52 protein-coding genes, 3 tRNA genes and 3 pseudogenes (1 of these 58 cut by a window edge) are annotated in these 56,464 nt (G+C 62.2%); 20 read left to right on the forward strand and 38 right to left on the reverse strand.

Annotation, left to right across the window (positions count from 1 at the left end; genetic code table 11):
• Nucleotides 1-259: 259 nt before the first annotated feature.
• Nucleotides 260-1,837, forward strand: coding sequence for an aldehyde dehydrogenase (NADP(+)) (locus ACIP1G_RS17120; protein ID WP_400739039.1), 1,578 nt, complete (start codon nt 260-262; stop codon nt 1,835-1,837).
• Nucleotides 1,838-1,839: 2 nt separating this feature from the next.
• The gene (locus ACIP1G_RS17125; RefSeq protein ID WP_400739041.1) at nt 1,840-3,087 is read left to right on the forward strand and encodes an NAD(P)/FAD-dependent oxidoreductase; all 1,248 of its coding nucleotides are present in this window, start codon (nt 1,840-1,842) and stop codon (nt 3,085-3,087) included.
• A 195-nt stretch (nt 3,088-3,282) separates the two neighbouring features.
• On the opposite strand, the gene xenA is transcribed toward ACIP1G_RS17125, so the two are convergent.
• The gene (xenA, locus tag ACIP1G_RS17130) at nt 3,283-4,374 is read right to left on the reverse strand and encodes a xenobiotic reductase XenA (RefSeq protein WP_400739044.1); all 1,092 of its coding nucleotides are present in this window, start codon (nt 4,372-4,374) and stop codon (nt 3,283-3,285) included.
• Nucleotides 4,375-4,423: 49 nt separating this feature from the next.
• Between xenA and ACIP1G_RS17135 the strand changes: the two genes are divergently transcribed.
• A complete protein-coding gene (locus ACIP1G_RS17135) occupies nt 4,424-4,759 on the forward strand; it encodes an ArsR/SmtB family transcription factor (protein WP_400739047.1) in 336 nt (111 codons plus the stop codon).
• Nucleotides 4,760-4,874: 115 nt separating this feature from the next.
• Here the strand turns inward: ACIP1G_RS17135 and ACIP1G_RS17140 are convergent, their stop codons facing one another.
• The 3 genes from ACIP1G_RS17140 to mqo form a co-directional block, all read right to left on the reverse strand.
• Complete coding sequence (locus ACIP1G_RS17140; protein WP_400739050.1) at nt 4,875-5,492, reverse strand: helix-turn-helix transcriptional regulator; 618 nt, start codon at nt 5,490-5,492, stop codon at nt 4,875-4,877.
• A complete protein-coding gene (locus tag ACIP1G_RS17145; protein ID WP_400739053.1) occupies nt 5,492-6,130 on the reverse strand; it encodes a hypothetical protein in 639 nt (212 codons plus the stop codon). The genes ACIP1G_RS17140 and ACIP1G_RS17145 overlap by 1 nt, the downstream gene beginning before the upstream one ends.
• A gap of 259 nt (nt 6,131-6,389) precedes the next feature.
• Complete coding sequence (gene mqo, locus ACIP1G_RS17150) at nt 6,390-8,027, reverse strand: malate dehydrogenase (quinone) (protein ID WP_400739056.1); 1,638 nt, start codon at nt 8,025-8,027, stop codon at nt 6,390-6,392.
• A 462-nt stretch (nt 8,028-8,489) separates the two neighbouring features.
• On the opposite strand from mqo, the gene ACIP1G_RS17155 reads away from it, so the two are divergent.
• Nucleotides 8,490-9,542 (forward strand): proline racemase family protein, encoded by a 1,053-nt coding sequence (locus ACIP1G_RS17155; RefSeq protein ID WP_400739059.1) that lies wholly within the window; start codon nt 8,490-8,492, stop codon nt 9,540-9,542.
• 89 nt (nt 9,543-9,631) lie between these two features.
• Entirely contained in the window at nt 9,632-10,501 is an 870-nt protein-coding gene (locus ACIP1G_RS17160; RefSeq protein ID WP_400739062.1) for a LysR family transcriptional regulator, read from the forward strand.
• Between the two features lie 88 nt (nt 10,502-10,589).
• On the opposite strand, the gene ACIP1G_RS17165 is transcribed toward ACIP1G_RS17160, so the two are convergent.
• On the reverse strand, nt 10,590-10,781 hold the full coding sequence (locus ACIP1G_RS17165) for a YhfL family protein (RefSeq protein ID WP_003254720.1): 192 nt from the start codon (nt 10,779-10,781) through the stop codon (nt 10,590-10,592).
• Nucleotides 10,782-10,971: 190 nt separating this feature from the next.
• On the opposite strand from ACIP1G_RS17165, the gene ACIP1G_RS17170 reads away from it, so the two are divergent.
• On the forward strand, nt 10,972-11,589 hold the full coding sequence (locus ACIP1G_RS17170) for a LysE family transporter (RefSeq protein WP_400739065.1): 618 nt from the start codon (nt 10,972-10,974) through the stop codon (nt 11,587-11,589).
• A gap of 201 nt (nt 11,590-11,790) precedes the next feature.
• On the opposite strand, the gene ACIP1G_RS17175 is transcribed toward ACIP1G_RS17170, so the two are convergent.
• The 4 genes from ACIP1G_RS17175 to ACIP1G_RS17190 form a co-directional block, all read right to left on the reverse strand.
• A complete protein-coding gene (locus ACIP1G_RS17175) occupies nt 11,791-12,999 on the reverse strand; it encodes a hypothetical protein (protein WP_400739068.1) in 1,209 nt (402 codons plus the stop codon).
• 10 nt (nt 13,000-13,009) lie between these two features.
• On the reverse strand, nt 13,010-14,896 hold the full coding sequence (locus tag ACIP1G_RS17180) for a hypothetical protein (protein WP_400739070.1): 1,887 nt from the start codon (nt 14,894-14,896) through the stop codon (nt 13,010-13,012).
• Between the two features lie 8 nt (nt 14,897-14,904).
• On the reverse strand, nt 14,905-15,762 hold the full coding sequence (locus tag ACIP1G_RS17185; protein ID WP_400739073.1) for an SH3 domain-containing protein: 858 nt from the start codon (nt 15,760-15,762) through the stop codon (nt 14,905-14,907).
• 523 nt (nt 15,763-16,285) lie between these two features.
• Complete coding sequence (locus tag ACIP1G_RS17190) at nt 16,286-17,449, reverse strand: ATP-binding protein (protein ID WP_400739076.1); 1,164 nt, start codon at nt 17,447-17,449, stop codon at nt 16,286-16,288.
• Nucleotides 17,450-17,870: 421 nt separating this feature from the next.
• Between ACIP1G_RS17190 and ACIP1G_RS17195 the strand changes: the two genes are divergently transcribed.
• Nucleotides 17,871-18,134 carry a hypothetical protein gene (locus ACIP1G_RS17195; protein WP_400739079.1) on the forward strand — a complete coding sequence of 88 codons (264 nt, stop codon included), beginning with the start codon at nt 17,871-17,873 and terminating at the stop codon, nt 18,132-18,134.
• A gap of 121 nt (nt 18,135-18,255) precedes the next feature.
• Nucleotides 18,256-18,528, forward strand: a complete 273-nt coding sequence (locus ACIP1G_RS17200) for a DUF3077 domain-containing protein (RefSeq protein ID WP_400739082.1) — start codon at nt 18,256-18,258, stop codon at nt 18,526-18,528.
• Between the two features lie 219 nt (nt 18,529-18,747).
• Here ACIP1G_RS17200 and ACIP1G_RS17205 read toward each other — a convergent pair.
• The 5 genes from ACIP1G_RS17205 to dapA form a co-directional block, all read right to left on the reverse strand.
• A tRNA-Ser gene (locus ACIP1G_RS17205) sits at nt 18,748-18,837 on the reverse strand.
• Nucleotides 18,838-18,928: 91 nt separating this feature from the next.
• Nucleotides 18,929-19,639: a phosphoribosylaminoimidazolesuccinocarboxamide synthase gene (gene purC / locus ACIP1G_RS17210; RefSeq protein ID WP_011535129.1), complete on the reverse strand. Its 711-nt coding sequence runs from the start codon at nt 19,637-19,639 to the stop codon at nt 18,929-18,931.
• Nucleotides 19,640-19,669: 30 nt separating this feature from the next.
• Entirely contained in the window at nt 19,670-20,428 is a 759-nt protein-coding gene (locus tag ACIP1G_RS17215; protein ID WP_400739084.1) for an MBL fold metallo-hydrolase, read from the reverse strand.
• A complete protein-coding gene (gene bamC / locus ACIP1G_RS17220) occupies nt 20,429-21,550 on the reverse strand; it encodes an outer membrane protein assembly factor BamC (protein WP_400739087.1) in 1,122 nt (373 codons plus the stop codon).
• A 15-nt stretch (nt 21,551-21,565) separates the two neighbouring features.
• Nucleotides 21,566-22,453 carry a 4-hydroxy-tetrahydrodipicolinate synthase gene (dapA, locus tag ACIP1G_RS17225; RefSeq protein ID WP_400739090.1) on the reverse strand — a complete coding sequence of 296 codons (888 nt, stop codon included), beginning with the start codon at nt 22,451-22,453 and terminating at the stop codon, nt 21,566-21,568.
• A 259-nt stretch (nt 22,454-22,712) separates the two neighbouring features.
• On the opposite strand from dapA, the gene ACIP1G_RS17230 reads away from it, so the two are divergent.
• Entirely contained in the window at nt 22,713-23,273 is a 561-nt protein-coding gene (locus tag ACIP1G_RS17230) for a glycine cleavage system protein R (RefSeq protein WP_003254741.1), read from the forward strand.
• Between the two features lie 11 nt (nt 23,274-23,284).
• Entirely contained in the window at nt 23,285-23,758 is a 474-nt protein-coding gene (locus tag ACIP1G_RS17235) for a peroxiredoxin (protein ID WP_400739093.1), read from the forward strand.
• Between the two features lie 118 nt (nt 23,759-23,876).
• On the opposite strand, the gene ACIP1G_RS17240 is transcribed toward ACIP1G_RS17235, so the two are convergent.
• Nucleotides 23,877-24,947: an AI-2E family transporter gene (locus ACIP1G_RS17240; RefSeq protein WP_400739096.1), complete on the reverse strand. Its 1,071-nt coding sequence runs from the start codon at nt 24,945-24,947 to the stop codon at nt 23,877-23,879.
• A 20-nt stretch (nt 24,948-24,967) separates the two neighbouring features.
• Nucleotides 24,968-25,207, reverse strand: coding sequence for a sulfurtransferase TusA family protein (locus ACIP1G_RS17245; RefSeq protein ID WP_225778857.1), 240 nt, complete (start codon nt 25,205-25,207; stop codon nt 24,968-24,970).
• Nucleotides 25,208-25,329: 122 nt separating this feature from the next.
• Between ACIP1G_RS17245 and ACIP1G_RS17250 the strand changes: the two genes are divergently transcribed.
• On the forward strand, nt 25,330-26,766 hold the full coding sequence (locus ACIP1G_RS17250; protein WP_400739100.1) for a M48 family metalloprotease: 1,437 nt from the start codon (nt 25,330-25,332) through the stop codon (nt 26,764-26,766).
• Between the two features lie 123 nt (nt 26,767-26,889).
• On the opposite strand, the gene nadA is transcribed toward ACIP1G_RS17250, so the two are convergent.
• The gene (gene nadA / locus ACIP1G_RS17255) at nt 26,890-27,948 is read right to left on the reverse strand and encodes a quinolinate synthase NadA (protein WP_016711984.1); all 1,059 of its coding nucleotides are present in this window, start codon (nt 27,946-27,948) and stop codon (nt 26,890-26,892) included.
• A gap of 296 nt (nt 27,949-28,244) precedes the next feature.
• On the reverse strand, nt 28,245-29,753 hold the full coding sequence (locus ACIP1G_RS17260; protein WP_400739103.1) for a YdgA family protein: 1,509 nt from the start codon (nt 29,751-29,753) through the stop codon (nt 28,245-28,247).
• A 448-nt stretch (nt 29,754-30,201) separates the two neighbouring features.
• Here ACIP1G_RS17260 and ACIP1G_RS17265 point away from each other — a divergent pair, with 448 nt between their 5' ends.
• The 4 genes and pseudogenes from ACIP1G_RS17265 to ACIP1G_RS17280 all read left to right on the forward strand — a co-directional run bounded on the left by ACIP1G_RS17265 (nt 30,202) and on the right by ACIP1G_RS17280 (nt 34,713).
• Nucleotides 30,202-31,554, forward strand: a complete 1,353-nt coding sequence (locus tag ACIP1G_RS17265) for an APC family permease (protein ID WP_400739106.1) — start codon at nt 30,202-30,204, stop codon at nt 31,552-31,554.
• Between the two features lie 569 nt (nt 31,555-32,123).
• Nucleotides 32,124-32,825 (forward strand): annotated as a pseudogene (locus ACIP1G_RS17270) (HAMP domain-containing protein); the annotation flags it as partial.
• A 348-nt stretch (nt 32,826-33,173) separates the two neighbouring features.
• Nucleotides 33,174-33,683, forward strand: a pseudogene (locus ACIP1G_RS17275) (methyl-accepting chemotaxis protein); the annotation flags it as partial.
• A gap of 69 nt (nt 33,684-33,752) precedes the next feature.
• A pseudogene (locus ACIP1G_RS17280) lies at nt 33,753-34,713 on the forward strand (cation diffusion facilitator family transporter).
• Between the two features lie 233 nt (nt 34,714-34,946).
• On the opposite strand, the gene ACIP1G_RS17285 reads toward ACIP1G_RS17280, so the two are convergent.
• From ACIP1G_RS17285 to ACIP1G_RS17365, 17 genes are all read right to left on the reverse strand, one after another.
• Nucleotides 34,947-35,022 (reverse strand) — tRNA-Lys (locus tag ACIP1G_RS17285).
• A 58-nt stretch (nt 35,023-35,080) separates the two neighbouring features.
• Complete coding sequence (gene queC / locus ACIP1G_RS17290; RefSeq protein ID WP_400739108.1) at nt 35,081-35,758, reverse strand: 7-cyano-7-deazaguanine synthase QueC; 678 nt, start codon at nt 35,756-35,758, stop codon at nt 35,081-35,083.
• Between the two features lie 17 nt (nt 35,759-35,775).
• Nucleotides 35,776-36,423 (reverse strand): 7-carboxy-7-deazaguanine synthase QueE, encoded by a 648-nt coding sequence (gene queE / locus ACIP1G_RS17295; RefSeq protein WP_400739111.1) that lies wholly within the window; start codon nt 36,421-36,423, stop codon nt 35,776-35,778.
• Between the two features lie 160 nt (nt 36,424-36,583).
• Entirely contained in the window at nt 36,584-37,390 is an 807-nt protein-coding gene (ybgF, locus tag ACIP1G_RS17300) for a tol-pal system protein YbgF (protein WP_400739114.1), read from the reverse strand.
• Nucleotides 37,391-37,396: 6 nt separating this feature from the next.
• A complete protein-coding gene (gene pal, locus ACIP1G_RS17305; protein ID WP_012273762.1) occupies nt 37,397-37,897 on the reverse strand; it encodes a peptidoglycan-associated lipoprotein Pal in 501 nt (166 codons plus the stop codon).
• A gap of 54 nt (nt 37,898-37,951) precedes the next feature.
• Nucleotides 37,952-39,223, reverse strand: coding sequence for a Tol-Pal system beta propeller repeat protein TolB (gene tolB / locus ACIP1G_RS17310; protein WP_400739258.1), 1,272 nt, complete (start codon nt 39,221-39,223; stop codon nt 37,952-37,954).
• Nucleotides 39,224-39,249: 26 nt separating this feature from the next.
• Complete coding sequence (gene tolA / locus ACIP1G_RS17315; protein WP_400739116.1) at nt 39,250-40,359, reverse strand: cell envelope integrity protein TolA; 1,110 nt, start codon at nt 40,357-40,359, stop codon at nt 39,250-39,252.
• Nucleotides 40,359-40,811: a protein TolR gene (gene tolR, locus ACIP1G_RS17320; protein ID WP_008090221.1), complete on the reverse strand. Its 453-nt coding sequence runs from the start codon at nt 40,809-40,811 to the stop codon at nt 40,359-40,361. The genes tolA and tolR overlap by 1 nt, the downstream gene beginning before the upstream one ends.
• A 14-nt stretch (nt 40,812-40,825) precedes the next feature.
• Nucleotides 40,826-41,521 carry a protein TolQ gene (tolQ, locus tag ACIP1G_RS17325; protein ID WP_010952367.1) on the reverse strand — a complete coding sequence of 232 codons (696 nt, stop codon included), beginning with the start codon at nt 41,519-41,521 and terminating at the stop codon, nt 40,826-40,828.
• 2 nt (nt 41,522-41,523) lie between these two features.
• Nucleotides 41,524-41,976 (reverse strand): tol-pal system-associated acyl-CoA thioesterase, encoded by a 453-nt coding sequence (ybgC, locus tag ACIP1G_RS17330; RefSeq protein WP_400739119.1) that lies wholly within the window; start codon nt 41,974-41,976, stop codon nt 41,524-41,526.
• A 125-nt stretch (nt 41,977-42,101) separates the two neighbouring features.
• Nucleotides 42,102-43,148 carry a Holliday junction branch migration DNA helicase RuvB gene (gene ruvB / locus ACIP1G_RS17335; protein WP_400739121.1) on the reverse strand — a complete coding sequence of 349 codons (1,047 nt, stop codon included), beginning with the start codon at nt 43,146-43,148 and terminating at the stop codon, nt 42,102-42,104.
• Nucleotides 43,145-43,762: a Holliday junction branch migration protein RuvA gene (ruvA, locus tag ACIP1G_RS17340; RefSeq protein ID WP_110743812.1), complete on the reverse strand. Its 618-nt coding sequence runs from the start codon at nt 43,760-43,762 to the stop codon at nt 43,145-43,147. Before ruvA ends, ruvB begins: the two co-directional genes overlap by 4 nt.
• Before the next feature lie 109 nt (nt 43,763-43,871).
• Nucleotides 43,872-44,396: a crossover junction endodeoxyribonuclease RuvC gene (ruvC, locus tag ACIP1G_RS17345; protein ID WP_012273769.1), complete on the reverse strand. Its 525-nt coding sequence runs from the start codon at nt 44,394-44,396 to the stop codon at nt 43,872-43,874.
• Nucleotides 44,397-44,595: 199 nt separating this feature from the next.
• A complete protein-coding gene (locus tag ACIP1G_RS17350; RefSeq protein ID WP_003254770.1) occupies nt 44,596-45,342 on the reverse strand; it encodes a YebC/PmpR family DNA-binding transcriptional regulator in 747 nt (248 codons plus the stop codon).
• 114 nt (nt 45,343-45,456) lie between these two features.
• Entirely contained in the window at nt 45,457-47,232 is a 1,776-nt protein-coding gene (aspS, locus tag ACIP1G_RS17355; protein WP_400739124.1) for an aspartate--tRNA ligase, read from the reverse strand.
• Nucleotides 47,233-47,325: 93 nt separating this feature from the next.
• Nucleotides 47,326-47,547, reverse strand: a complete 222-nt coding sequence (locus ACIP1G_RS17360) for a zinc ribbon domain-containing protein (RefSeq protein WP_253094911.1) — start codon at nt 47,545-47,547, stop codon at nt 47,326-47,328.
• Nucleotides 47,548-47,639: 92 nt separating this feature from the next.
• Nucleotides 47,640-47,969: a ribbon-helix-helix domain-containing protein gene (locus ACIP1G_RS17365; RefSeq protein ID WP_400739127.1), complete on the reverse strand. Its 330-nt coding sequence runs from the start codon at nt 47,967-47,969 to the stop codon at nt 47,640-47,642.
• A 774-nt stretch (nt 47,970-48,743) separates the two neighbouring features.
• Between ACIP1G_RS17365 and ACIP1G_RS17370 the strand changes: the two genes are divergently transcribed.
• A complete protein-coding gene (locus ACIP1G_RS17370; RefSeq protein ID WP_400739130.1) occupies nt 48,744-49,337 on the forward strand; it encodes a cold shock domain-containing protein membrane protein in 594 nt (197 codons plus the stop codon).
• Nucleotides 49,338-49,514: 177 nt separating this feature from the next.
• Here ACIP1G_RS17370 and ACIP1G_RS17375 read toward each other — a convergent pair whose 3' ends face one another.
• Together ACIP1G_RS17375 and ACIP1G_RS17380 are read right to left on the reverse strand one after the other, a co-directional pair.
• A complete protein-coding gene (locus tag ACIP1G_RS17375; RefSeq protein ID WP_400739133.1) occupies nt 49,515-49,721 on the reverse strand; it encodes a SlyX family protein in 207 nt (68 codons plus the stop codon).
• Nucleotide 49,722: 1 nt separating this feature from the next.
• Nucleotides 49,723-50,142, reverse strand: coding sequence for an HIT family protein (locus ACIP1G_RS17380; protein WP_400739136.1), 420 nt, complete (start codon nt 50,140-50,142; stop codon nt 49,723-49,725).
• Between the two features lie 692 nt (nt 50,143-50,834).
• Here ACIP1G_RS17380 and ACIP1G_RS17385 point away from each other — a divergent pair.
• The 3 genes from ACIP1G_RS17385 (at nt 50,835) to ACIP1G_RS17395 (ending at nt 54,967) form a co-directional block, all read left to right on the forward strand.
• On the forward strand, nt 50,835-52,118 hold the full coding sequence (locus ACIP1G_RS17385) for an OprD family porin (protein WP_400739139.1): 1,284 nt from the start codon (nt 50,835-50,837) through the stop codon (nt 52,116-52,118).
• 159 nt (nt 52,119-52,277) lie between these two features.
• The gene (locus ACIP1G_RS17390) at nt 52,278-53,993 is read left to right on the forward strand and encodes a proline--tRNA ligase (RefSeq protein WP_400739143.1); all 1,716 of its coding nucleotides are present in this window, start codon (nt 52,278-52,280) and stop codon (nt 53,991-53,993) included.
• A 20-nt stretch (nt 53,994-54,013) separates the two neighbouring features.
• Nucleotides 54,014-54,967, forward strand: coding sequence for a hypothetical protein (locus tag ACIP1G_RS17395; RefSeq protein WP_400739146.1), 954 nt, complete (start codon nt 54,014-54,016; stop codon nt 54,965-54,967).
• Nucleotides 54,968-55,140: 173 nt separating this feature from the next.
• On the opposite strand, the gene dinB is transcribed toward ACIP1G_RS17395, so the two are convergent.
• Complete coding sequence (dinB, locus tag ACIP1G_RS17400; protein WP_400739261.1) at nt 55,141-56,199, reverse strand: DNA polymerase IV; 1,059 nt, start codon at nt 56,197-56,199, stop codon at nt 55,141-55,143.
• 221 nt (nt 56,200-56,420) lie between these two features.
• Between dinB and ACIP1G_RS17405 the strand changes: the two genes are divergently transcribed.
• Nucleotides 56,421-56,464, forward strand: a tRNA-Met gene (locus ACIP1G_RS17405) (it continues 33 nt past the right edge of the window).

The raw sequence follows: 56,464 nt of genomic DNA on the forward strand, positions 1-56,464 counted from the left end.
CTGACTGATGCCCAGCGCAACTATGCCGAGCAGCAGTACGCGCTGTTCCGCAGCTGGTACGCCAGCTGGTCGGCCGAGCAGAACCTGGCCTGATCACCTGACCCAAGGCCGAACCGCAGCCCCCTGTGGGAGCGGGTTCACCCGCGAACACCGGCAAAGCCGGTGCCAGGCACCGAGTCGCCTGCTTCGCGGGTAAACCCGCTCCTACAGGGGAAGCGGTCTCCATTGATACCCGTATCTGATTTCCCAAGGAGGCTCCATGACCCTGACAGGCAACCTGCTGATCGGCCAGACGCCGGTAACCGGCAGCCGCGCAGCGATCCACGCCGTCAACCCGGCCACCGGCCAGGCGCTGGAACCGGCCTACCTCGGCGGCACCGGCGAACATGTGGCCCAGGCCTGCGCCCTGGCCTGGGCCGCGTTCGATGCCTACCGCGAAACCTCGCTCGAACAACGGGCACACTTTCTCGAAACCATCGCCACGGAAATTGAAGCACTCGGCGATGCGCTGATCGACCGCGCCGTGGCCGAAACCGGTTTGCCCCAGGCGCGCATCCAAGGCGAGCGCGGCCGTACCTGCACCCAGCTGCGCACCTTCGCCCGCGTAGTGCGGGCCGGCGAATGGCTGGACGTGCGCGTCGACAACGCCCTGCCCGAGCGCCAACCACTGCCCCGCGCCGACCTGCGCCAGCGCCAGGTAGCGCTGGGCCCAGTGGCCGTGTTTGGTGCCAGCAACTTCCCCTTGGCCTTCTCGGTGGCCGGTGGCGACACCGCTTCGGCATTGGCCGCCGGCTGCCCGGTGGTGGTCAAGGCCCACAGCGCCCACCCTGGCACCAGCGAATTGGTCGGCCATGCGGTGGCCCAGGCCGTGAAGCAATGCGGCTTGCCGGCCGGCGTGTTCTCGCTGCTGTACGGCTCTGGCCGCGAAGTGGGCATCGCGCTGGTCAGCGACCCGCGCATCAAGGCGGTTGGTTTTACCGGTTCACGCAGCGGTGGCGTGGCGCTGTGCCAGGCCGCCCAGGCGCGCCCGGAGCCAATCCCGGTATACGCGGAAATGAGTTCGATCAACCCGGTATTCCTGTTCGACGCCGCCCTGCAGGCCCGTGCCGAGACGCTGGCACAAGGCTTCGTCACCTCGCTGACCCAAGGCGCCGGCCAGTTCTGCACCAACCCCGGCCTGGTCATCGCCCGCCAAGGGCCAGCGTTGCAGCGCTTCATCATGGCCGCCAGCGGGCACGTGCAGCAGGCCGCTGCGCAAACCATGCTCACCCCGGGCATCTTCAGCGCCTATCAGGCCGGTATCGGTGCCCTGGCGGAAAACGTCAATACCCAGACCGCCGCCAGCGGCTTGGCCGGGCAAGGCCCCAACCAGTGCCAGGCGCAGCTGTTCGTGACCCAGGCCGAAGCCTTCCTTGCCGACCCGGCCTTGCAGGCCGAGGTGTTTGGTGCAGCATCGCTGGTGGTGGCCTGCGCCAGCGATGAGCAGGTACGCCAGGTGGCCGAGCACCTTGAGGGCCAGCTGACCGCCACCCTGCAACTGGACGAAGCCGACATCGACAGCGCCCGCGCCCTGCTGCCGACCCTTGAGCGCAAGGCCGGGCGCATTCTGGTCAATGGTTGGCCGACCGGCGTCGAAGTGTGCGATGCGATGGTGCATGGCGGGCCGTTCCCGGCTACCTCCGATGCCCGCAGCACCTCGGTGGGCACGGCGGCGATCCTGCGTTTCCTGCGCCCGGTGTGTTACCAGGACTTCCCCGACGCTCTGCTGCCGCAGGCGTTGCAGCACGGCAACCCGCTGCAGCTGCGGCGCCTGCTTGACGGTAAACGGGAAGGCTGAGCATGGTCGAAACTGCTGAAACCGATATCGCCGTGGTTGGCGCCGGCATCGTCGGCGTCGCCTGCGCCCTTCAACTGGCCCGCCAGGGCCGTCGGGTGATGCTGGTCGACCGCCAGGCCCCCGGCCAGGGCGCGTCCTACGGCAATGCAGGGCATCTGGCCACCGAACAGGTGTTCCCGATTGCCGACCTGTCGATTCTCAAGCGCCTGCCACGCATGTTGCTGGACCCGATGGGCCCGCTGCGCCTGGACTGGAAGTACCTGCCCAAGGCCATGCCGTGGTTCACCCGGCTGCTGCTCAACCTGCGGCCGGCGCCGTTCCAGCGCAGCGTGGCCGGCATCCGCACGCTGAACGAAGGCAGCCTGGGTGCCTGGCAACGGCTGCTGGGCTCAATCGGGCGCAGTGAACTGTTCCAGGAGGATGGCTCGTTGCTGGTGTTCGAACGGCCAGAATCACGGCAGGCACTGGAGGCCCTGCGTGCACGCATGCAACAGCAGGCGGTGCCGGTGGATTTCTGGTCGGCGGACTCTGTACGCGAAGCAGCGCCACAGCTGAACCCGTCATTGCTTGGCGGGCTGTTTTTCCCGAAGACCGGGCACTTCATCGACCCGTACCGGGTGGTTTGCGAGTTGTTCGAAGCGGCCAAGGCCAGTGGCGTGCGTTTCGTCCAGGCACAGGTTGTGGGTGGCCACTTGCACAGTGGCGGGGTCCGCCTGGCCAGCGACCAGGGAACGCTCAATGCCCGCCAGGTGCTGATCAGCTGTGGTGCGCATTCGGCGCGGCTGACCCGCGCGCTGACCGGTAAACGGGTGCCGCTGGATACTGAGCGCGGCTATCACCTGATGCTGCCTGGCGAGCACCAGCGCTTGCCGTTTGCGGTCACCTCGCTGGAGCGCAAGTTCATCATGACACCCATGGCCGATGGCTTGCGGCTGGCCGGTACGGTGGAATTCGCCGGGCTGGATGCGCCGCCGAGCATGCAGCGGGCGTGGCAGTTGCACCGGTTGAGCAAAAGTTTGTTCCGGCGGGATTTGAGTGTTGAAGGGGCGACGCCGTGGATGGGGTTCCGGCCTTCGTTGCCGGATTCGTTGCCGGTGATCGACCGGGTGTGTGATGGGCGGGTGCTGTTGGCGTTCGGGCATCAGCACCTGGGGTTGACCCAGGCGGCGGTGACGGCGGAATGGGTGGGGCGGTTGGCTGAGCAGGCCGGTGGGGCTGAGATGTCGGCTTACCGGTTGGATCGGTTTTAGCCTGTGCCGGCCCATTCGCGGGTGAACCCGCTCCTACAAGGGGCGTGCATATCCCTGGGTTATCGGTTTTAACCTTGCTGGCCTCTTCGCGGGTAAACCCCTCTCCTACAACAGGCGTGCACATTCCGGTGTAGGAGCGGGTTCATCGATGCGTCGAACCGCCGCGAATGGGCTGCAAAGCAGCCCCTCTACGCCTCAGCGGTAACGCTCAAGCCAGTGCGCATACGGCGCTGGCAAGGTCCAGGAGGCTTTCTCCACCCCCAGCTCCTTGGCCGCAAAGTACGCCCAGTGCGGGTCAGCCAGATGCGCACGCCCTACCGACACCAGGTCCAGCTGGTTGGCCTGCAATGCCGCTTCCGCCAGCTGTGGCGTACCAAAACCCCACGCCGAGGTCACCGGCAGTTTCGCCTCACGGCGCACGCGCTCGGCAATCGGCCCCATGAACGCCGGGCCCCACGGGATATTGGTGTCCGGGATGGTGAAGCCGACACTCACGCTCAGCAGGTCAAGGCCACCGGCCTTGAAGCGGCGCGCCAGTTCGATCGACTCTTCCAGGGTCTGCTCGTCGCGGCCATCGTATTCCAGCACGCCAAAACGCGCGGTCAGCGGCAGGTTCTCCGGCCACACTTCACGCACGGCGGCCAGGGTTTCCAGCAGGAAGCGGCTGCGGTTGTCGAAGCTGCCACCGTAGGCGTCGGTACGCTTGTTTGAGTGCTCGGAGAAGAAGCTCTGGCCCAGGTAGCCGTGGGCGAAGTGCAGCTCGATCCACTCGAAGCCGGCATCCCGCGCACGGCGGGCGGCATCGACGAAGTCCTGCTTGACCCGGGCAATGTCGTCCAGGGTCATCGCACGCGGCACCTGCGGCAGGTGCGCGCCAAAGGCAATGGCCGACGGGGCGATGGTTTCCCAGCCGCGAGCGTCATCGGCGGCAATGTGATCGTCACCTTCCCACGGGCGGTTGGCGCTGGCTTTACGGCCGGCGTGGGCAATCTGGATGCCCGGCACGGAGCCGGCGGCCTTGATCGCCTGCACCACCGGCACGAAGGCCTGGGCGTGGGCATCGCTCCAGATACCGGCGCAACCGGGGGTAATGCGCCCTTCCGGTGCCACGGCAGTGGCTTCGACCACCAGCAGGCCAGCACCGCCGCGGGCCAGGCCGGCCAAATGCACATGGTGCCAGTCGTTGATCATGCCGTCCTCGGCCATGTACTGGCACATCGGCGGAATGGCGATGCGGTTGCGCAGGGTGACGTCCTTGAGGGTGTACGGTTCGAACAAGGCGGACATGAGGAACTCCAGAGCTATCTGAATACGATAGTTCGATCATAATCGAACTATGGCAATAATGAAAAGCCCCGGTATCATGTCGGGTATGCGAGCCTATACTCATCCCAATTCTGAAGACCTAGTGTTGGAGCGTCTGCTCTACGCCCTTAGCGACCCTGTGCGCATGGGCATCGTGCGCCACCTTGCAGGCGTGGCCGAAGCCAGCTGCGGCGAGCTGGACGGCGGCCGGCCGAAGTCGAGCATGTCCCACCACTTCCGCGTATTGCGTGACGCGGGGCTGGTGCATACCCGTAATGTGGGGACGACCCATATGAATTCGCTGCGCAGCGAGATGCTGGATGAGCGGTTTCCGGGGTTACTGGAGTGCATTTTGCGGCAGAACTGATTTTTCCTGCAGCGACCTCTTCGCGGGTAAACCCGCTCCCACAGGGTGTCGCACAGGTCGTCAGGACAGTGGTTATCCTGTGGGTTCACCCGCGAAGAGGCCGGCACAGGTAATATCAATCCTCTTTCTTGCCCAAGGCAAACCGGCACACCTGCCCGCCCCTGAGCATGCATTCCTCATGGCTGACCTCGGCCCCGCCCAACGCCCCGATCAGCGCCAGATCAAGCTCGCACACCACCGGGTGCGCCTTGGCCAGGTGATGAAACACGCAATTGTGCGCGACGATCTGCGGCTCCCCCGTCGAACGGAAGAACACCTGCGCTTCGTAGCCGGCATTGTTCATGTGCTCGACAATGCGTGCTTCATCCACCACCTCGTGCTCAAGATCCGCCGCCAGCTTGCGCCCCAACTGGCGCATCAGCGCCAACAACGCCTCATGCCCCAGTACGCCCGCCACTTCACCGATCAGCAGGTTGGCCAGCAGCGGGTATTGGCGGGGGAACAGCTCGCGGGCGCGTTCGGTCAGTTCGTGCAACTGCTCCGGGCGTCGCCCAGTGGGCCGGGTGGCACCGCGCTTGACCAGGCCGTCGCGCTCCAGCGCGGCCAGGTGCTGGCGCACCGCGGTGCGGGTGATGGCCAGGGCCTGCGCCAGGTCATCGATGCTCATGCCGGCCGGCTGGTGCAGCAACGCATGGAGCAGGTCCTGTTGGGTACGGCCCAGGCCTTCGAGCATCAGAACTTGTCCGGGAACTGTTTGACCAGCGCCGCGGCCAAGGCGTCGGACAGGGTCAGAATGTGCTCGCGCATCATCGCCCAGGTACGCGCCTCGCCGGCATAGTCACCGGCCGCCAGCTGGTCGATCTGCGCCACATGGTGGCCGCCATGGGCGCTGAGCAGCGTCAGCAGGGTGGGTTCGGGCAGGTTCGGGTTGGCTTTGGCCAGGAACGCGGCGATCGCCTTGGCATTGCTGGTCAGCTCATCGACGGCAGCTTGCTGGCCTTTCTTGTCCTTGCCCACGGTGGCATCGCTGTAGTGCTTGATGGCGCCCCAGTGGCCAGCCAGCAGTTTCAGCAACTGGTCGGCGGCGGGCTGGCCGTACAACGGGGCGATACTGTTGGCGATCTTGGTAGCATCGGTAACCACTTCCTTGGCGGCGACTTCGGCCTGCTTGGCATTACCGGCCTGGTTGGCGACAGCGTAGTTGCGAACCCAGAAGATATGCTCGACCCACAGGTCGCGCAGGGCCATGCGCGTGGTTATCGCGCCGGATTCAGCGGGTTTGGCGGCGGGGGCTGAGGAGGAATAGCTCTGGCTCCATGCCGGCTGGGCGCACAGGGCGAGCAGCAGTAAGGCGGCAATCTTGATGTTCATGGCGGCACCCTCCTGGAGGGGATCGACTGACAATATTAATTTAAGCATCAAAATATGTTTTTATTGATTGCCAAGCAGGTTTCCGATCAGTGGTTTCCTGTGCCGGCCTCTTCGCGGGTAAACCCGCTCCTACACAGGCAACACTGCCCTCGGGTTTGTCGCTACCCGTGTAGGAGCGGGTTCACCCGCGAATAGGCCCGAACAGGCAAAAAAAAAGCCACGAGGTCACCCCCGTGGCTTCTTTCACAACAATGGCCGCTTACAGCGCCATGTCGTTCTCAGGCTTGCTTTCAACCGGCTGGCTAACCGCGCCACCAAAATCAACGCTGGCGTCGATCACCGGTGGCTTCTCCAGCTGCAGCACTTCAGCGGTGTAGTTCCACTCTTTCTGGGTGGCCGCTGCCGAGTCGTTCAGCTTGGTACCGTAGCTCGGCACGATTTCCTTGATCTTGGCCTGCCACTCTGGGGTAGCGACTTTCTCCTTGAACACGGTTTCCAGCACGTTCAGCATGATCGGCGCAGCGGTCGAAGCACCTGGCGATGCCCCCAGCAGGCCGGCAATGGTACGGTCTTCGGAGGCCACCACTTCAGTGCCCAACTTCAGCACGCCGCCCTTCTCGGCATCACGCTTGATGATCTGCACGCGTTGACCAGCCTGCCACAGTTTCCAGTCTTCCTTCTTGGCATTCGGGAAGTAGGTGCGCAGGGCTTCGAAGCGGTCGTCGTCAGACAGCATCAGCTGGCCAGCGAGGTATTCGACCAGCGGGTACTGCTCGATACCGACCTTGGTCATCGGCCACACGTTGTGCATCGTGGTGCTGCCCAACAGGTCCAGGTACGAGCCGTTCTTCAGGAACTTGGTCGAGAAGGTGGCGAACGGGCCAAACAGGATCACGCGCTTGCCGTCCAGCACGCGGGTGTCCAGGTGCGGTACCGACATGGGTGGCGCACCGGTCGAAGCAATGCCGTAGGCCTTGGCCATGTGCTGCATGGCCACGGTCGGGTTCTCGGTCACCAGGAACGAGCCGCCCACCGGGAAGCCTGCGTATTCCTTGGCTTCAGGAATGCCCGACTTCTGCAGCAGCTTCAGCGCGCCGCCGCCGGCACCGATGAACAGGAACTTGGCGTCGGTGGCCGATTCGGTACCGTCCTTCAGGTTCTTGTACTCGACGTGCCAGGAGCCGTCCTTGTTGCGGGTAATGTCCTGCACTTCGCTGGACAGTTTCAGGTCGAACTTGTCCTGGGTCTGCAGGTGGCCAACGAACTGGCGGGTGATCTCGCCGAAGTTGACGTCGGTGCCGATTGGCGTCCAGGTCACGGCCAGCTTCTGGTTCGGGTCGCGGCCTTCCATCATCAGCGGGACCCACTTGGCGATCTGCGCGTGGTCCTCGGAGTACTGCATCGGGCGGAACAGCGGGCTGGCCTGCAGCGCGTCGTAACGCTTCTTGAGGAACTTGATGTTGTCATCGCCCCACACGAAGCTCATGTGCGGGGTGGTGTTGATGAACGAGTGCGGGTTCTTCAGCACGCCCTGGCGTACCTGCCACGACCAGAACTGGCGGGAAATCTGGAAGGCTTCGTTGATTTCGATGGCCTTGGCGATATTGACGTTGCCGTCTTTGTCTTCCGGGGTGTAGTTCAGCTCGGCCAGTGCCGAGTGGCCGGTACCGGCGTTGTTCCAGCCGTTGGAGCTTTCTTCGGCCACGCCGTCCAGGCGCTCGACCATTTCCATCGACCAGCTTGGCTCCAGCTCGTGCAGCCACACGGCCAAGGTGGAGCTCATGATGCCGCCGCCGACCAGCAGCACATCTACTTTTTTGGTTTCTGTGGCGTGCGCTTGCATAAAGCTTGCAGCGACAGCCAGACCCAGCAAGGTCTTGCCAGCTTTCTTGAACATTGATCAATTCCAGTCAGGAGAACGGAGGGAGGGCCTGTGGCTGGCCCAGGTATTCCATGTTCTTCAGCGCAGGCTTGTTGTTGATCATTGTTCAGCAGCCAGAGAACCAGAAAACGACTCGGCCTTTTGTCGAATTGACCGACAAGGCTGAATCGTTTTTCCGATTGTATCTTAAATGCCAGCACAAACAAATTGGTGGGCCAGGGTCAACGCGGCGGGTTGTCTCAGGCTTGTGCCGGCCTCTTCGCGGGTAAACCCGCTCCCACAGGTACTGCACTAGCTCAGGAGCTGTGCGGTACCTGTGGGAGCGGGTTTACCCGCGAAGAGGCCGGCACAGGCCAGCGCGAATGCCATTCAAAAAACCGATCACCCGATCGGAATTATTCGCCTTACAGCCCCGCCCAAGCGCTTTATCCTGCGGCCCAAGACCCCACTTCAACAGCACAATAAAGGGCCGCCTGCATGTCATTCAAACGCACCATCCACGCCGTCGACACCCATGCCGGCACCCCCATGCGCGTGATCACCGGCGGCGTGCCGCACATCCCCGGCGACAGCGTGCATGCCAAGATGAAATGGCTCGAGGCCAACGACGACCAGCTGCGCAAGCTGATGCTGCGCGAACCGCGCGGCTACCCGGCGCACTGCTGCAACATCATCGTCCCGCCCAGCCACCCCGAAGCCGACGCCGGTTACATCATCATGGAGCAGATCGAGTACCCGGTGATGTCTGGCGGCAACACCATCTCGGTAGTCACCGTGCTGCTGGAAATGGGCATGCTGCCGATGAAAGAGCCACTCACCGAACTGGTGCTGGAGGCCCCGGCCGGACTGATCCGCATCAAGGCGCAATGCGAAAACGGCAAGGTCAAGGCCGTCACCTTCCAGAACGTGCCAGCGTTCGCCGCGCACATCGATGCCGAAATCGACGTGCCGCACCTGGGCAAGGTGCGCGTGGACGTGGGCTGGGGTGGCATGTTCTACGTGATCGCCGACGTGCGCCAGTTCAAAGGCCTGCAGCTGATCCCGCAGCACGGCGGCGAAATCGCCCGGGTGTCGTCGATGATCCGCCAGGCCGCCATCGAGCAACTGCCCGTGGCGCACCCTGACTACCCGGGTATCGGCATCACCATCTCGCAGTTGTCCGGCCCCAGCGAAGACCCAAACGCCGACTGGAAGAACGCTGTGACCATGGCCTCCGGCGAGTTTTCGTGGGATGACCCAGCCACCTGGACCGGCGCCCTCGACCGCTGCCCATGCGGCACCGGCACCTCGGCGAAGATGGCCACCCTGCACTCCAAGGGCGAGCTGCCGTTGCACCAGGACTTCCGCCATCAGGGCCTGCTCGGCAACATCTATACCGGCCGCCTGATCGACGAAACCAGCATCGGCGGGAACAAGGCCGTGGTGCCGACCATTACCGGCAAAAGCTGGATCTACGGCCTGAACACCTTCGTGCTCGACCACGACGACCCGTTCCCGGAAGGCTTCACCATCGGCGATATCTGGGCCTGAGCCCCAGGCCGCGTTCAATGCGCTAGTATCGGCGAGCCGGGCCCCCTGGCTCGCCCTTTACTTCCCCACCAGAACGACGGTCGCACGCCATGAACATCGAGCACTTGCGGGCCTTCATCGAAGTGGCCGCCACCGGTAGCTTCCACAAGGCCGCCGAGCGCCTGCACATCACCCAGTCATCGGTCAGCGCCCGTATCAAGGCCCTGGAAAACCGCCTCAACCGCCCGCTTTTCAGCCGCAGCCGACACGGCGTGACGCTGACCTCCGGTGGCAACCTGTTCTACCGCCATGCGGTGTCGGTAATCAGCACCTGGGAACGCGCCCAGCACGACGTGGCCCTGCCCACCGACGTGCGCACCACGGTCAGCCTCGGCCTGCCGATGAACCACTGGGGCAACATCACCGCCGACTGGATCGCCTGGATGGAGCAGCACCAGCCAAGGGTCGCCACCCAGGTGCAGTCGGATTACTCGATCCTGCTGATGAACGAACTGCGTGAAGGCTTGCTGGATGTGGCGATTCTCTACGAACCGCATCACTGGCCGGACGTGGTCCTTGAGCCATTCCTCGAAGAGCCGTTGCAACTGGTTTCGACCCAGGCCGACACAGTGTTCGCAGGGCACGGCGAGGGGTACGTGTACATCAGCTGGGGGCGCTCGTTCAGCGAGCAGCACAACGAAGCGTTCCCCGGCGCGCGGCGTCATCGGCTGTCCATCACCCAGGAAACCATCGCACTGGAGTACATCCTCAAGCACGGTGGCTCGGCGTACTTCTCGCAGTTCATGGTCAAGGACCTGCTGGCCGACGGGCGCCTGCACAGCGTGGCCGGTGCACCCGAACTGAGCGTGCGCACCTACCTGGCGTTCTCCACCCTGCGTGAGCGCTCGATCGAAACGCTGAAGGCCGTGGAGGGGCTAAAGGCCATCCCCTTCTATGCCCAGGGCAAGACTTTCAGCTGAAGCGCCCACAAACAAAAACCCCCGGCCATGTACATGACCGGGGGCCTTGGATCACGCCGCAAGCGTCGCGATCAGGGTACCGCCAAGATTACTGCTGCTGAGGCAGTTTATCGATTGGGCCGCAGCCACCGATGATCTTGGAGATGGAAACCGAAGGGTGGAACAGGTAGTCGTAGGTGCAGTTTTTTGGTTGGTTGTAGACCTGGCCAGTGCAACCCGACAGCAGGGCAACACCCGAAACAACAGCAACGGCTACGGTGGCCTTGAACAGCTTTTTCATTACTAAGTCCTTTAAATGAATCATCTTCGGCCATCATCTGATGGCGGCGGGATGATACCGGACCCAGGCATTGGATCCAAGTCATGCATGGCATGGATTCTTTGCAATTGTGCAACAACAGGTTGTAAAGCTCGCAGCTGGCGACGATAGTTGGGTGCACTGCCTTCGTACCGCCCAACAGGAGCCCACCATGCTCGGCGTCACCGACTACGGCGCATTCGTCATCGCCTTCATCATTCTGCTGGCCATCCCCGGCCCGGGCAATTTCGCTTTGATCACCGCCACCGGCAAGGGCGGCATCAAGGCTGGCCTGGCCGCGACCTTCGGGGTGATCGTGGGTGACCAGGTACTGTTGTGGCTGGCGGTAGCCGGCGTCGCCACCTTGCTCGCCACCTACCCTGCGGCCTTCCACATCGTGCAATGGGCCGGCGCCGCGTACCTGGCCTACCTGGGCCTGCGCATGCTGATGAGCAAACCCGGTGACGCGCCGCGGGCCAGCCGCATGGACAATGGCCAGTACTTGCGCCAGACCATGCTGATCACCCTGCTCAACCCCAAGGCGATCATGTTCTACATGGCGTTCTTCCCGCTGTTCATCGACCCGGTGAAGCACCAAGGGCTGGTGACCTTCGGCTTCATGGCTGCGACGGTGGCGGTGGTGACGTTCCTGTACGGGTTGATTGCCGTGGTGCTGACTCACCGGTTGGCCGAACGCATGCGCGCCAACCCTCGGATTACCAATATGTTCGAGCGGCTGGCGGGGGCTTGCCTGGTGGGTTTTGGCATCAAGCTAGCGGCCATGCGCTAACCCCTGGATCTGCACGGTCCCTGTAGGAGCAGCCTTGTGCTGCGAAAGGGCCAGCAAGGCCAGCAGACATGTGTTGCCGGTCAGGGCCTCTTCGCAGCACAAGGCTGCTCCTACAGGGCCGGTGAAAACCTGACACCAATAATTGAAAAGCCCCCGGCAACTCAAGGTTCCCGGGGGCTTGTTCAATCAGCCATCAACCAATCAATTGGTTTCCAGCTGATACGCCTTGCTCACGAACAACGCTGCAAACAGGCTTTTGCCTTCCTTGAAGGTGTACTGCTCTTCGAACTTGCCATCTTCAACCAGCTTCTGCCCGATGGCGCATTCCGAGTCGCTGTGGTTCTTGCCCTTGGCGCCGAAATCACTGCTCCACGACGACAGCCCAACCTCTTCGCAGAAGGCAGCAAACTTCGCCTTCGGTACATTCTGCTGGTAAGTGCTGTAAGCCTCTTTCAGTGATTTGAAGCCGCTGTAGCTTACGGTGTAGTTCTCCACCTTGGCCTTGCGGGCAAAAGCGCTTACCGCCTCAGCCAATACCGCCTGACCGGTAGACGGGCTGTACGCCCCGATCAGCATGGCGCTCAAGGCACTCTTGAGCTGGGTTTCGACATCGTCGAGCTCCGGCAACGACTGGAAGTCGGCCTTGCGCACAATCTCGCCCACCTTGGAGCCGTCGTTGCGGTGGGTGACCACGAACTCCATCGAGCCTTCACCGTCACTGGAACGCTTGATGGTGAAGTCCAGGTCGACCGTGGTGCCAAAATCACCGGTGCTGCTGACCAGGAACGCGCCGGTAACGGGCTGACGCACCGCCAGGTTGGCACCCCAGCCGAAGTTCGACTGGGTGGCCCGGCCATTGGCGGCCAGTTCGGCACGCGGCTGGATTTCATCGCTGACATCAGCCACCAGCACCACCTCGGCACCCTTGCTGGCAACGTAAGGGTTGGCCATCTGCATGCCATTGAGCTGGATGTGAATGCTGCCATCCTTGGCATCACCGTCGTGGGCCAGCTTCAGCGCATCAGCCTTCAGGTACACCCCGGCAACGTTGCGGCTGACGTTGAGCTGGTACTTGGCCCAACCCGCCAGGCCTTCTTCAGCCGAACCACCGCGTGAGGATTCCACCAGGCCCATGAGGCCGCGCATGAACTGCTGGGCGCCATTGGTCTCTGCTACCGCCACGCGGACTTCCGGGTCGGCCACCGTCAGGTTGCCGGAGAACGCCGAGTAGGAAATGTCGCCTTCAGACAGTACGTCCTCCAGGAAGTAGCGCTCCTTGAAGTCGTCGTAGTAGGCCAGCGCAGCCTTCTTGCCCGAGCTGGAAACCATCGCGTAACCACCGCCGAGCACCAGCACGGCCGCCGCAACACCGCCAATCAGCAGCTGCTTTTTGTTCATCTGTTTGATCATGGTGTTTGCCTCACTGGACCATGGCGGAAGCGTTGTTCCAGTCGTTCACGAACTGTTGGGAGACCTCGGGGGTCCAGCTGAAATCGATGCCGGCGTTGGGGAATTCCCTGGCCAGCACGGCGCCAAACGACACGCGGTCGGCACAGTGGTCCTGCTTGCACGCCTCGGGCTCACCCGCGCTGTAGGCACGGTAGGTAGGCACGGCGCGGCCATCGGCCAGCGGGTAGTACGGCGTGGCGTTGGCCACCTGGGTCACGTACCAGCCTTCGCTGTATTCCTCGTCCGCCACCAGGCGGCCTTTGCTCGGGAAATCGATGGTGTAGAAATCACCCTGCTTGCCGGTAACGTGCACCATCATCGGTGCCACGCTGGCCGAGGTCGAAGGGTCTTGCTGTGCCAGTGGCGAAGCGAAGCGCACCTTGATGCCGGCCATTTGCGCCAGGGCTTCGGTTTCGCGCCCCTTGAAGTCGCTCATGCCGTCCTGCAGCTGCTGGTAACGCTCCAGTACGCGGGTGTGCACGCGGGCCAGCTCCTGTTGGCGCTGACGCTGCTCACGCACACGCTGCTGTTCACGCTGAACCGCCCAGTTGGCGCCATCGCGCACATCGAAGAACAGGCCTTGGCGGTTGATGCCGATGCGGTTGCGGGTGATCTTCTGCGCGTCGTTGCCCCAGATGTTGTTGGAAATCGCCGAAAGGTCTTTGACGATGAACAAGGTGGCCACATCGGTGGTGGTCGGCGAGGTGGTCTTTATCAGGTCGAAGATTTCCAGCGCAGCTTCCTTGTACTTGCTCGCGTCCAGGGCGAACGACTCGTCCTGGGTGACCGCCACGTAGTAAGGGTCACTGCCGAACGGGCGCAGCACGCCGTAGCTGCCACGGCTGAAGGTCAGGTACACCTTCATTTGCCGGCCGGGAATTTCGCCAACCAGGAACGCGGCCTGGTCCGCTTGCGCAGTCAGGTAGGACACCGCCTTGTTCTTCACCGCAGGCTCAAGATTCTTGGTGAAGATCAAGCCGCTCGGGTGTGCGTAGACACGGTTCCAGTTATCGCCACGGTAGGTGCCCACGGCCTTCCAGCTGATTTTTTCGAAGCTGCCTTCGCCAAAGCCGGACGCCGGGCATGGCATGGCCGGGGTGGTGCCGAACGACAGGGTGTCGCCATCGCCGATGATCGACCTGCTGAGTACCCATTTGCAGCCGGCGCCGTCCGTTACCTGCATCAGGTTGCGGTTTTCCAGCACTACGGAGCGGCCGAAGTCCGCAGTGGGGGCAGCGGCTACTGCTGCGGCAGGTGCCGGGACGGGCGGTACCACAGGCGCTGCTACGGGGGCCTCGGCGGCGGGTGCAGGTGCTGGCTCCGCAGCTACCGCTGGCGCAGGCGCTGGAGCCGGGGCAACTTCTGCTTTCGCGGGTGCGGCTTCAACTACGGCTGGGGCCGGCTCAGCGGCAGGGGTTGGGGCTGGAGCAGCAGCTGGTGCTTCTGGCTGTGCAGGTGCCGGTGCGGGTGCAGCAGCTGCAGCCGGCGCAGGAGCAGTTGCGGCTGGTGCGGCTGGCGCAGCGGCCAGGGTCACCAGGCCCAGGTTGCCGGCATTGCCCGAGCCGCTGGCGTACAGGTTGCCCTTGGCATCCACCGCCTTCCAGCTCACCTTGGCGGTCGAACAGTCCTTGGCGAATACGAACGGCAGCTTGGTCAGCAGGCCCGACAGCATGTCCTGGTTGTCCCAGGCAGGGCGGGTGATGGTCATCTCGACCTCGGGTTTACACCAACTGGTGGCGTCCCCAGGCACTTCGACCTTGATATTGTCCTTCTTCGAGAAGGCCAGCTCGTGGGCGAACGCCTGCGGTACCAGACCACAAGCGCCGATCACAGCCAGCGCGAGCGCGTGCTTTTTCATGGTATTCCTCAGATCAGTTCCCAAGTGCCGTTGGCTTGTTTGCAGAAGGTGTTCTGCTCTTGTTCGGTCTGGCCGCTTTGCGATTTCAGGCTGACAGTGACCGGGCGGCAGGCAGCTTCGGCAGCGACTGTCTGGGTTGGCAGCGACTGCACCGAGTCCAGGTCAAAGCCTTGGGTTTCCTTGCTGGCGGCAACGTCCAGCTCGTCCAGGTTGATGGCCGGGGTCACGCGCTTGGCCACGGCCAGAGCCTTGGGCTCGACGTAGTTCTTATGTACATAGCCCACGGTTACACCCTTGCGGCCAACCAAAATCCAGTCACCGGTAGAGCCCACGGCGGTGAACTCGGTGTGGTTCTTCAGGCTGCCGACCTTCTCGCCGCTCTGGTTAGGTGCAGCGCGCACGTTGAGGTTGTCGCTGACGGTCACGTACGGCTCGTTGATCAGCTTCATCGACGGCACGGCCTGGATCTTCGGCGCGCGCTTTACCTCGACTTGCTTGGTCTTGGTGTATTCCTTGCCCGGCACGATCTGCGCAGTGGCGCCGGAGTGGTCGGACTTCCAGGTCACTGGCTGGGTGCTGGCGGTGGTCTGCTGGCTCAGCACTTCCTGGGTGCGTAGCGCCAGGGCCTGCTGGTCCTTCTCATCGAGCATGTGGCCGATGCGGTTGCCGACATAGGCACCGATGCCACCTGCGATCAAGGCTGCGGCGATCTTGCCGTTGCCACTGCCCATGGTCGAGCCGATGGCCACACCGGCCAGGCCACCGATCACGGTGCCCGCTTGCTCTTTGCTGATCCCGAGCTGTGCACAGGCCGTGGTAGAGGCGATGGCGACCGCCAGAAGGGACGCGACGAATTTCTTACGCAAGTGGAGCACTCCATTTTCGGTGGGGCGCACAGCCGCGTACCGCAGCCAGTAACTGGCGGCAGAATGCGAAGTTGTGCGGGGTTTTCAGAGAGGGTGCAGCACTGGCCGCAGACGACAATTCAGCCGTCCAGCGAGAGGCGCAGGGGGAGACCAGTACGGCGCAGAGCATCCAACGAATCCATGTCAGGAAGAGTTCATCGCCCAGCGCGCGTAATCATTACGGCGTATGGCCTGGGCGTGAGTGGCGTATTAGAGGCCTGCATTGTAGCGCAAGGTGCCATTGACAGTTCAAGACAAAATGTTGCGAGAAACCGCCCTACCCTGACCCTTCGCCATCCCTGTAGGAGCGGCCTTGAGTCGCGATAGGGCTGCAAAGCAGCCCCGGGCATCTGCAGCGCTGCAGATATTGCTGGGGCTGCTGCGCAGCCCTGTCGCGACACAAGGCCGCTCCTACAATAAGCGTCGCGTTTTCCTGAGCCTGGGGAGATTACGATATGCCGACTCACGGAGCGCGCCCCAGAGCTCAACTCTGGCGGCGCATGAACTCTGCAAAGAGCGGCACAGTGAAATCCAGCACACCATGATCGGTGCTGTAGGCCATTCCCTTGGCAATGACCTTGGCCCTGATAGGCCCCAATGACGACTGAGTGCGCCCCATTGCCTTGGCGATGTCACCCACCGCGTATGGCCCATCGCCGAGGCCGGACATGGCCCTGACGAAAAGCACTTCGCTTGGGGTCAGTTGGTCGATACGCACCCTGAAGAAGCCCGCATCCAGCAAAGCCAGGGTTTCCGAGTAAGACTGAACGACATCGTCCAACGATATCTCTGGTCCTTCTGCGTAGTTCCAGGCAGTAGAAGCCCACTCCTGCAGAAAGAACGGATAGCCCTTCGTTCGCACGACAATCTCGTTTAATGCGGCCTCTGCAATGGATGCCTCTTCTTCCACAATCGGCTTGAGCACCGCCTGGGCCGCAGCTTCGGCATCCAGTGCATTGATTTCGGGATAGAGAAACAGCCGCTCGGCGTATGACTTCGCCTCCCCTGCCAAGCGCGCGACCTGGGGCAGCCCGGCACCCACAAGCAGTATCGGCAGGCCTTCTTGCGACATGCGGTGCATGGCGACGATCAACGCCCTGAGGTCGGCTTCACTCAGGTACTGGACTTCGTCGATCAGCAAAATCCAGCCCTTGCCAGCGGCCTTGGCGGCCCGCCCGATCACATTGAACAGGTCTGGCAGGTCGTATTGCAGGTTGCCACTGTCGGCAAGCCCTGGCTCCGGCTCTACGCCAACTTCCACCCCTGCAATATCGATCTTGAAGATGGAAGCAAACCCGCGCAGGCCTTTGAGGCCCCGGTTTGCAATCTGCTTGGCGGCTTCCACGGTGGACAGCGAGCGCATGACCTTGCGCATTTCCGGGTAAAGCAGACGGGCTAGGCTTTCCTCTTCCGGCGACTCGACCTTGGAAACCAGCAGGCCTGCCTGTTCGGCAATTTTTCCCACTTCGTTCAACAGCACCGTCTTGCCGGTGCCGCGCAAGCCGAGCAGCATCATTGAGCGCGCACTGCGCCCGTTGATTGCCCGGCCACAGGAGACACGGGCGTGCTCAAGCACCGTGTCGCGCCCTGCCAGCTCGGGCGGCCTGCTGCCGGCGCCGGGGGCGAAAGGGTTACGGTACGGGTCCATGGGCTACCTCCAGGCAACGGTTATAGCAATAGATAGGGAAGTCTAGCGATTTTCGCTATCTATTAGTAGATTTCGCTAGCGTTCAGCATTTTCCGCCCGGCGAGCCTGCCCGTCCTACAGCAAAAACTCAGAATCATCCCCTTCCGTGTAGGCCATTTCCCAAACATACTGCCAAACCGCTTAAGCGCTTGCGACGGGTTATGTCGCGCTCTAGTCTCGGCTTGTCGTTGCAAAATCAACGGCCGGCTTTGACAGGCCGACAATTTTCCCGCACACGTGCACTGTTTATGGCGGCTGTACGTGGGGCACCTCCGTGTGCGCCGAGTTGCTCCGGGATCCTCGGTCTGTCAACCCATGTACAGCTGCCACCCTCTTGTTTGACAGCAAGCTGGCGGCAGCTCCAATGATCCTGGAGATGTGTATGCGCAAGATGGTCCCCGATCCACCATACTCCCTCGATTCCACCCAAGTGTTGCAAGACACCCTGGTCCAGTCCTCAGAGTACGTACTCTGCGCCCTGTCCGTGGCCCGCCAATCGGTGCAGCTCAAACCCACTGCCCACAGCTCGATCGTGATGCAGGCCGTGATCCATGAGATGGAGGCGGTACAGGGCCTGGTCGAGTCGGCATTGATGCAATTGCAGATGCGGCCGCATTTACCGGCTGAGCCGTACACCTTGCATTAGCAGGCGCGGCCTCTTCGCGGGTGAACCCGCTCCTACAACAGGACGGCGCGTTCTTTGTAGGAGCGGGTTTACCCGCGAAGAGGCCAGCCCAGACAACCAAGATTCCAGGGAGATAAAAACAATGCCCACCGACAACACCAAAGAACCCACCACCGTCGGCAAAACCTGCTTCTACCAAGGCGAAAACAACACCCACCCGCTGTTCCGCATCGAACCCGGCATCCCCTGCCAGGACGCCCGCGAACAGGCCTCCGAACTGATGGGCTACGTGCGCGACCTGATCATCACCGGCCTGATGGAAGGCGACCAGAAACTGATCTGGGCCTCGCATTACCTCAGCGCGATGGCCAAGGCGCTGCTGGATGATGCTGAACTGGGGATGATGAGAAAATGAGTGGTTTGATGTGGAAATTGAGATAGGGCCGGCGATTTGATCGCCTTGGGATAGGGCAAGGGCTGATAAGTGCCTGTCTCAGGCTTTGATGTGATGCGTACATCGAGCGCCGCGCGGGCGGCGCTCGATCTCGCCGACGACAAAAGAATCGCGCCGAACACCTTCCAACCCAAAACGAAAAAGCCCCGCAGACGTTAATCTGCGGGGCTTCATCTTGTATGGCGGAGAGATAGGGATTTGAACCCTAGGTACTGTTGCCAGTACAACGGATTTCGAATCCGTCCCGTTCGACCACTCCGGCATCTCTCCAATGCCGCGCATCATACCAGCGTTCTTTTAAAAGGCAAACCTTTTTTTAAAAAAAATCGCGTGGTATCAGGCGCTTGCGTGAACGCGCCGCTTACAGCGGCACGCCCAGGCGCTTGGCAACTTCTTCGTAGGCTTCGATCACGTCGCCCAGGCCCTGGCGGAAGCGGTCTTTGTCCATCTTCTTGCGGGTCTCTTTGTCCCACAGGCGGCAGCCGTCCGGGCTGAACTCGTCGCCCAGCACGATCTGGCCGTGGAACACGCCGAACTCCAGCTTGAAGTCGACCAGCAGCAGGCCAGCGTCATCGAACAGCTTGCTCAGCACTTCGTTGACCTTCAGCGACAGCTTCTTCATTTCCACCAGCTGCTCGGCGGTGCCCCAGCCGAACGCGACAACGTGGGATTCGTTGATGAAGGGGTCGCCCTTCTCGTCGTTCTTCAGGAACAGCTCGAAGGTGGACGGCTCCAGCTTGATGCCCTCCTCCACGCCCAGGCGCTTGACCAGGCTGCCGGCGGCGTAGTTACGCACTACGCATTCGACCGGGATCATGTCCAGCTTCTTCACCAGGCACTCGTTGTCGCCCAGCAGCTTGTCGAACTGGGTCGGCACGCCGGCTTCTTCCAGCTTTTGCATGATGAAGGCGTTGAACTTGTTGTTCACCATGCCTTTGCGGTCGAGTTGTTCGATGCGCTTGCCGTCGAACGCCGAAGTGTCGTTACGGAACAGCAGGATCAAGCGGTCGGCGTCATCGGTCTTGTAAACCGATTTGGCCTTGCCGCGGTAGAGTTCGTCGCGTTTTTCCATGATTGGGCTCCGCTTGCTTGAGGTGTTGGGCTAGGCGATTTCGCGCCAGTCGAGCCCGTGTTCCTGATTCGCCACCTGGAGCCAGTCCGGGTCGCACCCAAGGGTGTCGACGAAGCACTGGCGGGCCAAGTGTGGCAGGTTGTTCTTGCTGCTGAGGTGGGCCAGCACCAGATGTTGCAGGTTGCTCCAGCCCAACTCGTGTACCAGGCGCGCGGCCTGGTGATTGTTCAAATGCCCTTGCATGCCACCTACCCGCTGCTTCAAGAACACCGGGTAGTGACCGCGAGCCAGCAGGTCGCGGCAGTGGTTGGCCTCGATCAGCAGTGCATCCAGGCCCTGGTAACGCTCCAGCAGCAGCGCGTCGTACGAGCCCAGGTCGGTGAGCATGCCAAAGCGTCGCTGGCCGTCACTGAGCACGTACTGCAACGGCTCGTAGGCATCATGCTCGACCCGCGCCGCTGTTACTTCCAGGCTGCCGATACGCAGGCTGTCGCCACAAGCGAGAAAACCGGCCACCTCCACCGGCTTGCGCATGCCGCGCAAGGTCCCTTGGCTGAGGTAGACCGGTACATTGTAGCGCCGTGACAGCAAGCCTACGCCATGCACGTGGTCGGCATGTTCGTGGGTGACCAGTACCGCACTGAGCTGGGCCGCCGAGACACCGAGCAGCGCCAGGCGCCGCTCGGTTTCGCGCAGGGAAAACCCGCAATCGACCAGGATGAACGTGTCACCACTGGCGATCAGCGTGCCGTTCCCTTGGCTGCCGCTTCCGAGTACCGCGAAGCGCACTTAGCCCAGGTGGTCCTGAATGGCGCTCAGCACGCGGCGGGCGACATCGGCCGGAGCCACGGTGTTGATGTTCTTCTCGACCGTGACCTGCACGCTCTCACCCACCTTGCTCAGGCGCACCTGGTAGCGCTCGGCACGGGCTTCACGCTCTTCCTTGCTCGGTTCGCTGCCGAACATGCGGCTGAAGATGCCAGGCTCGTTCTGCTTGTCGTCAGGCTTTTCGGACAGGTTGATGTAGTACAGGCCCAGGCTGCGGTTGATGTCCTCGACACGCCACTCGCCACCCTGCTCCAGGGCACGGCCCACACTGGACCAGGCGCGATCCAGGTCGGCACCCAGGTACAGTACCGGGTTGCCGCTGCCGTCTTCGCTGAGGCTGACGCGGCTTGGCGCGTCGAAATCGCGCGCGGCCAGCAGCGACACCGAACCGCCCTTCTCGGCGCTGCGGTTCATGCTGGCAAGCATTTCATCGACCAGCAGGGCATCGGCGCCGGTGTTGGCGGACGAGGACGGGAACGCAGGCTCGGCAGTGCTGCCGGCCGGGCGCTCGACGCTGACCACGTACACCTCGGAGGTGTTGCGCTGCACACCAGGCTCCATGCGCACACGTACGCGCACTTCGCTGTCAGCGCTGCTGGCAGTGCTGGCCAGGCGCTGGCCGAGCGATGCCGACAGTTCGTCGAAACGCTGCCAGGTGGTGTTGAATTCGCCGGTCTGCGGGCGCTCTTCAGCAATGCGGAAGCCGTTGTCCTCGAAGAACTGGCGGGCCACCGGCCACACTTCGGCTGGCGAATGCTGAGCCAGCACCCAACGGCTGCTGCCGCTGCGCTGCAGGGTGTAATCGGTAACCTGGGCGGCGCCGCCGGTCAGCGGTTGCGGGCGCGGCACTTCGAACTCGCCGGTGGCAGTGTCGTCGGCGACGTTACGCGGGATCGGCAGCAGCGGGTCAAGGCGCTTGACGCTGCTGGCGTCCGGCGGCAATTGCATCGGCGCGGTCGGGTGCGCCTGCAGGTAATCGCTGCCGCGGTCGCGGAAATAGCCATCCTCGCCCCACAGCCAACCACACCCGCTGGTGCTGGAGATAATCAGGGCAAGGGCGGAAAGACCAGCCAGTCGCTTCATGCGGTGTACTTCCTCTTAAACCAGTACGCCGGACTGGCGCAAGGCAGTACGGACTTTGTCGTGGCAGCCTTCGCTCAGCCAGGTCAGTGGCAGGCGAATGCCTTTTTGCATCAGGCCCATTTCGACCAGCGCCCATTTCACCGGGATCGGGTTGGCTTCGCAGAACAGGTCTTTGTGCAGCGGCATGAGTTTTTCGTTGATTGCGCGGGCCTTCTCGGCATTGCCCGCAAGGGCGGCCTCGCACAGATCGGCCATTTCGCGCGGGGCGACGTTGGCGGTGACGGAGATGTTGCCTTTGCCGCCCATCAGAATCAGCTCGACGGCAGTCGGGTCGTCACCGGACATGACGATGAAGTCGCTGCTGACGCCATCGAGGATGGCCTTGGCGCGGGCCAGGTCACCAGTGGCTTCCTTGATGCCGATGATGTTTGGCACGGTCGACAGCCGGATCACGGTCTCGGCCTGCATGTCGCAGGAGGTGCGGCCGGGAACGTTGTAAAGGATCTGCGGGATGTCTACGGCTTCGGCAATGTGCTTGAAGTGCTGGTACAGGCCTTCTTGCGTCGGCTTGTTGTAGTACGGCACAACCAGAAGGCAGGCATCGGCGCCGGCATTTTTGGCGTTTTGCGTCAGGTGCACCGCTTCGGCGGTGGAGTTGGCACCGGTGCCGGCGATGACCGGAATCGGGTTGGCGCTGCGCTTGACGCGCTCGACCACATGCTTGATGACCAGGATGTGTTCTTCGACATCCAGCGTGGCGGACTCACCGGTGGTGCCGACAGCGACGATCGCGTGGGTACCGTTTTGCAGGTGGAAGTCTACAAGTTTGTCGAGGCTGCCCCAGTCAACACGCCCTTGTGCATCCATGGGTGTGACCAATGCCACCATACTGCCCGCAATCATGTAACTGCTCCTGCCGGAAAAAGAGAGCGGTAATGGTACTGGGGGCATCGGCCTTGCACAAGCGAAGCAGGCGGGCGGAGCATTCCCCTCGGCGCCTTATTTCGCTACCCTTGATGCTTTGATCGGTGCAGCGCGGCCCGCCGGGCCGTCGACCTTGCTCCCCGCCAGCGTCCAAGACCTCGCATGCGAGCCCCGGGCCCTGCCGACAGGAGGCTTTCGCCCGTCCTGTGCCGACCGCTCATCGCTTTAGGAATGCTGCATGTCCACCCCCACCGTCCGCGAACAATTCCTTGTCATCAGTGCCCTGGGCCCGAACCCCATGGAACTGGCCAACGTCCTCAGCCGCGCTGCGTTCGAAAACCGCTGCGCGGTGGTCACTTCGCGCCTGAGCCGCCACGGCGAGACCAGCGCCCTGGTGCTGCAAGTGGGCGGCAGCTGGGACGCCTTGGCGCGCCTTGAATCTACCCTGCCGGGCCTGGGCAAGAAGCACGGCCTGACCCTCGACGTGGTGCGCAGCGCCGACCAGGAAGTGCGCCCGCAGGCCCTGCCTTATGTGGCCTACGTCAGCGCCGCCTATCGCCCGGACATCATCAACGAGCTGTGCCAATTCTTCCTCGACCACCGCGTCGAGCTGGAAGCCATGACCTGCGACACCTACCTGGCGCCGCAAACCGGCAGCAGCATGCTCAACGCCCAGTTCACCGTGATTTTGCCGGCCGGCACCCAGATCAGCTGGCTGCGTGACCAGTTCCTGGACTTTGCCGATGCCCTGAACCTCGATGCGCTGATCGAGCCATGGCGTCCACAGAACCCAATGTAAGGAAACCGACCATGGCTGTAGCACTCGACCAACCTGTTGCCGACTTCCAGGCCCAGGCCACCAGCGGGCAAACCGTCAGCCTGGCCGAGCTCAAGGGCCAGCAAGTAGTGGTGTACTTCTACCCGAAGGACAGCACCCCGGGCTGCACCACCGAAGGCCAGGGTTTCCGTGACCAGCACGACGCCTTTGCCGCGGCCAATACCGTGGTGTTCGGTGTATCGCGTGACGGCATCAAGTCGCACGAGAACTTCAAGGCCAAGCAAGGCTTCCCGTTCGAGCTGATCAGCGACAAGGACGAGGCCCTGTGCCAGCTGTTCGACGTGATCAAGCTGAAGAAGCTGTATGGCAAGGAATACATGGGCGTTGACCGCAGCACCTTCCTGATCGACAAGGACGGTGTGCTGCGCCAGGAATGGCGTGGGGTGAAGGTGCCGGGGCATGTGGATGCCGTATTGGCGGCTGCTCAGGCTTTGAACAAGATTTGAGATTGATTGGGGCCGCTTTGCGGCCCTTCGCGGGTAAACCCGCTCCTACACAGGGGATCGCGTTTCCCTTGTAGGAGCGGGTTTACCCGCGAAGGGCCGCAGAGCGGCCCCAATTACATCAAAGCATCGGCGAAACACTAGGCTCCTGCCGCGGCCAGGCATCCAGCACAGCCTTGATCAAGGTCGCCAGCGGGATGGCAAAGAAGATCCCCCAGAACCCCCACAACCCGCCAAACAGCAACACCGCGCAAATGATCGCCACCGGGTGCAGGCTCACCGCTTCGGAGAACAGCAGCGGCACCAGCACGTTGCCGTCCAGCGCCTGGATGATCGCGTACACCGTCATCAGGTAGATGAACTGGTCACCCCAGCCCCACTGGAACAGCGCAATCAGGGTCACCGGCACGGTCACCACCACTGCGCCCACATAGGGCACCACCACCGACAGCCCCACCAACAGCGCCAGCAGCGCGGCATAGTTGAGCCCCAGGCTGATGAAGGCAATGTAGGTGGCAATGCCGCAGATCAGGATCTCGATACCCTTGCCACGGATGTAGTTGGCAATCTGCCGGTTCATCTCGTTGCCAACCCGGTTCAGCAGGGTGCGCTGGCGTGGCAGGTAGCCACTGACCCAACGGCCGATCAGTTCGCGGTCCTTGAGAAAGAAGAACACCAGGATCGGCACCAGCACCAGGTAGATCATGGCATTGACCAGCAGCGGCAGGCTGGACAGCGAGAAGGTCAGCGCCCATTGGCCGAACTTGCCGATTTCACCGCGCACCGATTCGATGGCATGCAGCACCTGCTCGTCCGACACCAGGTGCGGGTAACGCTCGGGCAGCAGCAGCAACAGCGACTGCCACTTGCCGAGCATGCCTGGCAACTCGTTGAACAGGGTGATCAGCTGGTGCCACAGCAGCGGCACCAGCACCAGCATGAACACCGCCAGCGCGCCCATGAACAGGGCGAACACCAGCATCACCGCCAGCCGCGTCGGTACACGCACACGCTCCAGGGCGTTGACCAGGCCCTGCATCAAAAACGCCAGCACCATGCCCGCCAGCACCGGCGCAAGCATTCCACCCAGGGTGAGCACTGCGGTAAAGGCCAGAAACAGAAGGACCGCCAGCACCACTGCTTCTTCATCGGAGAAGTAGCGCTGCATCCAGTCGCGAAGCACTTTGAACATTGACGATCCTTGGAAAAGACTCAGGCCTTGCGCAGCCAGTAGGTATAGGTACCGGCCTCGGCCGTTTCCTGCAGCAAGGTATGACCGGCCAACCTTGCGAAAGTGCGGAAGTCACGCTGCGAGCCGGCATCCGTGGCGATCACCTTGAGTACTGCGCCGCTGGCCAGGCGATTGAGCTCCATCTTGGCCTTGAGCAGCGGCAAAGGGCAATTCAGCCCGCTGGCGTCCAGTTCGGCGTCGCAGGTCAGGGTGTCACTCATCGCGGGGTCTCCAAAGGCATTGCCAGACTGCTTGTTGGCATGGCTGGCTAGGATAGCGCCACTGGTCGCCAACGTGTGAGCCCGCTACAGTAGGTATCTTTGATCCGACGCGAGTTTCATGCATGAATCTACTGCGCCCTACCCTGCTGACGCTGGCCTGCCTGTTGGCCCTCCCCGGCCATGCTGACGACCTGCCATCACTGGGTGACGCCAGTTCCGCGATCGTCTCGCCGCAACAGGAACACCAGCTCGGCCGTGCCTGGCTGAGCCTGCTGCGCGGCCAGGTCAACCAGCTCAACGACCCGCAGCTCAAGGACTACGTCGAAACCAGCGTGTATCGCCTGGCCGAGACCAGCCAGTTGCAGGACCGGCGCCTGGAATTCATCCTCATCGACAGCCGCGAGCTCAACGCCTTCGCAGCCCCTGGTGGCATTGTCGGGGTCAACGGCGGGCTGTTCCTCAATGCCCAGACCGAGGGCGAGTATGCCTCGGTACTGGCGCACGAACTGGCGCACTTGTCGCAACGCCACTTCGCCCGTGGTGTCGAGGCGCAGCAGCGCATGCAGTTGCCGATGATGGCGGCGCTGCTGGCCGGTATCGTGCTGGCGGCCGGGGGCGCTGGCGATGCCGGCATCGGCATGATCGCCGGCACCCAGGCGGCAGCCATCCAGGAACAGCGGCGTTTCTCGCGGCAGAACGAACAGGAAGCCGACCGCATCGGCATTCAGAACCTGGAAAAAGCCGGTTACGACCCGCGTAACATGCCGACCATGTTCGAGCGTTTGGCGCGCCAATATCGCTATGACGCCAAGCCACCGGAATTTCTGCTGACTCACCCGGTGACCGAATCGCGTATTGCCGACACCCGCAACCGCGCCGACCAGGCGCCCAAAGGGGGTGTAGAAGACACCATGCGCTACCAGCTGATCCGGGCCCGGGTGGCGCTGACCTACGAAGGCACCCCGGGGCTGGCCGCCAAGCGCTTCCGCGCCCAGCTGGACGAAGACCCCAAGCTGGACGCTGCGCGTTACGGCCTGGCCCTGGCGCAGATCAAGGGTGGCCAGCTAAACGAAGCGCGGGAAATGCTAAAGCCGCTACTGGCCAAGGCGCCCAACGACATTACCTACAACCTGGCGCAGATCGACCTGGACATCACCAACAACCGCCTGGCCGACGCGCAACAGCGGGCCGAGCGCATGCAGGGGCTGTACCCAGGCAACTACCCGCTGAAACAGGTACGCGCCGATTTGCTGGTGAAGCAGAACAAGCCAACCGAGGCGGAGAAGGTGTTGAACGAGCTGGTGAAGAGCCGGCCGGATGACCCGGACGTGTGGTACGACATGGCCGAAGTGCGCGGGTTGTCGGGCAATACCATCGGCTTGCACCGGGCGCGGGCCGAGTACTTCACATTGGTGGGGGATTTTGACCAGGCAATCCAGCAGCTGGATTACGCCAAGCGCCGGGCGGGCGGGAATTTCCCGCTGGCTTCGCAGATTGACCAGCGCCAGCGCGAGATCATGGAGCAGCGGCGCATGGTTCAGGAAATGATGGGGCGTTGAGGGCCATTCGCGGCGGTTCGACGCTTCGATGAACCCGCTCCCACAGGGACCGCACCGCCCGTGAGCGCTGCGCTGTACCTGTGGGAGCGGGTTTACCCGCGAAGAAAGCGACGCGGTCTACAGTCAGGCGTTACCAGACAACTTCAGCCGCGCCGCCTGGGTAAAGTCCAGCATGCGGTTCAGCGGCTTGATCGCCTTGGGCACCAGCGCCGGATCCACGAAGATTTCATCACCGCCATTACGCAAGCAATGCAACACCCGCTCCAGGGTGTTCATCGCCATCCACGGGCAGTGCGCGCAGCTGCGGCACGCCGCGCCATTACCGGCGGTAGGCGCTTCGACGAATTCCTTGTCCGGGCACAGCTGCTGCATCTTGTAGAAGATGCCGCGGTCGGTGGCGACGATGAAGGTCTTGTTCGGCAGGGTCTGGGCAGCCTTGATCAACTGGCTGGTGGAGCCCACCGCATCGGCCAGTTCGATCACCGCTTCCGGCGACTCGGGGTGCACCAGGATTGCTGCGTCCGGGTAAAGCGCCTTCATGTCGGCCAGCTGGCGCGACTTGAATTCTTCGTGAACGATGCAGGCACCGTCCCACAGCAGCATGTCGGCACCGGTCTGCTTCTGGATATAACGGCCCAGGTGCTGGTCCGGGCCCCAGATGATGGTCTCGCCGTTATCCATCAGGCTTTCGACGATTTCCAGCGCGCAGCTCGAAGTCACTACCCAGTCGGCGCGGGCCTTCACGGCAGCAGAAGTGTTGGCGTAGACCACCACAGTGCGCTCAGGGTGCTGGTCGCAGAAGGCCGAGAACTCTTCCACCGGGCAACCCAGGTCGAGCGAGCAGGTGGCTTCCAGGGTCGGCATCAGCACGCGCTTTTCCGGGGTGAGGATTTTGGCCGTTTCGCCCATGAAGCGCACACCGGCGACGATCACGGTTTCGGCAGGGTGGTTCTTGCCGAAGCGGGCCATTTCCAGCGAGTCGGACACACACCCGCCGGTTTCTTCGGCCAGCGCCTGGATAACCGGGTCGCAGTAATAGTGGGCGACCAGCACGGCGTTCTGGGCCTTGAGCTCGGCAGCAATGGCCGCGCGGTATTCGGCCTCCTGCTCGGCTGTCAGCGGGTTGGGCTGCTTGGCGTCGAGGTGGGCCTGAACCAACAGGCGTTCGGAAATCTGGGTCATGATCGCTGGACCTGCAGGCGCGCGTGCGCGTCAAATCGAGTGTATCACCCGGCCCTGACAGATCGGCTAAGGGTGCCGGACGGCACATCGGCCGCCACGGCCCTCTGCGGGCGCGGATTATTATCGGAGGCCGAAGGCTACAGGCAATCCAGCGATTACTAAAGGGGTTTTTGTGTTGCCTGTGCTGGCCCCTTCGCGGGTGAACCCGCTCCTACAGGATCACAACAGCCTGTGGCATCTGTGCAATCCTTGTAGGAGCGGGTTCACCCGGGAAGAGGCCGCAACAGGAGAAACCATCACCCCTGCGGCGACAGGGCCGCCAGGTGCGCGGCCATGAGCATGGCGAACTCTTCCACGGTCATCTTCTTGCCATTGAAATCGACCATGCCGTCGGCATAGTGCAGGCTGCTGACCACGTCATCGCCCTGCACGGTGGCCATGCCGCTCTGCAACGCCATCATGCCCACCATCTCCCCCGCCTGGCTCGACTGCATGGCAATCGCCTGGGCATCGCTCTGGCCGTCCAACAGCGCCTGCAAGGTCGCCAGGTCACCGATCATCGGTTTGGACAGCGACAGCTTGCTCTTCACCTCGGTGATCAGTTGCTTGCTCAACTGATCCGCTGGCAGGTCGAAGCTGGCCGGGGCAGCGAAGTCCATCGACAGGTTGAAGCGGCTTTCGCCATTGGCAGTCTTGAACGACAGGTTTTCCACCGCCACCTTGGGCTTGGCCGCCAGCAGTTTCTGCAGGTCGCCATGGAACCTGGCCTTTTCCGCGTCGTCCATCTGGATTTGCGGCACAGGCTGGCCGGCGGCAGATGCGGCCTCGAACTCCGGCAGGTGCGCCTGGTACCACTTCGACAACGCCTGCAGCGCCGGCGCGTTGACCGAGGTAACACTCACCGCCAGCTGGGCCTTGCCCACCGCGCGGCCGTCCCAGCTGATATCCCCTACTTTGTACTCCACGCGGCCACCCACGGTATCCGGGCCGTCCAGGGCTTGCAGGGCATTTTGCTGAAGGCCCTTGATCAGCAGCACTTGCTGCCTGGGCCCCAGGGTGACCTTGGTTTCGGCCAACGTCAGGTCGACCTTGCCGACATAGATGGCGTCGTGCGCGGTGGCGGCCAGGTTGCCAGCGACCGTCAGGCCTTTGAGCTCGAACGTGGCAGGCGGCTGGTCGTCGCGCACCAGCTTCATCACGAAACGGTCGGCCGTGCCATGGAATGTCGAAGCCTTGCCTTCCTTGTCACCACTGACTTGCAACTGCATACCCGAGAAATCGACGCTGTTGCCATCCGCTTCATCGAGCTTGACCGGGGCCAGCCGGACATCGCTTACGACATTGCCGTCGTACCCCAGGCTGGTCTGTGCGCTGATCGGGGCCTGCTCGCCTGCGGCGGCGAACCACGGCGCGGTGGCATCGTCCTTTTGCAGCGTGCTGTTGCTGACCGCCAGCACCGGCATCAGCTTCAGTGCCTTGACCCGAGACCAAGGGAACGGGCCGTGTTCGATCTGGTCGGTCACGCCCACATCAAAATTCACCACCTCGCCTTCACCGAGGTTGATATCGCGGGCCTTGAACCGGTACTGGGCGGTACTGCTGAAGAAACGCTGCTCCAGCGACACCCGCTCGATGCTCATGCTGCCACCGGTGCTTACCAGGGCCTTCTTGAGTTCGACGTTGCTGCGGGCCAGGGCGTTGTCCAGTTCGGCAGGCAGCTGCTTGCCGGTGTACCAGGCGCCAACCGTGGTTGCGACGGCAATGGCGATAGCCAGGCCGGAAAGGATGCCAACTGATTTCTTCATGAATTGAACCGAATGCTGTCCGTAAGGGCTTGGTAAGCGGCCAAGGGCCACGCAGAAAGCGAAGAGTACCACCGCCGGCTGGGCCGAGCGGTGGTCTCGGCCAAGAAATCCCATATTTCGGAAGCGTCCGACACTGGGCTGGGCAAGGCTGACGAATCGTTAATTTTTACGAACACGCCGATTGATCATATCCGCAAAAAACCGCGCAAAATCCGAACAAAACCCCAGTTAAATCGATAAATATTTCAATTCAGCAACATCTTGTCATGTTTAACTTGACACCAACCTACCCTTCGTTTTTTATTTTCACCACTTCGCGCGCTCCCCCCCGCGCCTCCCGCTGCTCCAACATAAAAGGTGAATAACATGGAGCCCACCCGCTCGCCCTTGCCGCATGCGCAATACACCGTGCCCGCCGTTTACGCCCAGCAGCAGGAGCCAAGCCAGCATGCAGCCTGACCAAAGCGCTTCCGGCAACGGCCAACTCCGCAAAACCTTGCGCCTCTGGCACGTGATCATCATTGGCCTGGCCTACCTGACCCCGATGACCGTGTTCGACACGTTCGGCATCGTCAGCGGGATTACCGCCGGCCATGTGCCCAGCGCCTACATCCTGGCGTTGGCCGGTATCCTGTTCACCGCCGTAAGCTACGGCACCCTGGTCAAACGCTTCCCGCAGTCGGGCTCGGCGTACACCTACACCCAACGCGCAATCAACCCGCACGTGGGCTTCCTGGTCGGCTGGTCGTCGCTGCTGGACTACCTGCTGCTGCCGATGGTCAACGCGCTGCTGGCAAAACTCTACCTGTCGGCCATGTTCCCGGAAGTACCGGAATGGATCTGGGTGGCCAGCTTCGTCAGCCTGATCAGCCTGATCAACATGCGCAGCGTGAACCTGGTGGCGCACTTCAACCTGCTGTTCGTGGGCGTGCAGGTGGCGATCATCGCCGTGTTCATCTACCTGTGCGTACGCGGCCTGGACCACGGCGAAGGGCTGGGGACTGCCTGGAGCCTGCTGCCATTCGCCGACAGCCAGACCCAGTTCAGCGCCTTGGCAGCCGGCGCGACCATCCTGTGCTTCTCGTTCCTCGGCTTTGACGCGGTCACCTGCCTGTCCGAGGAAACCCGCGACCCGGCCAAGACCATCCCCCGCGCGATCTTCCTCACCGCACTGATCGGCGGCGTGGTGTTCATCACCGTGTCGTACTTCATCCAGGCCTACTTCCCGACCATGGCGCGCTTCCATGACCAGGAAGCGGCATTGCCGGAAATAGCCCTGTACGTCGGCGGCAAGCTGTTCCAGTCGATTTTCATCGCCTGCACCGTGATCAACACCATTGCCTCGGGCCTGGCCTCGCAGACCAGCGTGTCGCGCCTGCTGTACGTGATGGGCCGCGACAACGTGATCCCGGCCAGCGTCTTCGCGCGCCTGCATTCGCGCTACAAGACACCTGTGCTGAACATTGCCGTGGTGGGCGTTATTTCGCTGTCGGCGATCTTCTTCGACCTGGTCACCGCCACCTCGATCATCAACTTCGGTGCGCTGGTCGCGTTCAGCTTCGTCAACCTGTCGGTGATCAACCACTGCTACCTGCGCGAAGGCAACCGCAAGGGCCTGGCCAACCAGCTGAAGTACCTGGTACTGCCCACCATCGGCTTCTGCATCATCGTCTCGCTGTGGCTGGACCTGAATGCGCACTCGCTGATGTTCGGCGGCATCTGGGCTGCGCTCGGCCTGATCTACCTGGGCTGGCTGACCAAAGCCTTCCGCGCGGCGCCGCCCAACTATGTTGCCGAATGACCCACGCTGCCAACAACGCCCGCGCCTGACCGCGGGCGTTGTACTTGATCGAAAAGGAAGCCCTCATGCCGCTGCGTCGCCTCTCCATCCAGTGGAAGATCACCCTGCTGGCCGGCCTGTGCCTGCTGGCCATCGTCGCCTTGCTGGTGGCCACCTCGCTGACCCAGGCGCGGCGCAGCGCGGCGCTGGTCAACCAGGCCAACACCGCCATGCTCGACAGCAGCGCACGCTTGCGCCTGCAGGCCCACGCCGAAACCCAGGCCCTGCGTATTCAGCGCTACTTCATGGATGCCTACCAGTACGGCAATGGCTTTGCCCGGCTGGTGCAAGTGCTGAAGGCCCGTGGTGGCAGCGACCTGCGCGCCGAGCTGACGCGCCAGGCCCATGCCAGCCTGGCCGGCAACCCGGATGTGATCGGCCTCTACCTGGTGTTCCAGCCTGATGCGCTGGGCCCGGACAGCCAGTACATTGGCCAGGATGCCGCTGGCAGCAATGAACGCGGGCGTTTCTCGTTGTACTGGTCGCAACCACGCCCCGGCACCCTGGAGCTTGAAGCCATGCCGGAATCCATGCTCGGCGATACCAGCATTGGCAGCAACGGCGCGGCGAAGAACCGCTGGCTGACCTGCCCGCAGGACACCCGCAGAACCTGCATGCTCGAACCGTACCTCGACGAGGTGAATGGCCGCCAGGTGCTGATGACCAGCATCGCCCTGCCGCTGCTGGAGCACGGCAAGGTGGTCGGCGTGGTCGGCCTGGACATCGGCCTGGCCAACCTGCAGCAACTGAGCCTGGACGGCCGCCGCGAACTGTTCGACGGCCAGGGCCAGGTCAGTATTGCCAGCGCGGCTGGCCTGCTAGCCGGCAACAGCCGTGACGACAGCAAGCTCGGCAAGCCCATGGACAAGGCGGTAGCCGACGGCCTGCTGCGCGTGACCCACCCCTTCACGCCAATCCCTGACGCCGCCCCTTGGCAGGTGTTGCTGGAACTGCCGGAAAGCGTGTTGCAGGCACCCGCCGTCGCCCTCAACCAGCGCCTGGACGCGCACAACCAAAGCGCCAACCTCACCAGCCTGCTGATCGGCCTGGGCGCTGCCGTGATCGGCTTGCTGCTGGTGTGGCTGACTGCACGCGGCGTTACCCGGCCGATCCTGGCCGTGGCCGCGCGGCTAAAGGACATCGCCAGCGGCGAAGGCGACCTCACCCGCCGCCTGGACTATTCCCGCCAGGACGAACTGGGCCAGCTCACCGGCTGGTTCAACCGCTTCCTCGACAAGCTGCAGCCGGTCATTGCCCAGGTCAAAGGCTCGCTGCAGGAAGCCCGTGGCACTGCCGACCAGTCGGCCGCCATCGCCAGCCAGACCAGCAACGGCATGCAGCAGCAGCACCGCGAAATCGAACAGGTGGCCACTGCCGCCAACGAAATGAGTGCCACCGCCCTGGATGTCGCGCATAACGCCTCGCAGGCTGCCCAGGCCGCGCGCGCTGCCGACCAGGCCAGCCAGGAAGGCCTGCAGTTGATCGACAGCACCCGCCAGGGCATCGATCGCCTGGCCGCCGGCATGAACAACGCCATGGACGAGGCGCGGGCACTGGAAGACCGTAGCGGCAAGATCGGCTCGGTGCTGGAAGTGATTCGCACCATCGCCGAGCAAACCAACCTGCTGGCGCTGAATGCCGCCATCGAAGCGGCCCGCGCCGGCGAAGCCGGGCGTGGTTTTGCCGTGGTCGCCGACGAAGTGCGCGGCCTGGCCCAGCGCACCCAGGTGTCAGTGGAGGAAATCCGCCAGGTCATCGAAGGCCTGCAGCAAGGCACCCAGGACGTGGTCGGCGCCATGCACGAAGGCCAGCGCCAGGCCCAGCACAGCGCCGCGCGCATGGAACAGGCGCTGCCAGCGCTGCAACGCATTGGCGAGGCGGTGGCAGTGATCAGCGACATGAACCTGCAGATTGCCTCGGCGGCCGAAGAGCAGAGCGCGGTGGCCGAGGAAGTGAACCGCAACGTGGCCGGCATTCGCGATGTGACCGAGTCGCTGGCAGGCCAGGCCGATGAATCGGCACGTATCAGCCAGGCCTTGAACCGGCTGGCGAACCAGCAACAGGCGCTGATGGAGCAATTCCGCGTGTAGGAGCGGGTTTACTCGCGAAGAGGCCCCCCCCAGGCACTACAGCACTATCGATTTTACCGAGCACAATTTATGCAAACCCCAACCCGCTCCACCTTCTTCGACATCACCAGCGAGCAGGGCCTGTTACGCACCTCGATCGCCGTCACCCTGTTCATCGCCACCATCGGCATCGCCTTCGGCCTGGCTTCCGGCTCGTTCTCCATCGTGTTCGACGGTGTCTACTCGCTGGTCGATGCCAGCATGAGCGGGCTGTCACTGGTGGTGGTCAAGCTGATCACCTCGCACACCACCAGCGTGCAGATGTCACGCAAGCTGCGCGAGCGCTTCACCATGGGCTTCTGGCACCTGGAGCCGATGGTGCTGGCGCTCAACGGCATCCTGCTCAGCGGCGTGGCCATCTATGCGCTGATCAACGCCGTCAGCAGCCTGCTGCAAGGCGGGCGTCACCTGGAATTCGGCATTGCCATGGTCTATGCGCTGCTGACCGTGATCACCTGCGTGAGCATTGCCGTGGTCGAAGCCCGCGCCAACCGCACGCTGAAGTCGGACTTCGTGCGCATGGACGTCAAGGGCTGGGTGATGTCGGCCAGCATTACCGCCGCACTGCTGGTCGCCTTCTGCTTTGGTTACGCGGTGCAGGGTACAGCGCTGGAGTGGGTATCGCCGTACATCGACCCCGCGGTACTGGCGCTGGTGTGCCTGGTGATTGTGCCGCTGCCGCTGTCGGTGGTGCGCCAGGCCCTGTCGGAAATCTTCCTGGTGACACCCAACGACCTCAAGCTGCATGTGGATGAAGTGGCCAAGGCCTTTGTTGCCCGCCACGGGCTGCAGTCGTACCGCGCCTATGTGGCCAAGGTCGGGCGCTCGCGGGAGATCGAGCTGTATTTCATCGTGCCCAAGGCCATGGCGGCGAAGACCATCGATGAATGGGATGCGTGGCGCAACGAGATTGGTGATGCCGTGGGGGGGTGAAGGGCCGGACCGTTGGCTGACGGTGGTGTTCACTGGCGATCCGGAATGGGCTGAATAACCAACCTGAAGCTTGTGCGATCCCTGTAGGAGCGGCCTTGTGTCGCGATCGGGCTGCGAAGCAGCCCCAGGGTTTCAGCGCCGATGCACAAATTGCCGGGGCTGCTTTGCAGCCCGATCGCGACACAAGGCCGCTCCTACAGGGGACCGCGCAACCCAAACATTTGAGCCAAGCCAGTGGAAAACGAAAAAGCCCGCGACCATTTCTGGTAGCGGGCTTTGACGTACTGAGTATGGTGGGTCGTGTAGGATTCGAACCTACGACCAATTGGTTAAAAGCCAACTGCTCTACCAACTGAGCTAACGACCCGTTGGATGGCGCGTATAATACTGATTTTTAACGAGAAATCAATACTCCATCAAACTTTTTATTGAAAATACCGCGTAGGGTCCTCGACACCGGTGGCCTTGAAGCCGTCGGCGCGCAGGCGGCAGCTGTCGCATTTGCCACAGGCGCGGCCATCATCGTCGGCCTGGTAGCAGGACACAGTCAGGCTGTAATCCACGCCACGCGCGATACCGGCCTGCACGATCTGCGCCTTGCTCATGTTCTGCAGCGGAGCCTGGATGCGGAAGCCTTGGCCTTCGACCCCGGCCTTGGTCGCCAGGTTGGCCATGCGCTCGAAGGCTTCGACAAACTCAGGGCGGCAGTCCGGGTAACCGGAATAGTCCACGGCATTGACGCCGATGAAGATATCACGCGCCTCCAGCACTTCTGCCCAGCCCAGGGCCAGCGACAGGAATACGGTGTTGCGCGCGGGCACGTAAGTGACCGGAATGCCTTCACCCGGTGTTTCCGGCACGTCGATGCTGCTGTCGGTCAAGGCCGAGCCGCCGATGCCGTCGAGGTTCAGGCCAATGACCTTGTGCTCTACCACGCCCAGGTCGCGAGCTACACGGGCAGCGGCATTCAACTCGGCGCGGTGGCGCTGGCCATAGTCGAAACTCATGGTGTAGCAGCTGTAACCTTCGGCCTTGGCCATGGCAACCACGGTGGCCGAGTCCAGGCCGCCGGACAACAGGATTACTGCGCGTTTGTCTGTCATGTGTGCTTGCTCCTCAATCAACGTCCGGGTTCGTCGTTCCACAGCAGCTTGTGCAACTGCAGCTGGAAACGTACGGGCAAGTTGTCGGCAACGATCCAGTCTGCCAGGTCGCTGGCTTTCACCTGGTGGTGGCTGGGCGAGAACAACACCTCGCCGGCGCGCTCGGCCAGGTTGTACTGGATCAACTTGGAGACCGCCCAGTCGTAGTCCTCACGGGAACAGATAACGAACTTGACCTGGTCGTTGCGGGTCAGCTGCTCGATGTTCTCATAGCGGTTACGGTGCGACTCTTCGGAGCCCGGGGTCTTCAGGTCGACCACGCGGCTGACGCGGGTGTCGGTGCCGGCGATATCCAGCGCACCGCTGGTTTCCAGCGACACCTCGTAACCAGCGTCACACAGGCGCTGCAGCAACGGCAAGGCGTTGGGCTGGGCCAGCGGCTCACCGCCGGTGACGCAGACGTAGCGCGGCTTGAAACCGGCGACCTGCTCAAGGATCGAATCGAGGGTGCGAATGGTACCGCCGGTGAAGGCATAGGCACTGTCGCAGTACTGGCAGCGCAGGGGGCAACCGGTGAGGCGCACGAATACCGTGGGCAGCCCAGCCGTTCGCGTTTCACCCTGCAAAGAGTAAAAGACTTCGGTGATACGTAATGTGTCTTGCATGCTCGCCACGGGCGTGACAGCTAAACAGGCTGCCAGCCTCCGTCAGGCACTGTCGCGGACTCGACATAGCGTTATCCGCAGCAGCGTGTTTACGAAAAAAGGGCAATGATTCTAACGAAAAAACCCGCGACTGGCGCGGGTTTCTTTTCAACGGTACTGCTTAGAGCTTTTGCAGGTCTCGCTGGGCCAGTTGCGCGGCAGAGGTGCCAGGGTACTGGGTGATGACCTGCTGCAAGATGCCTTTGACCTTGTCGGTGTGGCCCATGCGGCGCTCGACGTCGGCCAGCTTGTACAGCGAATCTGGCACCTTGCTGTGTTTCGGGTACTTCTGGCCAACCTGGGCGAAGGCTTGACTGGCAGCCGGCAAGTCGCCTTTGGCCAGGTTCACCTCACCCAACCAGTACTGGGCGTTGCCGGCGTACTGACTGTTGGGGTACTTGCGCAGGAAGGCGTTGAACGCCTGGCTGGCCTTGTCGAAGTCCTTCTGCTTGATCAGGTCGAAAGCAGCATCGTAATAGAGCTTTTCTTTCGCCGGATCACCGGGCTCGCTATTGGCGGCCGGTTGTTGCGCAGCAGCACCCGCTGCTGCATCGGGGGCGGCATTGGATGCACCACCTCCGGAGGAATTGTCAGGGGTCGCGGCAGGCGCTGCGCCACTGTTGATACGACGGTCCAGGTCCTGGTATCGCTCCAGGTTTTCCTGCTTCATGCGTGACACATCGTTCTGCAGCTCTTCGATGATGCCCTGCTGGCGGGAAAGCTGGTCCTGCATCTGTTGCAGCTGCATGAACAGCTGGCCCTGTGCAGAGGCAGGGGTCGAAGCCCCTGCTCCGGCATAGGCGCCGCTCGTGCCATAACCCGAAGGCGGATAACTGCCTGCGTTGTCATCTACTACAGGGACCTCAGCCCAGGCCGCGAGCGGCAGGCTGAGTGCGAGGACGGTTACTACACGGCGGCACATACGCATAAGAACTTACTTACGCAGTTCTACGCGACGGTTCTGAGCCCAGGACTGCTCGTCGTTGCCGGTGGCAACTGGACGCTCTTCGCCGTAGGAAACCAGTTCCAGCTGAGCAGGGGAAACGCCCTGCAGAACCAGGTAGCGCTGAACGGCTTTCGCACGACGCTCACCCAGAGCCATGTTGTACTCGCGGGTGCCGCGCTCGTCGGTGTTGCCTTCCAGGACAACGCGGTTGCCGTTGGACTTCAGGTCCTTGGCGTGAACATCCAGAGCGCGCATGGCTTCTGGCTTCAGGTCCGAGCTGTCGTATTCGAAGTAGAAGGTGGTGATTGCGCGCAGGGCGGCTTCTTCGCTCAGGGAACCGTCAACGGCACCGGTGTTTGCACCGTAGCCAGCGTTCGGATCGACCGCAGCGCCTTCACCAGCGTTGTCGCCGCCCTTCGAGGAGCAACCTACAGCTACAGCCATGGCCAGAGCCAGCGCAGCAAATTTACCAAACTTCAGCATTTCCATCGTGAAACTCCTAATGAAACCCCAGTGTGTTAAGCAAAACGTATTACGCCGCAATCAGTTCAGGTAGGGGGACCAGGACGGTTCTCTGACTTCGCCTTGAGCGGTAGGAAGTGGGAGCCTCACGCGGCCATTAAGCGACACGAGCATCAAGACTCCCCGGCCCTGCTGGCGGGTGGCGTAGATTAGCATGGTGCCGTTAGGCGCGACAGTGGGAGACTCATCAAGACTTGTTTCAGACAGAATCTTTACACTTCCGCGTTGCAAATCCTGGGCCGCAACTTTGAAGTTGGTAAAGCCCTGTTGGCGATGAATCATTACCAGCGTCTTTTCGTCCGCCGACAGTTTTGGGTTGGCGTTGTAGTTACCTACAAAGGTCACACGCTCAGCACCACCACCACTGACCGACTGCTTGTAGATCTGCGGCTTGCCGCCACGGTCGGAGGTGAAGTACAGGGTATTGCCATCCTTGCCCCAGAACGGCTCGGTGTTGATACCCGGGCCTGCGGTTACACGGCTGATCTGGCGCGAAGCCACGTTCATCACGTAGATGTCCGGGTTGCCATCCTTGGACAGCACGAACGCCAGGCGCGAACCGTCCGGCGACCAGGCTGGCGCGCCGTTCAGGCCTTCAAAGTTGGTCACCTGCTCGCGGCGGCCGGTATCGATGTTCTGCACGAAGATGCGCGGGCGCTTCTGCTCGAACGAAACATAGGCGATACGCTTGCCATCCGGTGCAAAGCGCGGCGACAGGATCGGCTCACGCGATTGCAGCAGGGTGACCGCGCGCGCGCCGTCGTAGTCCGAACGCTGCAGGGTGTAGCGGGTGTTGTTGGTGGAGAAACGCTCGGCCGTCACGTACAGCATGCGGGTGGAGAACGCACCCTTGATGCCGGTGAGCTTCTCGAACGACTGGTCGGCAATGTAGTGCGCCATGTCGCGCAGCTGGTCAGTGCTGCCAGCCACGCTACCGGTCAGCACTTGCTGCTCGGTGGCGACGTTGAACAGTGCGTACTGCACCTGCAGGCGACCGCCCGACGGCACGATGCTACCCACCATCACGTACTGGGCACCCAGCGCCTTCCAGTCACGGAAGATCACTTCGCTGCCCTGCGATGGTTGGCTGATCATGTTCTGCCGCGGAATCGGCGAATAGTAGCCAGAGTTGCGCAGGTCGTTGCCGATGATGTCGGCAATGTCTTCGGGCAGCACGCTGCCACCTTGCAGACCGAACGGCACTACCGCGATGGGCGTTGCCCGGTCGCTGCCGCTGGTGACCAGGATGTTCTTTTCCTCTGCCACGGCCATGCCTGCCACGCAGCACAGCATGACCAGCAGTCCTCTCAGACGTTTAATCACAACGCTAGATCCTCAGGTGTAAATGTCATCTTGAACGAACGATAACGATTGAAATCGCCCGGCTTCATACCCTGCATCTCGGTCAAACGACCAATGTTCTTCACCGCTGCCACCGCCGAACTGTCATACGGCCCGTCACCACTGGACCGGGCCACGCTGACACTGGTGATGGTACCGTCAGGCAACATATTGACCTGCAGGGTCACCGTCATGCCCTTGCGCGCGGAAGGTGGACGCGCCCAGCCCTCGGCCGCGCGCATGCGGATCAGGTCGTCGAAGTCGCCGGCCACCTGGTCACCCTGCTCGTCGGCCAGCGCCTGCTGCCGCTCGGTGGTGTCGGACAACAGCTCGGCCAGGGCCTGGGCTTTCTTGTCTTCTGCCGCCTTGCGGGCCGCTTCCTGTGCCTTCTTCTTCTGGGCATCTGCAGCGGCCTTTTTCTTGGCCTCTTCAGCTGCCTTCTTCTTCGCTTCCTCGGCCACCGCTTTCTTCTTGGCGTCCTCGGCAGCTTTCTGCTTGGCCTCTTCGGCTGCCTTTTTCTTGGCATCCTCGGCGGCTTGTTTCTTCGCCTCTTCAGCGGCCTCTTTCTTGGCCTCTTCCTCGGCTTTTTTCTTGGCTTCTTCCTCGGCCTTCTTCTTGGCGATATCGGCCTGCTGTTTCTCGGCGGCCTTCTTCGCCTCTTCGGCCTTCTTGGCTTCTGCGGCTTTCTTGGCCTCTGTAGCCTTGGCGGCTTCGGCGGCGGCTTCGGCTTTTTTCGCTTCGGCGGCCTCGCGGGCCTCTTCGGCCTTTTGAGCAGCGTCGGCCTTCTTTTGTTCCGCAGCCTTCACGGCCTCCTGCTCGACCTTCTTTTGCTCCAGCTGCTCGACCTCAGTCTGGCGCGAAGCGGTTTTCTTCGCTTCCCCGGCAATCTTCTGATTGGTCTGGGTGGTCGCCTGGCTCTTGGACTTGAGCTGGTACAGGGTAGCCTGGACGATCGGCTTGGAGGGCGGCAGCTCTGGCGTCATGGCAAAACTGACGAACAGCAGGGCGAACACCAGCACATGCAGGCCGATGGCCCAGACACTGGGCCAGAAGTAGCTTTCCGAGGCGGATGGCTCTCGCTGTTGCATCAGGGCGCCTCGGTAATCAGGCCAACGTTACCGACACCGGCCTTCTGCAACCCGCCCATGGCGCCCATGACGGCACCGTAGTCGACAGCCTTGTCGCCACGAATGAACACCTGGGTCTGCTTGCCCTGGTCACGCCCGGCGGCAATGATCTTGGTCACTGCGCTGGTCATGTCGGGCAAGGTCATGGCCTTGTCCATCTGCTTGTCGGTATCGACTTCGCTGCCGAGGTTCCAGTAGTAGGTCTTGTCGGCCTTGATGGAGATGGTGAGGATCTGGACGTTGTTGTCCTGCGGCAAGGCTTCGCTGGAAACCTTGGGCAGGTCGACCTTCACGCCCTGGTTGAGCATGGGCGCCGTCACCATGAAGATGACCAGCAGCACCAGCATCACGTCGATGTAGGGCACCACGTTCATCTCGGCGACGGGCTTGCGTTTGTGGCGAACTCGGGCCATGGGCTTCTACCTGATTACTCTTCGCTGGTGTGCACTTTGCGGTGCAGGATCGCCTGGAACTCGTCGGCGAAGGTGTAGTAACGGCCAATCAGCACTTCACTGCGCGCAGCGAAACGGTTGTAGGCGATTACGGCCGGAATTGCCGCGAACAGGCCAATGGCAGTGGCGATCAGCGCCTCGGCGATACCTGGGGCGACGGTGGCCAGGGTGGCCTGTTGGGCACTGGCCAGGCCGCGGAAGGAGTTCATGATGCCCCATACGGTACCGAACAGGCCGATGTACGGGCTGGTCGAACCGACGGTAGCCAGGAACGGCAGGCTCTGCTCGAGTTTTTCTTCCTCGCGCGAAATGGCCACGCGCATGGCACGGCCAACGCCTTCCATGACCGCGTCCGGGTCAACACCCGGCTGCTGGCGCAGGCGCGAGAATTCCTTGAAGCCGGCACGGAACACCTGCTCCACACCGGAATCCGGGTCTGGGTTGCTGCCTGCCTGGCGATACAGCTTGGACAGGTCGATGCCCGACCAGAAGCGCTCCTCGAAGGCATCCAGCGCACGACGACCGGCGCGCAGCATGGTGCTGCGCTGGAAGATCATGATCCATGAGGTGACCGAGGCGGCCACCAGGGTCAGCATTACCAGCTGTACCACCACGCTGGCATTGCTGACCAGACTCCACATGGAGGTATGGTCGACGACGTTAGCTTCCACGCTTATTCTCCTGCGTTCGATTGATTACCCGAGCCGTCCGCCGCAAAGGCGTCGCGCAGCTGGGGGGGTATGGCTCGGGGTTTGAAAGTGTCGGCGCGCACGGCGGCCACCAGGAACTGCCCTTCGCAGAGCAGCGTTTCATCCTTTTCTCGCCAGACCTGCTGTACGAAACGCAGGCTGGCGCGATTGAGTTCAAGTACTTGCGCGGTGACCCGCAGCTCGTCGTCCAGCCGCGCCGGCGCGTGGTAGCGCGCTTCGCTGGAATGGACCACGAACAGCAGGTTGTCTTCGGCCAGCAGCGACTGGGAAAAGCCCAGGTGCCGCAGGCGTTCGGTGCGCGCGCGCTCCATGAATTTCAGGTAGTTGACGTAATACACCACGCCGCCCGCATCGGTGTCTTCGTAATAGACGCGACAACGGTGTGCGAACGGTTCGAGCTGATTTTGCGCGCGCATACTCTAGTGCTTACTCCTCAGCTTGCCAATCCGCTGTGGCAACTGTTTTTTCTTCATTAATGTCTTATTGCCAGCGCACCCTTGGCATGCCAGCGGTAGGACCACGAAAAGTCGTTTTTGATCTGTCATTCATCGCCTGGCTCGGAAAAATCACCACCCTCCCCTAGGCGCCCGGGAATATTCAGGCCAAAGTGCAGGTAAGCGTGCCGGGTGACCACGCGCCCGCGTGGGGTGCGCATGATGTAGCCCTGCTGGATCAGGTACGGTTCGAGCACGTCTTCGATGGTGTGGCGTTCTTCGCTGATGGCCGCAGCCAGGTTGTCCACGCCCACCGGGCCGCCATCAAACTTCTCGATCATGGTCAGCAGCAGGCGGCGGTCGGAATGGTCGAAACCGCGCTCGTCGACGTCCAGCAGGTTCAGCGCCATGTCGGCCACGGCCTTGGTGATCTGGCCCTTGCCGCGCACCTCGGCGTAGTCGCGCACACGGCGCAACAGGCGGTTGGCGATACGCGGGGTGCCACGGGCACGGCGGGCGATTTCGTAGGCGCCCTGGTCTTCGATGGGCAGACCGAGGATATTTGCCGAACGGCTGACGATGGTGGCCAGGTCCTTGTCGCTGTAGAACTCCAGGCGCTGGACGATACCGAAGCGGTCGCGCAGCGGGTTGGTGAGCATGCCAGCGCGGGTGGTGGCGCCGACCAGGGTGAACGGTGGCAGGTCGAGCTTGATCGAACGGGCCGCTGGCCCTTCGCCGATCATGATGTCGAGCTGGAAGTCCTCCATGGCCGGGTACAGCACCTCTTCGACGACCGGTGACAGCCGGTGGATCTCGTCGATGAACAGCACGTCGTGCGGTTCGAGGTTGGTCAGCATGGCTGCCAGGTCGCCCGGGCGCTCCAGGATCGGCCCCGAGGTGCTCTTCACCGACACCCCCATTTCATGGGCGATGATGTTGGCGAGGGTGGTCTTGCCCAAGCCGGGCGGGCCGAAAATAAGGGTGTGATCGAGCGACTCGCTACGCCCGCGCGCCGCCTGGATGAACAACGACATTTGTTCGCGCACTACGGGCTGCCCGATGTATTCATCAAGGCTCAGGGGGCGGATCGCGCGGTCCTGGACCTCTTCACGGTCACGCCCATTGGCGGCAATCAGGCGGTCGGCTTCGATCACTTGGTAATCATCCCTTTCAGGCTGCGGCGAATCAGCTCTTCACTGCTCAGGCCGGCCTTGTCCTTGATTGCGGCGATTGCCTTGCTGGCTTCCTGCGGCTTGTAGCCCAGCGAAACCAAGGCGCTGACCGCATCGGCCTCGGCGCTGGACTCGCTGGCGACCGGCAACGGCCCATCGGACACCAGGGTGAACATGGCCGGGGAGGTTTCCCAGGCCTTGAAGCGGTCCTTGAGCTCGACCAGCAGGCGTTCGGCGGTTTTCTTGCCGACACCGGGCACACGCACCAGGGCCGACGTGTCCTGAGCCTGCACGCAGCGCACCAGTTCGTCCACTTCCAGCCCGGACATCAGCGCCAGCGCCAGCTTCGGGCCCACGCCGTTGAGGCGGATGAGCTCGCGGAACAGCTCGCGCTCGCGTTTTTCGGCAAAACCGTAGAGCAGGTGGGCGTCTTCGCGCACTACCAGGTGGGTATGCACCGTGACGGTTTCGCCCACTTTGGGCAGACGGTACAGCGTGGTCATGGGAACTTCCAGTTCGTAACCCACGCCGTTGACGTCGATAATCAGGTGTGGCGGCTGTTTTTCCGCCAGGGTGCCGCGCAAACGTCCAATCACGTTCCGATCCTTCCTCTCGGGGAGCCGATCAAAGACCGCTCAACCCTATCAGCAAATGCAGCGGGTGAACGTTTCACCCGAACAAAATGTGTATCAGCGCATGAAGCGCCTACAGACGCAAGCGCCCGCCGCGTCGCCGCGCCGTGGCCAGGCCGTGCGGCACCAGGCTGGAACGGGTGTGGGCGTGGCACAGGGCGATGGCCAGGGCGTCGGAGGCATCGATCTGCGGCTTTTGCGTCAGTTTCAGCAGGTGCATGACCATCATCATCACCTGCTCCTTGTTGGCACCACCGGTGCCAGCCACGGCCTGCTTGACCTGGGTGGCGCTGTATTCGGCAATTTCCAGGCCGGCTTCGGCAGCAGCGACGATGGCCGCACCACGGGCCTGGCCGAGCTTGAGCGCCGAATCGGCGTTGCGGGCCATGAACACCCGCTCGATGCCCATGGTCACCGGGCCGTGCTGGGCGATGATTTCACTGACACCACGAAAAACGATCTGCAGCCGCTCGTGCAGCTCGCCGCTGCCGGTGCGGATACAGCCCGACGCCACGTACTCGCAACCACGAGCGGTCTGGCGGACCACGCCATAGCCGGTGATGCGCGAGCCGGGGTCGATACCAAGAATCAGAGTCATAGTGCCTGTCGTAAAATGATGCATCTTTGCAAACTGTGCCGGCCCTTTCGCGGCGGTTCGGCGCCCCGATAAACCCGCTCCCACAGGTACTGCACCACATTCAAAATTGGCGCAATACCTGTAGGAGCGGGTTTACCCGCGAAAGGGCCGGTGCAGGCAACCAAAAGCTTGAATGCCTGATAAGAACTGCCAAAACACCTTAGCCGAGGTTTTCCATGATCTCATCGGAAATCTGGGCATTGGAGTAGACGTTCTGCACGTCATCCAGGTCTTCGAGCATGTCGATCAGCTTGAGCACCTTTTCGGCGCCGTCCTGGTCGAGTTCGGCGCTGGTGGTCGGCTGCATGACGATTTCCGCGTCAGCGGCCTTGAAGCCAGCCTCTTCCAGGGCGTTACGCACGGCATAGAAGCTGTTGAACGAGGTAAACACGTCGAACGAGCCGTCGTCGTTGGCCACCACGTCGTCGGCATCGGCTTCCATCGCCGCTTCCATCAACGCGTCTTCTTCCACGCCCGGGGCAAAGCTGATCTGCCCCTTGCGCTCGAACAGGTAGGCCACCGAACCATCGGTACCGAGGTTGCCGCCACACTTGGTGAAGGCATGACGCACGGCGGCTGCGGTACGGTTACGGTTGTCGGTCATGGCTTCGACCATGATCGCCACGCCACCCGGGCCGTAACCTTCGTAGCTGAGCTCTTCGACGTTGTCGCTTTCGTTGGTGCCAGCACCACGGGCCACGGCGCGATCAATGATGTCGCGGCTCATGTTGGCGCCCAGGGCCTTGTCCAGCGCCAGGCGCAGGCGCGGGTTGGATGCCGGGTCAGGGCCGCCCTGCTTGGCAGCGACCGTCAGTTCGCGGATCCACTTGGTGAAGACCTTGCCTCTCTTGGCATCCTGGCGCTCTTTGCGGTGCTTGATGTTCGCCCACTTGGAATGACCAGCCATAACGACTCCGAATTCTTTGAATCACAAACAGCCCCGCCCCATGACGGGGCGGGACGGGAAAATACCTGCGCCGAAACGCAAAGGCGCATCCATGTGGATGCGCCCGGGGACCGCTTACTCGACCTTGGTCTGTTCGCGCAGTCGGATGTGCAGCTCGCGCAGGGCCTTGGCATCGACCAGGCCAGGGGCCTGGGTCATGACGCACGCGGCGCTCTGGGTTTTCGGGAAGGCAATCACTTCACGGATCGACTGGGCGCCGGTCATCAGCATGACCAGGCGGTCCAGGCCGAAGGCCAGGCCACCGTGGGGCGGTGCACCGAACTTCAGGGCGTCGAGCAGGAAGCCGAATTTCTCTTCCTGTTCTTCTGCCTCGATACCCAGCAGGCGGAATACAGCCTGCTGCATCTCTTTGCGGTGGATACGGATCGAACCGCCACCCAGTTCGGTACCGTTCAGGACCATGTCGTAGGCACGGGACAGGGCGGTGGCCGGGTTGGCCTCGAGCTCTTCCGGGCTGCACTTCGGCGCGGTGAACGGGTGGTGCAGTGCGGTGAAGCTGCCGTCTTCGTTCTCTTCGAACATCGGGAAGTCGACGACCCACATCGGTGCCCACTCGCAGGTCAGCAGCTCGAAGTCGTGGCCCAGGCGGATACGCAGCGCGCCCAGGGCTTCGCTGACCACCTTGAACTTGTCGGCACCGAAGAACACGATGTCGCCGTCTACCGCGCCAACGCGGTCGAGGATGTTGTTGAGGTTGGCCTCAGGGATGTTCTTGACGATCGGCGACTGCAGGCCTTCGACGCCCTTGGCGCGCTCGTTGACCTTGATGTAGGCCAGGCCCTTGGCACCGTAGATGCCGACAAACTTGGTGTACTCGTCGATCTTGCTGCGCGGCATGCTGGCACCGCCTGGCAGGCGCAAGGCGGTAACGCGGCACTTGGGATCGTTGGCCGGGCCGGCGAACACCTTGAAGTCGACATCTTTCAGCTGGTCGGCAACGTCGACCAGTTCCAGCGGGTTACGCAGGTCTGGCTTGTCGGAACCGTAGCGGCGCATGGCCTCTTCGAAGGTCATGTGCGGGAATTCGCCGAATTCCAGGTCCAGCACTTCCTTGAACAGCTTGCGGATCATGCTTTCGGTCAGGCCCATGATCTCGCTTTCATCGAGGAAGCTGGTCTCGATGTCGATCTGGGTGAATTCCGGCTGGCGGTCGGCACGCAGGTCTTCGTCACGGAAGCACTTGGCGATCTGGTAGTAGCGGTCGAAGCCGGCGACCATCAGCAGCTGCTTGAACAGCTGTGGAGACTGCGGCAGGGCGAAGAAGCTACCGGCGTGGGTACGGCTTGGCACCAGGTAGTCACGCGCGCCTTCCGGGGTGGCACGGGTCAGGATCGGCGTTTCGACGTCGAGGAAGCCGTTGTCGTCCATGAAGCGACGAATGCTGCTGGTGATGCGCGAACGCAGGCGCAGCTTTTCGGCCATCTCTGGGCGACGCAGGTCGATGAAGCGGTAACGCAGGCGGGTTTCCTCGCCGACGTCGGAGTACTCGTTCAGCGGGAACGGCGGGGTTTCTGCTTCGTTGAGTACGGTCAGCTGGTAGCCGAGGATCTCGATGGCACCGGAGGCCATGTTGGCGTTCACCGCACCTTCAGGGCGCTTGCGCACCTTGCCGGTGATCTGCACGACGTATTCGCTGCGCACGCGGTCGGCAGCGGCGAAGGTTTCGGCACGATCCGGGTCGAACACGACCTGGGCCATGCCTTCGCGGTCACGGATGTCGAGGAAGATCACCCCGCCGTGGTCGCGGCGACGATGGACCCAGCCGCAAAGGGTGACTTCCTGGCCGTCCAGGCTCTCGTTCAGTTGGCCGCAATAATGGCTGCGCATCATGATGGTGGTTTCGCTTCTCGTGATTCGTGTATTCGGTGGAGGCCTTGGCCGCCCGGAGGGCTAATACTGCAAGACCCGGTCACAGCATTCAACTCAGTCGGCCTTGTCGCCGCCTGCCAGATTCTTTTTCGCCCCGGTCTTGAAGTCGGTTTCATACCAACCGTTACCGCTCAGGCGGAAGCCTGGCACCGACAGCAGCTTCTTCAGCGCCGGCGCCTGGCAGGCCGGGCAATCGGTCAGCGGCGCGGCGCTGATCTTCTGCAGTACTTCCATGCGGTGCTCGCAGGCTGCACATTGATAGTCATAAAGGGGCATGGGTGTCTCTCGTCAACCACAACGCTGGCTGCCGGGGCAGCAAAAAGCGGGATTATATATGGTTAGCAAGCACTGCGCAGCCCGCCTGGCAATCAGCGCACACTTGGCGGGTCCTGCAACCAGGCGACGCAGATTACCCGGATCAGCCCACTGAAGTTGCGCACCCCGCCCTGGCGCAGGTGCACTTCGCGGTCCACGTAGGACAACACCGCGCTGACCGAACAGCGATTGGCGGCGGCGATGCGCTCCAGGATGCCCCAGTAGACGGCCTCCAGCCGCAGGCAGGTGGAAAACCCGTTAAGCCGCACCGAACGTGAAACAGGCTGGGTCTGCAACATGTCGAAATCCGCCTTGAACGGATCAATGCACTGCTTTCCCGGCCAACGCCCCTGGCCAATAACACCTTTGCTCGCTTGCATCATGCGCCACACTTCCTCGTCACAGGTACCAGGCGGCCTATGAAGCGCTGACAAGCGGGCATAAAGCAGCGGCAAAATGTTCCTGCACAAATACTCGATTGGCACGGGCGACGCGGATTCTGTGGGAGCTTTGGGTGATTATTGGCCGCGCTGATAAAGCATTTTGGCTGCGAGGTGCTTGGCACGACATTTTTATCGCCTTTGAGATCGAGCGCCGCCCGCGCGGCGCTTCGCAGCACAAGGCTGCTCCTACATCTGTTTCGGGCCAGTCACGCCTGTGAGGTCACCGCTGTCCGCCTTGTGTGTACCATTCAATAATGAAGGGGGCGCCGTTGCTCTTCATCGTTCTCCAGCCATGCACCCAGGGGGGCGGGCGCCTCTGGCACAGGAATAACTGGCCCGAAACAGATGTAGGAGCAGCCTTGTGCTGCGAAGCGCCGCGCGGGCGGCGCTCGATTTGTGCATCAACCCAAATCCCAAGACATGCACCTGCAAGCCCCCACCCCACCTCCCCGAGGGGCAAATCTCAGCCACTCTCCTCAATTTTGCGCGAAGAACCTGATTGCCGCATGTGACATGACGCAACACATCACCCGCCAGGCAGCCTGCGGTTTGAGTAGCCTGCGGCTTTACTGTTAAATAGGCACGGTGCCACCCGTGCGGACTGTCATTGCCGGGTGCATAGGCTGGCCTGCCACGTGTTCGCGCTCTACACCTCATGCGCACCGTGCTGCCAGCTCTTCCTGTGATCGGCCTTATCAACTGTGAGCCAACCCCATGTTCAAGATCGTCCATCTGGTGACGGGCGTGGCAGCCTTGCTGCTATCGCTCATACCCAGCCTGAAAACCGATGCGACACCCTTCCTGCAACAACCCGACGCGGTCTACCTGGCCCTGCTCGGCCTGCTCAATCTGGTCCTGGCCCCGGTAGTGCCATTGTATTACCGCGGCGCGCGCCAGCAGTTGCAGCACCTGGCCTGCGCCCTGCTGGTGGTGGCCGTGGTGCTGCAGACCCTGACGCTGCTGGCACGCCCGGAAATGGGCAACCTCGCCGCACTGGTCTGCGCGGCGCTGGCCGTGGCCGTGCACCTGGTCGTGGGCTTTGCCCGCAGCCCGCGCAAGGTCCGTACCAGCCAGCACACGGCGCAAGATGTCGGCAACCGTGATACCGGTACCGTCAAGTGGTTCAACACGTCCAAAGGCTTTGGTTTCATTTCCCGCGATTCGGGCGACGATATCTTCGTGCACTTTCGCGCCATTCGCGGCGAAGGCCACCGCATTCTGGTCGAAGGCCAGCGCGTGGAGTTTTCGGTGATGCACCGCGACAAGGGCCTGCAGGCCGAGGATGTGGTTGCGGTAACCCGCCGCTGATCAGCGCATGCGCCATCACTGGGCGAATGCGCGATCCCTGTAGGAGCGGCCTTGCGTCGCGATGGGCTGCAAAGCAGCCCCGGCATTTTTTGCAACACCGCTGAAACCCTGGGGCCGCTCTGCGGCCCTTTCGCGACACAAGGCCGCTCCTACAGGGGCGCGCGGTAGCTTCAAGGATCAATAATGCGGCGGCGGCGCCTCATCCCCTTCGCTGCCGTACTGGCCGACCATCTCTGCATGACGCTTGATCAGCTCGGCCACCTGCAATTGCAGCCGCTCGATCACCCGCCCCTGCTCGACCACCACGTCATTCAGCGCCTGGATGGTGTCATCCTGGAACGCCTGACGGGTTTCCAGTTCGACCATACGCATTTCCAGCGACATCTCAGGCCTCCTGATAGCCAGCAAGTTGCAGCCCGCGCAGGCGCTGGCGAATGGCTTGCACCTGATCGTCGGTGTAGGCCACCGCAGGGCACTTGCCCCACACCGGGGCCGGCCACGCGGCGTCGTCACGCTGGCGCACGATCACGTGCATGTGCATTTGGCTGACCACATTGCCCAGGGTGGCAACGTTCATCTTGTCGGCGCTGTAGCTGGCCTTCAGTGCTTCGGCCAGCAGGGTGGTTTCCTGCCACAACTGCTGCTGCTCTGCCGCACCCAGCTCGAACAATTCGCTGATGTCGGCGCGCTTGGGCACCAGAATGAACCATGGGTAGTTGGCATCCTTGCTCAGCAGCAACTGGCACAGCGCAAACTCCCCCAGCACCAGGGAATCCTGCTGCAAACGCGAATCGAGGACGAACACGGCATATCTCCTTAAGGCAGAACCAACCCGCTTCAAGCGGAAATCAGGCCTGCAAGGATACCTTGCACGTTCCCGGTAACACAGCGCTACTTTTCGCACCAAAATGAGGCTGGCTTTACACCCCTCGCCACACTTGTCACCCACAATTGACACTAAATGAACAAGTTGCGGTAACACATTGACTTTCATGACAGCTTTTTAAATTTTAATGATTCTCGACTCCAACTTGCCCTCAGGCAGCATTACCCCCGTGTTTACGGCACTTTCCGACCCCCGGTAGCAGGTTTTGTGAAAATTTCATCAAGTGTTGCGAATTTTGAGCACGCTTGTTGCATTCCCTTCACGCCAAGTCGGCACGACATCTGCATTGGCAGGTGCACGCGACAAATAACAACAGCGATATTGGTTACCAGGGAGTTTCCCCAGTCGGAATCAGCAGTTACTGATTCGTTACGACGACGGGAACAGCGCTGGGGTTGAAGCGGCCCTTGAACCGGGGCGTGATTTGCGACATGGAAATACCTAAAAGCGACATGGTGAAAAAGTTCCGAAAAGAGTGCTTATTGCCATATCGCCAACAACAGTCAGCGTGCTATACCTTTTCGCCGACATAACAAGAAAGAGCTGCACCCTATAACTAAAAGACTTGGACGCAGCGGTACTCTTCCTAAAAACCAAAGGAGCAAATCACGATGCGCGTGATGAAGTGGAGCATGATCGCCCTGGCCGTTGCGGCAGGGACCTCGCAATTGGCAATGGCCTCGGCACAAGACGAGTCCAAAGGTTTCGTTGAAGACAGCAAGCTGAACGTCAAGACCCGCATGCTGTACTTCAGCCGTGACTTCCGCAACAACGAGCCAGGCACCCAGAGCCGCGTTGAAGAAACCGGCCTTGGCTTCCTCGGCACCTTCGAGTCGGGCTTCACCCAGGGCACCGTAGGCTTCGGCGTCGACGCCATCGGCATGCTCGGCATCAAGCTGGACAGCGGCCGCGGCCGTGCCGGCACCGGCCTGTTCCCGGAAGGCTCCGACGGTCGCTCGCAAGATGACTACTCCGAAGCTGGCGGCGCGGTGAAAATGCGCGTCTCCAACACCGTACTGAAGTGGGGCGACCAGTTCACCGCACTGCCAGTACTGGCTACCGACGACAGCCGACTGCTGCCGGAAGTTGCCGAAGGTGGCCTGATCACCAGCAACGAAATCGATGGCCTGACCCTGCATGCCGGTCACTTCACCGCGCTGAACGCGCAGGCTCAGACTTACCACGACAGCCTGAACCTGACCCAAGCTGACGTCTTCGGTGGCACCTACGCCTTCACCGATAACCTTAGCACCAGCGTTTACTACTCGCACGTTGAAGACCACTTCCGCAAGTGGTACGGCAACATCAACTGGGCGCTGCCGATCAGCGACAAGCAAGGCCTGGTGTTCGACTTCAACATCTATGACACCAAGTCCATCGGCGACAACCTGACCGGCGCATTCGTCAGCAAGTCCGACGGCAGCAACGAGCTGGACAACATCGCAGCCAGCCTGTCGGGCGCCTACAACATCGGCGCGCACACCTTCACCCTGGCCTACCAGCAGGTCAGCGGCGACGGCGACTACGCCTATGGCGTCGACGGTGGTGGCACGGTATTCCTGGCCAACTCGGTTGCCCGTTCCGACTTCAACGCCGAAGACGAGAAGTCCTGGCAAGCTCGCTACGACCTGAACTTCGCCGAATACGGCGTACCAGGCCTGACCTTCATGACCCGTTATGTTCGCGGCTCGGGCGCTTCTACCCGTACTACCGACGACGGCAAGGAATGGGAACGCGACATCGACGTCAAGTACGTGCTGCAGCAAGGCCCGGCCAAAGACCTGAGCTTCCGCGTACGCCAGGCCACCTACCGTTCGGGCGACGGCGTCTACTACGGCTCCCCGTCGATCGACGAACTGCGCCTGATCGTCGAGTACCCGCTGAGCATCCTGTAAGCCTGGCTTGCAGTGCCCCGCACCTGAAAAGCCCGGCGATCACGCCGGGCTTTTTCTTGGCTGACAAGCGTCACGCCCTGGGGCATCCTGTACGCCTTCGTTCCACCCCCGTACAATGCGGGGCTATTTCAACGTCTTAGGCAATCGACACGGCTAACCATGCGCACCAGTCAATATTTGCTCGCCACCCAGAAAGAAACCCCTGCCGACGCAGTGGTCATCAGCCATCAGCTCATGCTGCGTGCCGGCATGATCCGCAAACTGGCCTCCGGCCTGTACACCTGGCTGCCGATGGGCCTGCGGGTAATGCGCAAGGTCGAGGCCGTGGTGCGTGAGGAAATGAACGCCGCCGGCGCCCTGGAAGTGCTGATGCCCAGCATCCAGCCCGCCGAACTGTGGCAGGAATCCGGCCGCTGGGAGCAGTACGGCCCTGAGCTGCTGCGCCTGAAAGACCGCCACCAGCGCGACTTCTGCGTTGGCCCGACCCACGAAGAAGTGATCACCGACCTGGCCCGTAACGAGCTGTCCAGCTATAAACAGCTGCCGCTCAACATGTACCAGATCCAGACCAAATTCCGTGATGAGATCCGCCCACGCTTCGGCCTGATGCGCGGCCGCGAGTTCATCATGAAGGACGCCTACTCGTTCCATGCCGACCAGGCTTCCCTGCAGGAAACCTACGACCGCATGCACCAGGCGTACAGCAACGTGTTCACCCGCCTGGGCCTGGACTTCCGCCCTGTGCAAGCCGACACCGGCTCGATCGGTGGCAGCTACTCGCACGAATTCCACGTACTGGCCGAGTCCGGCGAAGACGATGTGATCTTCAGCGACAGCTCCGACTACGCTGCCAACATCGAGAAGGCCGAGGCCATCCCGCGTGAAACCGTGCGCCCTGCCCCAACCGAGGAGCTGCGCCTGGTCGATACCCCAGAGGCCAAGACCATCGCCCAGCTGGTGGAAAACCACGGCCTGGCGATCGAAAAGACCGTCAAGACCCTAATCGTGCGCGGCGCCGAAGAAGGCAAGCTGATTGCCCTGATCGTTCGCGGCGACCACGAACTGAACGAAATCAAGGCCACCAAGCTGGAACAGGTAGCCGACCCGCTGGTCATGGCCACCGAAGCCGAACTGCGCGACGCCATTGGCGCCGGTGCCGGCTCGCTCGGCCCGCTGAACCTGCCGCTGGAATGCATCATCGACCGTTCGGTCGCCCTGATGAGCGACTTCGGCATCGGCGCCAACATCGACGACAAGCATTACTTTGGCGTGAACTGGGAGCGTGACCTGCCAGTGCCACAGGTTGCCGACCTGCGTAACGTGGTCGAAGGCGACCCAAGCCCGGATGGCCAGGGCACCCTGGTGATCAAGCGCGGCATCGAAGTGGGCCACATCTTCCAGCTGGGCACCAAGTACAGCGAGGCGCTGAAGTGCCAGGTACTGGGCGAAAACGGCAAGCCAGTCGTGCTGTCGATGGGCTGCTATGGCATCGGCGTTTCCCGCGTGGTCGCGGCTGCCATCGAGCAGAGCTACGACGACAAGGGCATCATCTGGAACGACGCTCTGGCCCCATTCCAGATCGCCCTGGTACCGCTGCGCTACGAAACTGAAGTGGTTCGCGAGGCAACCGACAAGCTGTACGCCGAACTGACTGCTGCCGGCTTCGAGGTGCTGCTGGACGACCGCGACAAGAAGACCAGCCCAGGCATCAAGTTTGCCGACATGGAGCTGATCGGCATCCCGCACCGCATCGTCGTCAGCGATCGCGGCCTGGCCGATGGCAACCTGGAGTACAAGCACCGCACCGAGCAGGACGCCCAGGCATTGCCGCTCAATGAAGTGCTGACCTTCCTGCAGGCCCGCGTTCGCCGCTGATAACCAATGCACGAGTGATCATGTTCAAGCGAAGTACCTTTACCCTGGGGGGCACCGCTCTTTGCGGCGCCCTGCTCGTCAGCGGCTGCGCCAACCAGATGTCCCAGCGCAGCGACCATGAGGAGCGCGTCGAGCGCAAATTGCTCGAGCACACCCTGCAGATCGATGTCGGCGAGCCGAAGGTGATGGAGCTTCCGCAGCGACGTGTGCGCGTGCATGAGCAGAAGCGCTTTGAAATCACCGAGTTCGAAGTGACCCGTCGTTACGACCGCTACACGCCTTACCAACCCTGGCGGGAGATCTACGAGATCCCGCTGGGTGCGGTGGCCATAGTGGCAGGCGTCGGCGCCAACGTGGTCAATGTCTTTGCCCTGGGCAACCTGCCAGAAAGCATCACCCACGACTGGCTCAGCTACGGCGTGGACGGGCTCAACCCGTTCATGAACGTGCCGTCCCATGGCCGCGCCCAGCAGAACCTGGCCGGCATCAGCGAAGTGCAGAAGGGCAAGCGCGAGGAATCCACCAGCCTGCCCTGGAGCGAACGCCTGGTCGAGGTCAAGGCTGGCAAGATGACCCACGAGCTGACCACCGACAGGAACGGCGTACTGCGCCTGAACCTGCTGGACAGCCCGTTTTCGGAGCAGAACCTCAACCACGTCGGCACCTTGCACCTGCAAGTGCTCGACGAGGAAAACGCGGTACGTGGCGATGCCAGCCTGCTGGTCAGCGCCACCCTGCGCAACAAGCTGCTCGAAGCCCATGAGCTGATCTTCGATGACCTCGAAGATGACGATGTCGGCCAGTGGGTACATCGGGTCAAGCGCTTGTCCGAGCTGGGCCTTGAAGAAGAAGCCAGTGAAATGGAACAAAGCCTGATCGAGCTGACCCGCAACGATCCGGAGTTGCAGCAGGAGTTTCTGCAGACGCTGACCAAGGCCACTGGGCGGTTGGTGGCTGACCCGGGCGTGCAGTAACCCGGCACCTACCCTCGCTGACTGACGCGATACCCTTGTAGGAGCGGCCTTGCGTCGCGATGGGCTGCGAAGCAGCCCCAGCAATTCATGCATCAAAGCTGAAATCCTGGGGCTGCTTCGCAGCCCATCGCGACGCAAGGCCGCTCCTACATCGACCGCGCAGGCTGCTTTCTTTATTTAGGCGGGAACAACTCCAGCTGTTCATGCGCCCCGCGCAAATCGCGCAACCTCACCCCTACCCCCAGCAGGCGCACTGGCTTGCCACCGCGGGCGAACGCCTGCCCCAGCAACTGCCGATAGCTTTCCAGGTCCCTGCCCGCCCCCGCCTGCTCCAGGGTGGTCTGGCTGAAATCATGGAACTTGACCTTGACGAAGGGTTTGTCGGGCCGGTAACTGCTGTCCATGCGGGCGATGCGTTCGTTCAGGCTTTCCAGCAGTTCGGGCAACCGCGCCAGGCAACTGGCCAGGTCCGGCAGGTCGGTGTCGTAGGTGTTTTCCACGCTGACCGACTGCCGGCGGCTGTCAGTGTGCACCGCCCGCTCATCCATACCCCGCGCCAGCCCCCACAAACGCTCACCAAAACTGCCGAATTCGCGCACCAGCGCCAGCCGTGACCATTCGCGCAGCTCAAGGCAGGTTTCGATACCCAGCCGCGCCAGCTTGTCTGCCGTCACCTTGCCCACCCCGTGCAACCTGGCCACCGGCAAGACGGCCACGAATGCTTCGACCTCGCCAGGGGTAATCACGAACAAGCCATTGGGCTTGCGCCAGTCGCTGGCAATCTTGGCCAGGAACTTGTTCGGCGCCACGCCCGCAGACACGGTGATATGCAAGGTGCGGGCGACGCGCCGGCGGATATCCTCGGCAATGCGCGTGGCGCTGCCCGCGTACCACTGGCTGTCGCTCACATCCAGGTAGGCCTCGTCCAGCGACAGCGGCTCGATCAGCTCGGTGTAGTCACGGAAGATCGTGTGGATTTCCCGCGAGGCCTCACGGTAGGCCTCGAAACGCGGCTTGACGATCAACAGGTCGGGGCACAGCTTCAACGCATGCCGCGACGACATGGCCGAACGCACACCATAGGCACGCGCTTCATAGTTGCACGTGGCGATCACCCCACGGTGGTCGGGCGAGCCCCCCACCGCCATTGGCCGCCCGGCCAGGCGCGGGTCGTCACGCATCTCGATCGCGGCATAGAAACAATCGCAGTCGACGTGGATGATCTTGCGCAAGGACATGGATGACCGTCAGTACTGTAGATTCATACAGATAGTATCGCATGCGCCCTGCTCTGAAACACCTCACCCGCATTGCCACACGATAATCGGCCTGAAAGCCCCGCCGCGCCTGCACTGCCTCCTGTTATCAAACGCTAAGGGTTTGAACAAAAAAGGTTTTTCCAAAACAATTGCTTGACATCAGTGGGTAAATCCGTAGAATTCGATCTCACAGGCGCGGGATGGAGCAGCCTGGTAGCTCGTCGGGCTCATAACCCGA

The sequence above is a fragment of the Pseudomonas sp. NPDC089392 genome, assembly GCF_044749595.1.
Classification (GTDB): Bacteria; Pseudomonadota; Gammaproteobacteria; order Pseudomonadales; family Pseudomonadaceae; genus Aquipseudomonas.

Bases quoted from the DNA above. Each gene is read 5' to 3' on its own strand.
- ACIP1G_RS17390 (WP_400739143.1), top strand. From the start codon at position 52,278: ATGCGCACCAGTCAATATTTGCTCGCCACCCAGAAAGAAACCCCTGCC.
- tolR (WP_008090221.1), bottom strand. From the start codon at position 40,811: ATGGCCCGAGTTCGCCACAAACGCAAGCCCGTCGCCGAGATGAACGTG.
- ACIP1G_RS17125 (WP_400739041.1), top strand. From the start codon at position 1,840: ATGGTCGAAACTGCTGAAACCGATATCGCCGTGGTTGGCGCCGGCATC.
- aspS (WP_400739124.1), bottom strand. From the start codon at position 47,232: ATGATGCGCAGCCATTATTGCGGCCAACTGAACGAGAGCCTGGACGGC.
- queC (WP_400739108.1), bottom strand. From the start codon at position 35,758: ATGACAGACAAACGCGCAGTAATCCTGTTGTCCGGCGGCCTGGACTCG.
- ACIP1G_RS17195 (WP_400739079.1), top strand. From the start codon at position 17,871: ATGCGCAAGATGGTCCCCGATCCACCATACTCCCTCGATTCCACCCAA.
- tolB (WP_400739258.1), bottom strand. From the start codon at position 39,223: ATGCTGTGCTGCGTGGCAGGCATGGCCGTGGCAGAGGAAAAGAACATC.
- ACIP1G_RS17240 (WP_400739096.1), bottom strand. From the start codon at position 24,947: ATGTTCAAAGTGCTTCGCGACTGGATGCAGCGCTACTTCTCCGATGAA.
- ACIP1G_RS17230 (WP_003254741.1), top strand. From the start codon at position 22,713: ATGTCCACCCCCACCGTCCGCGAACAATTCCTTGTCATCAGTGCCCTG.
- ACIP1G_RS17265 (WP_400739106.1), top strand. From the start codon at position 30,202: ATGCAGCCTGACCAAAGCGCTTCCGGCAACGGCCAACTCCGCAAAACC.
- ACIP1G_RS17375 (WP_400739133.1), bottom strand. From the start codon at position 49,721: ATGTCGCTGGAAATGCGTATGGTCGAACTGGAAACCCGTCAGGCGTTC.
- ACIP1G_RS17170 (WP_400739065.1), top strand. From the start codon at position 10,972: ATGCTCGGCGTCACCGACTACGGCGCATTCGTCATCGCCTTCATCATT.
- ACIP1G_RS17395 (WP_400739146.1), top strand. From the start codon at position 54,014: ATGTTCAAGCGAAGTACCTTTACCCTGGGGGGCACCGCTCTTTGCGGC.
- ACIP1G_RS17235 (WP_400739093.1), top strand. From the start codon at position 23,285: ATGGCTGTAGCACTCGACCAACCTGTTGCCGACTTCCAGGCCCAGGCC.
- ACIP1G_RS17365 (WP_400739127.1), bottom strand. From the start codon at position 47,969: ATGATGCAAGCGAGCAAAGGTGTTATTGGCCAGGGGCGTTGGCCGGGA.
- tolA (WP_400739116.1), bottom strand. From the start codon at position 40,359: ATGCAACAGCGAGAGCCATCCGCCTCGGAAAGCTACTTCTGGCCCAGT.
- ybgC (WP_400739119.1), bottom strand. From the start codon at position 41,976: ATGCGCGCGCAAAATCAGCTCGAACCGTTCGCACACCGTTGTCGCGTC.
- ACIP1G_RS17135 (WP_400739047.1), top strand. From the start codon at position 4,424: ATGGCAATAATGAAAAGCCCCGGTATCATGTCGGGTATGCGAGCCTAT.
- ACIP1G_RS17165 (WP_003254720.1), bottom strand. From the start codon at position 10,781: ATGAAAAAGCTGTTCAAGGCCACCGTAGCCGTTGCTGTTGTTTCGGGT.
- ACIP1G_RS17190 (WP_400739076.1), bottom strand. From the start codon at position 17,449: ATGGACCCGTACCGTAACCCTTTCGCCCCCGGCGCCGGCAGCAGGCCG.
- ACIP1G_RS17350 (WP_003254770.1), bottom strand. From the start codon at position 45,342: ATGGCTGGTCATTCCAAGTGGGCGAACATCAAGCACCGCAAAGAGCGC.
- ACIP1G_RS17245 (WP_225778857.1), bottom strand. From the start codon at position 25,207: ATGAGTGACACCCTGACCTGCGACGCCGAACTGGACGCCAGCGGGCTG.
- ACIP1G_RS17120 (WP_400739039.1), top strand. From the start codon at position 260: ATGACCCTGACAGGCAACCTGCTGATCGGCCAGACGCCGGTAACCGGC.
- dapA (WP_400739090.1), bottom strand. From the start codon at position 22,453: ATGATTGCGGGCAGTATGGTGGCATTGGTCACACCCATGGATGCACAA.
- ybgF (WP_400739114.1), bottom strand. From the start codon at position 37,390: ATGCGTATGTGCCGCCGTGTAGTAACCGTCCTCGCACTCAGCCTGCCG.
- ACIP1G_RS17200 (WP_400739082.1), top strand. From the start codon at position 18,256: ATGCCCACCGACAACACCAAAGAACCCACCACCGTCGGCAAAACCTGC.
- purC (WP_011535129.1), bottom strand. From the start codon at position 19,639: ATGGAAAAACGCGACGAACTCTACCGCGGCAAGGCCAAATCGGTTTAC.
- ruvC (WP_012273769.1), bottom strand. From the start codon at position 44,396: ATGACTCTGATTCTTGGTATCGACCCCGGCTCGCGCATCACCGGCTAT.
- ACIP1G_RS17260 (WP_400739103.1), bottom strand. From the start codon at position 29,753: ATGAAGAAATCAGTTGGCATCCTTTCCGGCCTGGCTATCGCCATTGCC.
- ACIP1G_RS17180 (WP_400739070.1), bottom strand. From the start codon at position 14,896: ATGAAAAAGCACGCGCTCGCGCTGGCTGTGATCGGCGCTTGTGGTCTG.
- pal (WP_012273762.1), bottom strand. From the start codon at position 37,897: ATGGAAATGCTGAAGTTTGGTAAATTTGCTGCGCTGGCTCTGGCCATG.
- ACIP1G_RS17385 (WP_400739139.1), top strand. From the start codon at position 50,835: ATGCGCGTGATGAAGTGGAGCATGATCGCCCTGGCCGTTGCGGCAGGG.
- ACIP1G_RS17175 (WP_400739068.1), bottom strand. From the start codon at position 12,999: ATGATCAAACAGATGAACAAAAAGCAGCTGCTGATTGGCGGTGTTGCG.
- ACIP1G_RS17370 (WP_400739130.1), top strand. From the start codon at position 48,744: ATGTTCAAGATCGTCCATCTGGTGACGGGCGTGGCAGCCTTGCTGCTA.
- ACIP1G_RS17140 (WP_400739050.1), bottom strand. From the start codon at position 5,492: ATGCTCGAAGGCCTGGGCCGTACCCAACAGGACCTGCTCCATGCGTTG.
- mqo (WP_400739056.1), bottom strand. From the start codon at position 8,027: ATGTTCAAGAAAGCTGGCAAGACCTTGCTGGGTCTGGCTGTCGCTGCA.
- xenA (WP_400739044.1), bottom strand. From the start codon at position 4,374: ATGTCCGCCTTGTTCGAACCGTACACCCTCAAGGACGTCACCCTGCGC.
- ACIP1G_RS17360 (WP_253094911.1), bottom strand. From the start codon at position 47,547: ATGCCCCTTTATGACTATCAATGTGCAGCCTGCGAGCACCGCATGGAA.
- queE (WP_400739111.1), bottom strand. From the start codon at position 36,423: ATGCAAGACACATTACGTATCACCGAAGTCTTTTACTCTTTGCAGGGT.
- ACIP1G_RS17250 (WP_400739100.1), top strand. From the start codon at position 25,330: ATGAATCTACTGCGCCCTACCCTGCTGACGCTGGCCTGCCTGTTGGCC.
- ACIP1G_RS17160 (WP_400739062.1), top strand. From the start codon at position 9,632: ATGAACATCGAGCACTTGCGGGCCTTCATCGAAGTGGCCGCCACCGGT.
- ACIP1G_RS17145 (WP_400739053.1), bottom strand. From the start codon at position 6,130: ATGAACATCAAGATTGCCGCCTTACTGCTGCTCGCCCTGTGCGCCCAG.
- ACIP1G_RS17155 (WP_400739059.1), top strand. From the start codon at position 8,490: ATGTCATTCAAACGCACCATCCACGCCGTCGACACCCATGCCGGCACC.
- bamC (WP_400739087.1), bottom strand. From the start codon at position 21,550: ATGAAGCGACTGGCTGGTCTTTCCGCCCTTGCCCTGATTATCTCCAGC.
- nadA (WP_016711984.1), bottom strand. From the start codon at position 27,948: ATGACCCAGATTTCCGAACGCCTGTTGGTTCAGGCCCACCTCGACGCC.